At 38.2% G+C, this 47876-nt stretch carries 53 protein-coding genes, 6 pseudogenes and 1 other annotated feature (1 of these 60 only partly in view); of the genes and pseudogenes, 48 read left to right on the plus strand and 11 right to left on the minus strand.

Translation table 11 applies throughout. The annotated features are described in order from the left end of the window. From BM126_RS19550 to BM126_RS19575, 6 genes are all read left to right on the plus strand, one after another. A protein-coding gene (locus BM126_RS19550) for an MFS transporter (protein ID WP_090991101.1) crosses the window boundary here: on the plus strand, positions 1 to 914 show its 3' portion. Its footprint begins 328 nt before the window's first position; 914 of the gene's 1242 nt are visible here — the last part of the coding sequence; its start codon lies off the left edge, out of view; its stop codon occupies positions 912 to 914. 338 nt (positions 915 to 1252) lie between these two features. Next, on the plus strand, positions 1253 to 1861 hold the full coding sequence (locus BM126_RS19555; RefSeq protein ID WP_090991102.1) for a GNAT family N-acetyltransferase: 609 nt from the start codon (positions 1253 to 1255) through the stop codon (positions 1859 to 1861). A gap of 385 nt (positions 1862 to 2246) precedes the next feature. Further along, positions 2247 to 2729: a DUF2975 domain-containing protein gene (locus BM126_RS19560; RefSeq protein ID WP_090991103.1), complete on the plus strand. Its 483-nt coding sequence runs from the start codon at positions 2247 to 2249 to the stop codon at positions 2727 to 2729. Positions 2730 to 2740: 11 nt separating this feature from the next. Next, positions 2741 to 2956, plus strand: coding sequence for a helix-turn-helix domain-containing protein (locus BM126_RS19565; RefSeq protein WP_090991104.1), 216 nt, complete (start codon positions 2741 to 2743; stop codon positions 2954 to 2956). 39 nt (positions 2957 to 2995) lie between these two features. Continuing rightward, positions 2996 to 4240 carry a DUF4153 domain-containing protein gene (locus BM126_RS19570; RefSeq protein WP_090991105.1) on the plus strand — a complete coding sequence of 415 codons (1245 nt, stop codon included), beginning with the start codon at positions 2996 to 2998 and terminating at the stop codon, positions 4238 to 4240. Positions 4241 to 4483: 243 nt separating this feature from the next. Then, positions 4484 to 4933 carry a hypothetical protein gene (locus BM126_RS19575; protein WP_256213194.1) on the plus strand — a complete coding sequence of 150 codons (450 nt, stop codon included), beginning with the start codon at positions 4484 to 4486 and terminating at the stop codon, positions 4931 to 4933. A 219-nt stretch (positions 4934 to 5152) separates the two neighbouring features. Here BM126_RS19575 and BM126_RS19580 read toward each other — a convergent pair whose 3' ends face one another. Then, positions 5153 to 5524, minus strand: a complete 372-nt coding sequence (locus tag BM126_RS19580; RefSeq protein ID WP_090991106.1) for a VOC family protein — start codon at positions 5522 to 5524, stop codon at positions 5153 to 5155. 360 nt (positions 5525 to 5884) lie between these two features. Here BM126_RS19580 and BM126_RS19585 point away from each other — a divergent pair, with 360 nt between their 5' ends. From BM126_RS19585 to BM126_RS19625, 11 genes and pseudogenes are all read left to right on the plus strand, one after another. Next, positions 5885 to 7156: an MFS transporter gene (locus tag BM126_RS19585; protein ID WP_090991107.1), complete on the plus strand. Its 1272-nt coding sequence runs from the start codon at positions 5885 to 5887 to the stop codon at positions 7154 to 7156. Continuing rightward, positions 7110 to 7727 carry a TetR/AcrR family transcriptional regulator gene (locus tag BM126_RS19590; protein WP_090991108.1) on the plus strand — a complete coding sequence of 206 codons (618 nt, stop codon included), beginning with the start codon at positions 7110 to 7112 and terminating at the stop codon, positions 7725 to 7727. The genes BM126_RS19585 and BM126_RS19590 overlap by 47 nt, the downstream gene beginning before the upstream one ends. 148 nt (positions 7728 to 7875) lie before the next feature. Then, positions 7876 to 8346 carry a GNAT family N-acetyltransferase gene (locus tag BM126_RS19595; RefSeq protein ID WP_090991143.1) on the plus strand — a complete coding sequence of 157 codons (471 nt, stop codon included), beginning with the start codon at positions 7876 to 7878 and terminating at the stop codon, positions 8344 to 8346. A gap of 106 nt (positions 8347 to 8452) precedes the next feature. Next, positions 8453 to 8884, plus strand: a complete 432-nt coding sequence (locus BM126_RS19600; RefSeq protein ID WP_371261477.1) for a MarR family winged helix-turn-helix transcriptional regulator — start codon at positions 8453 to 8455, stop codon at positions 8882 to 8884. 319 nt (positions 8885 to 9203) lie between these two features. Next, positions 9204 to 9944 carry a class I SAM-dependent methyltransferase gene (locus BM126_RS19605; protein WP_090991109.1) on the plus strand — a complete coding sequence of 247 codons (741 nt, stop codon included), beginning with the start codon at positions 9204 to 9206 and terminating at the stop codon, positions 9942 to 9944. A gap of 126 nt (positions 9945 to 10070) precedes the next feature. Then, positions 10071 to 10742, plus strand: a complete 672-nt coding sequence (locus BM126_RS19610) for a DNA alkylation repair protein (protein WP_256213195.1) — start codon at positions 10071 to 10073, stop codon at positions 10740 to 10742. A gap of 262 nt (positions 10743 to 11004) precedes the next feature. Next, positions 11005 to 11571 carry a histidine phosphatase family protein gene (locus tag BM126_RS19615; RefSeq protein WP_090991110.1) on the plus strand — a complete coding sequence of 189 codons (567 nt, stop codon included), beginning with the start codon at positions 11005 to 11007 and terminating at the stop codon, positions 11569 to 11571. A gap of 323 nt (positions 11572 to 11894) precedes the next feature. Next, the gene (locus BM126_RS23065; RefSeq protein ID WP_256213196.1) at positions 11895 to 12071 is read left to right on the plus strand and encodes a hypothetical protein; all 177 of its coding nucleotides are present in this window, start codon (positions 11895 to 11897) and stop codon (positions 12069 to 12071) included. A gap of 176 nt (positions 12072 to 12247) precedes the next feature. Then, a complete protein-coding gene (locus BM126_RS23070) occupies positions 12248 to 12397 on the plus strand; it encodes an STAS domain-containing protein (protein WP_256213197.1) in 150 nt (49 codons plus the stop codon). 56 nt (positions 12398 to 12453) lie between these two features. Continuing rightward, the gene (locus BM126_RS23075) at positions 12454 to 12663 is read left to right on the plus strand and encodes an STAS domain-containing protein (protein ID WP_371261479.1); all 210 of its coding nucleotides are present in this window, start codon (positions 12454 to 12456) and stop codon (positions 12661 to 12663) included. Positions 12664 to 13061: 398 nt separating this feature from the next. After that, positions 13062 to 14491: pseudogene (locus BM126_RS19625) on the plus strand (DHA2 family efflux MFS transporter permease subunit). Positions 14492 to 14547: 56 nt separating this feature from the next. Here BM126_RS19625 and BM126_RS19630 read toward each other — a convergent pair. Then, positions 14548 to 14982, minus strand: coding sequence for an Rrf2 family transcriptional regulator (locus tag BM126_RS19630; RefSeq protein WP_090991111.1), 435 nt, complete (start codon positions 14980 to 14982; stop codon positions 14548 to 14550). Between the two features lie 203 nt (positions 14983 to 15185). On the opposite strand from BM126_RS19630, the gene BM126_RS19635 reads away from it, so the two are divergent. The 4 genes from BM126_RS19635 to BM126_RS19650 all read left to right on the plus strand — a co-directional run bounded on the left by BM126_RS19635 (position 15186) and on the right by BM126_RS19650 (position 18823). Continuing rightward, positions 15186 to 16049 (plus strand): SDR family oxidoreductase, encoded by an 864-nt coding sequence (locus BM126_RS19635; RefSeq protein ID WP_090991112.1) that lies wholly within the window; start codon positions 15186 to 15188, stop codon positions 16047 to 16049. Between the two features lie 253 nt (positions 16050 to 16302). Next, positions 16303 to 16692 carry a GNAT family N-acetyltransferase gene (locus BM126_RS19640; protein WP_256213198.1) on the plus strand — a complete coding sequence of 130 codons (390 nt, stop codon included), beginning with the start codon at positions 16303 to 16305 and terminating at the stop codon, positions 16690 to 16692. Positions 16693 to 17239: 547 nt separating this feature from the next. Continuing rightward, positions 17240 to 17965 carry a VC0807 family protein gene (locus BM126_RS19645; RefSeq protein WP_090991113.1) on the plus strand — a complete coding sequence of 242 codons (726 nt, stop codon included), beginning with the start codon at positions 17240 to 17242 and terminating at the stop codon, positions 17963 to 17965. 237 nt (positions 17966 to 18202) lie between these two features. After that, a complete protein-coding gene (locus tag BM126_RS19650; RefSeq protein ID WP_090991114.1) occupies positions 18203 to 18823 on the plus strand; it encodes a hypothetical protein in 621 nt (206 codons plus the stop codon). A gap of 160 nt (positions 18824 to 18983) precedes the next feature. Here BM126_RS19650 and BM126_RS19655 read toward each other — a convergent pair. Beyond that, positions 18984 to 19422: pseudogene (locus BM126_RS19655) on the minus strand (Lrp/AsnC family transcriptional regulator). A gap of 70 nt (positions 19423 to 19492) precedes the next feature. Here BM126_RS19655 and BM126_RS19660 point away from each other — a divergent pair. Beyond that, entirely contained in the window at positions 19493 to 19909 is a 417-nt protein-coding gene (locus BM126_RS19660) for a carboxymuconolactone decarboxylase family protein (RefSeq protein WP_090991115.1), read from the plus strand. Between the two features lie 21 nt (positions 19910 to 19930). Here the strand turns inward: BM126_RS19660 and BM126_RS19665 are convergent, their stop codons facing one another. Continuing rightward, positions 19931 to 20425 carry a YcxB family protein gene (locus BM126_RS19665; protein ID WP_090991116.1) on the minus strand — a complete coding sequence of 165 codons (495 nt, stop codon included), beginning with the start codon at positions 20423 to 20425 and terminating at the stop codon, positions 19931 to 19933. Between the two features lie 407 nt (positions 20426 to 20832). On the opposite strand from BM126_RS19665, the pseudogene BM126_RS22055 reads away from it, so the two are divergent. After that, positions 20833 to 20982 (plus strand): annotated as a pseudogene (locus tag BM126_RS22055) (IS1595 family transposase); the annotation flags it as partial. Between the two features lie 172 nt (positions 20983 to 21154). Here the strand turns inward: BM126_RS22055 and BM126_RS19670 are convergent. Continuing rightward, positions 21155 to 22381, minus strand: coding sequence for an MFS transporter (locus BM126_RS19670; RefSeq protein WP_090991117.1), 1227 nt, complete (start codon positions 22379 to 22381; stop codon positions 21155 to 21157). Between the two features lie 176 nt (positions 22382 to 22557). On the opposite strand from BM126_RS19670, the gene BM126_RS19675 reads away from it, so the two are divergent. The 6 genes and pseudogenes from BM126_RS19675 to BM126_RS19700 all read left to right on the plus strand — a co-directional run bounded on the left by BM126_RS19675 (position 22558) and on the right by BM126_RS19700 (position 26739). Continuing rightward, on the plus strand, positions 22558 to 22956 hold the full coding sequence (locus tag BM126_RS19675; protein ID WP_090991118.1) for a helix-turn-helix domain-containing protein: 399 nt from the start codon (positions 22558 to 22560) through the stop codon (positions 22954 to 22956). 798 nt (positions 22957 to 23754) lie between these two features. Then, positions 23755 to 24528, plus strand: coding sequence for a Cof-type HAD-IIB family hydrolase (locus BM126_RS19680; RefSeq protein WP_090991119.1), 774 nt, complete (start codon positions 23755 to 23757; stop codon positions 24526 to 24528). A gap of 117 nt (positions 24529 to 24645) precedes the next feature. Continuing rightward, complete coding sequence (locus BM126_RS19685; protein WP_090991120.1) at positions 24646 to 25335, plus strand: VOC family protein; 690 nt, start codon at positions 24646 to 24648, stop codon at positions 25333 to 25335. A 261-nt stretch (positions 25336 to 25596) separates the two neighbouring features. After that, positions 25597 to 25914, plus strand: coding sequence for a hypothetical protein (locus BM126_RS23080; RefSeq protein ID WP_256213199.1), 318 nt, complete (start codon positions 25597 to 25599; stop codon positions 25912 to 25914). A 51-nt stretch (positions 25915 to 25965) separates the two neighbouring features. Further along, positions 25966 to 26375, plus strand: a pseudogene (locus BM126_RS19695) (SMI1/KNR4 family protein). A gap of 97 nt (positions 26376 to 26472) precedes the next feature. After that, the gene (locus tag BM126_RS19700) at positions 26473 to 26739 is read left to right on the plus strand and encodes a hypothetical protein (protein WP_141770112.1); all 267 of its coding nucleotides are present in this window, start codon (positions 26473 to 26475) and stop codon (positions 26737 to 26739) included. 142 nt (positions 26740 to 26881) lie between these two features. Here BM126_RS19700 and BM126_RS19705 read toward each other — a convergent pair whose 3' ends face one another. Beyond that, on the minus strand, positions 26882 to 27388 hold the full coding sequence (locus BM126_RS19705; RefSeq protein ID WP_177201516.1) for an FUSC family protein: 507 nt from the start codon (positions 27386 to 27388) through the stop codon (positions 26882 to 26884). Between the two features lie 382 nt (positions 27389 to 27770). Here BM126_RS19705 and BM126_RS22590 point away from each other — a divergent pair, with 382 nt between their 5' ends. From BM126_RS22590 to BM126_RS23445, 6 genes are all read left to right on the plus strand, one after another. Next, positions 27771 to 27935, plus strand: a complete 165-nt coding sequence (locus tag BM126_RS22590; protein WP_177201517.1) for a hypothetical protein — start codon at positions 27771 to 27773, stop codon at positions 27933 to 27935. Between the two features lie 598 nt (positions 27936 to 28533). Further along, complete coding sequence (locus BM126_RS19710) at positions 28534 to 29541, plus strand: ROK family transcriptional regulator (RefSeq protein WP_177201518.1); 1008 nt, start codon at positions 28534 to 28536, stop codon at positions 29539 to 29541. A gap of 17 nt (positions 29542 to 29558) precedes the next feature. After that, positions 29559 to 30764: an MFS transporter gene (locus BM126_RS19715; protein WP_090991123.1), complete on the plus strand. Its 1206-nt coding sequence runs from the start codon at positions 29559 to 29561 to the stop codon at positions 30762 to 30764. A gap of 33 nt (positions 30765 to 30797) precedes the next feature. Then, complete coding sequence (locus BM126_RS19720) at positions 30798 to 31358, plus strand: maltose acetyltransferase domain-containing protein (RefSeq protein WP_090991124.1); 561 nt, start codon at positions 30798 to 30800, stop codon at positions 31356 to 31358. Positions 31359 to 31383: 25 nt separating this feature from the next. After that, positions 31384 to 31782, plus strand: a complete 399-nt coding sequence (locus BM126_RS22650) for a nucleotidyltransferase domain-containing protein (protein WP_218154481.1) — start codon at positions 31384 to 31386, stop codon at positions 31780 to 31782. Positions 31783 to 31811: 29 nt separating this feature from the next. Then, positions 31812 to 32165, plus strand: a complete 354-nt coding sequence (locus BM126_RS23445; RefSeq protein ID WP_218154482.1) for an aminoglycoside adenylyltransferase domain-containing protein — start codon at positions 31812 to 31814, stop codon at positions 32163 to 32165. Between the two features lie 167 nt (positions 32166 to 32332). On the opposite strand, the pseudogene BM126_RS19730 reads toward BM126_RS23445, so the two are convergent. Beyond that, positions 32333 to 32842, minus strand: a pseudogene (locus BM126_RS19730) (GyrI-like domain-containing protein); the annotation flags it as partial. 196 nt (positions 32843 to 33038) lie between these two features. Then, positions 33039 to 33827, minus strand: a pseudogene (locus BM126_RS23450) (transposase); the annotation flags it as partial. A gap of 639 nt (positions 33828 to 34466) precedes the next feature. Between BM126_RS23450 and BM126_RS19740 the strand changes: the two are divergent. The 4 genes from BM126_RS19740 to BM126_RS19760 all read left to right on the plus strand — a co-directional run bounded on the left by BM126_RS19740 (position 34467) and on the right by BM126_RS19760 (position 39401). Then, a complete protein-coding gene (locus tag BM126_RS19740; RefSeq protein ID WP_256213201.1) occupies positions 34467 to 35540 on the plus strand; it encodes an alpha/beta fold hydrolase in 1074 nt (357 codons plus the stop codon). A gap of 791 nt (positions 35541 to 36331) precedes the next feature. Further along, positions 36332 to 36573, plus strand: a binding site (T-box leader). A 59-nt stretch (positions 36574 to 36632) separates the two neighbouring features. Further along, positions 36633 to 37196: a GNAT family N-acetyltransferase gene (locus BM126_RS19750; protein WP_090991147.1), complete on the plus strand. Its 564-nt coding sequence runs from the start codon at positions 36633 to 36635 to the stop codon at positions 37194 to 37196. Between the two features lie 14 nt (positions 37197 to 37210). Continuing rightward, positions 37211 to 37855 carry a Type 1 glutamine amidotransferase-like domain-containing protein gene (locus BM126_RS19755; protein WP_177201519.1) on the plus strand — a complete coding sequence of 215 codons (645 nt, stop codon included), beginning with the start codon at positions 37211 to 37213 and terminating at the stop codon, positions 37853 to 37855. Positions 37856 to 38297: 442 nt separating this feature from the next. After that, the gene (locus BM126_RS19760; protein ID WP_090991127.1) at positions 38298 to 39401 is read left to right on the plus strand and encodes a threonine aldolase family protein; all 1104 of its coding nucleotides are present in this window, start codon (positions 38298 to 38300) and stop codon (positions 39399 to 39401) included. A gap of 46 nt (positions 39402 to 39447) precedes the next feature. Here BM126_RS19760 and BM126_RS19765 read toward each other — a convergent pair whose 3' ends face one another. Next, positions 39448 to 40911 (minus strand): SulP family inorganic anion transporter, encoded by a 1464-nt coding sequence (locus tag BM126_RS19765; RefSeq protein ID WP_090991128.1) that lies wholly within the window; start codon positions 40909 to 40911, stop codon positions 39448 to 39450. A gap of 326 nt (positions 40912 to 41237) precedes the next feature. Between BM126_RS19765 and BM126_RS19770 the strand changes: the two genes are divergently transcribed. Beyond that, positions 41238 to 42029, plus strand: coding sequence for an alpha/beta fold hydrolase (locus BM126_RS19770; protein WP_090991129.1), 792 nt, complete (start codon positions 41238 to 41240; stop codon positions 42027 to 42029). A gap of 42 nt (positions 42030 to 42071) precedes the next feature. Here BM126_RS19770 and BM126_RS19775 read toward each other — a convergent pair whose 3' ends face one another. Continuing rightward, positions 42072 to 42368 (minus strand): hypothetical protein, encoded by a 297-nt coding sequence (locus BM126_RS19775; protein ID WP_090991130.1) that lies wholly within the window; start codon positions 42366 to 42368, stop codon positions 42072 to 42074. Between the two features lie 300 nt (positions 42369 to 42668). Between BM126_RS19775 and BM126_RS19780 the strand changes: the two genes are divergently transcribed. From BM126_RS19780 to arsC, 8 genes are all read left to right on the plus strand, one after another. Next, complete coding sequence (locus tag BM126_RS19780) at positions 42669 to 43622, plus strand: NAD(P)-dependent alcohol dehydrogenase (protein WP_090991131.1); 954 nt, start codon at positions 42669 to 42671, stop codon at positions 43620 to 43622. A gap of 139 nt (positions 43623 to 43761) precedes the next feature. After that, the gene (locus BM126_RS19785) at positions 43762 to 43968 is read left to right on the plus strand and encodes a hypothetical protein (protein ID WP_090991132.1); all 207 of its coding nucleotides are present in this window, start codon (positions 43762 to 43764) and stop codon (positions 43966 to 43968) included. 55 nt (positions 43969 to 44023) lie between these two features. After that, positions 44024 to 44476 (plus strand): MarR family winged helix-turn-helix transcriptional regulator, encoded by a 453-nt coding sequence (locus BM126_RS19790; protein WP_090991133.1) that lies wholly within the window; start codon positions 44024 to 44026, stop codon positions 44474 to 44476. Between the two features lie 104 nt (positions 44477 to 44580). Further along, on the plus strand, positions 44581 to 44754 hold the full coding sequence (locus tag BM126_RS22595; RefSeq protein ID WP_177201520.1) for a hypothetical protein: 174 nt from the start codon (positions 44581 to 44583) through the stop codon (positions 44752 to 44754). A 47-nt stretch (positions 44755 to 44801) separates the two neighbouring features. Then, the gene (locus tag BM126_RS19795) at positions 44802 to 45221 is read left to right on the plus strand and encodes an ArsI/CadI family heavy metal resistance metalloenzyme (RefSeq protein WP_090991134.1); all 420 of its coding nucleotides are present in this window, start codon (positions 44802 to 44804) and stop codon (positions 45219 to 45221) included. 175 nt (positions 45222 to 45396) lie between these two features. Then, entirely contained in the window at positions 45397 to 45747 is a 351-nt protein-coding gene (locus tag BM126_RS19800) for an ArsR/SmtB family transcription factor (protein WP_090991135.1), read from the plus strand. A 12-nt stretch (positions 45748 to 45759) separates the two neighbouring features. After that, positions 45760 to 47058 (plus strand): arsenic transporter, encoded by a 1299-nt coding sequence (locus tag BM126_RS19805; protein ID WP_090991136.1) that lies wholly within the window; start codon positions 45760 to 45762, stop codon positions 47056 to 47058. Positions 47059 to 47081: 23 nt separating this feature from the next. Next, positions 47082 to 47501, plus strand: coding sequence for an arsenate reductase (thioredoxin) (arsC, locus tag BM126_RS19810; protein ID WP_090991137.1), 420 nt, complete (start codon positions 47082 to 47084; stop codon positions 47499 to 47501). A 243-nt stretch (positions 47502 to 47744) separates the two neighbouring features. Here arsC and BM126_RS19815 read toward each other — a convergent pair. Beyond that, a partial coding sequence (locus tag BM126_RS19815; RefSeq protein ID WP_177201473.1) for a M4 family metallopeptidase occupies positions 47745 to 47876 on the minus strand: 132 nt, incomplete at its 5' end.

A 47876-nucleotide genomic window follows, 5' to 3' on the forward strand; every position in this document is an offset into this window, starting at 1 on the left:
TATTGGGGTTATTGCAGCCTATCTATGCCAGCTTAGCTTTCTCTTTGCTGCCTGATATTTGCAAAGAAGACGAGCTTGCCGCAGCAAATGGATTGCTTGATGGTACACTAAGACTGATGGCCTTTATTGCACCTGGAGTGACTACTTTGCTTTTGGTTGTTATGCCTATGCAATGCATCTATGTAATTTCGGCAATGATGTACTTTATAAGCTTTCTCTCCTTATCCCGTATTCAAGTAAAGCTGAATCAACGAATCCCTGCCTGGACTAAAAAGTTTTGGTGGGCAGAAATGAAGCTTGGTTATAAAATCTTCTTTCAAAAACCAAAACTGGTACGCCTTACTTTCTTATCCTCTTCCGTTCAATTTGCCGTTGGGGCTTCGATGGTACTGAGTGTTCCATTTATAAGAGGTGACCTAAAGGGCGAGACATGGGAATATGCTATTTTCTCAGGCTGCTTTTCTGTTGGTTATGCATTAGGTACGTTATTACTTCGTAAGCTGCCACGGAATAATCAAGTTATGTATTTGGGGTTAGTTGGTGGAGGTGTATCATTTATAATGCTCTTTTTTGTCCATCTAACTTCGTTTGCCTGGTTATGTGAATTATTTGGCGGGACGCTGTTTCCTCTCTACAATGCAAATAGTGCAGCAATTTTTCAAAAAGAAGCACCCAGGGAGCGCTTATCTCAATTAAGTGCGGTCAGATTATTGTTTTTTAGAAGTACCACACCACTAGGAATCCTCTTCGCCTCATCACAATTTATCCATTTCAGCAGCAGAGAAATATATTTAATTGTTGGAACCCTAATTGCAGCACCTGGTTTATTTTATTTTTTTTCTGCGTTTGGAGAAAAAGAAAACAATCTCCTTGATGTCCAAAACTCAGTTAATAAAACAGAAGGCACAAGTTGAATAAAAAGGTATCTAAGTATGAAGGGGGATATATTTGTGCGAGATATCGAGCTGATGGAAATCCAGGCAGATGTATTATTTAAAAAGGCTCTTTTCTTAAAGATTGTTGTTTTTTTTATTTGTAATGGAGGCGTTCCCATTGTTAAGTCAGGTTGATTGGAGTGTAAGGTGCGAGACTCCTGCGGGATTAGCAGAACAGGTGAGACCCCGCAGGCGTAGCCGAGGAGGCTCAACGGCTGCCCCGCGGAAAGCGAGCATCCTGGAGCGGAAATCAACCACCTTGTTTCATAGCAACAAAGTTTACGAAAACAGCCTTTAAAAAAGAAAACTCTAGAAAAATGACAGAAATAAATGAACCAATAAGCAGTCCCGCACCATTACTTTTTCTTGGCCGTACTAAAGAAGGCAGTATTCTTCGATTCAACGTGTCTTTTCCTAAAAAAACACTCCTTGAAGTAATACAAATGGTTAATCAAAATCCAGCAAACACTGATATTGGAAAAATAGTAAGTAGTATTAATAAAGTGAAAAACATAAGCAACATCTGGATGGGTCCTGCATACATATTTCCTGAAAATTTTAATAGGATATCCAGTGACATTAAAATAACAAATGAAAATAAAGGAGCATTACTATCAAATTTTCCAAACCTTTTATACCAATATGAACGGAGACAGCCTATTTTTGCCATCAAAGAGAATGGTAGTGCAGTTTCTGTATGCTGCAGTGCGAAAAGGAATGATAAAGCAGCAGAGGCAAGTGTTGAAACACTAGAAGCATACAGAGGGAAGGGATATGCGATGGAATGTACTATTGCTTGGGTAAAGGAAATACAAAAAATAGGAGGTCATGCTCTTTACAGTACGGCTTGGGATAATTTCCGCTCACAGGCAATAGCTAAGAAATTAAATCTTTATCAATATGGGATGGATTTGCATATGAGTTAAGGCAGCAGGTTTCAGTGCATAGCATAGGATTAGAGCGGTCAATTAGGCAGCTAACAAATGGTTAGTCGAAATTGATACCCCGTTAATTAGACTACAGGCGGAGCATCCGTAAAAAGTTTTTGAAGAAATTGTACTTCAACTATTGGGTGCTTTAGTTTATTAACAGGGGTTGCTGCGGCAGCCCTTTTCTTACGGCACTAACGAGGCAGGTTTGCTGTACAAGTTATAAATTTATAGAGCATTTCTATGAATGAGGAATGCTTTTTAATTTTGCTTAAAACCAATGTATACGATAAAAAAATTGCTTATTTTAATAAAAATTTATTGTAAATCGATAAATTAAAGATTAAAATCAAAATTATAATAAATATGTGAGGTGCTTTTTATGGAAAAAGTAACAACGTTGTTTTTAAAAATAGCTGTTATTCTTTTAGGAATCCCAGTTCTTGCTCTGTGCATCTTTTTGGTGCCTGAGATGGCGAACCTTGCAGTAAAATTGGTTCCAACATTTGCTTTTATAAAATATCTCGTTTTCATCATTTTTGATGCATCGGCAATTCCTTTTTACTTTGCTTTGTATCAGGCTTTCAAACTTTTACGCTATATTGACAAAAATAAAGCTTTCTCCGATTTATCAGTAAAAGCTTTAAAGAAAATCAAATACTGTGCCATTATAATCAGCATTTTGCATGTGCTAGTTTGGCCGCTCTTCTATGTTTTTGCGGAAGCAGACGACGCACCAGGAGTTATCTTTGCCGGATTGGCTGTTCCTTTTGCTTCGATGGTTATCGCGGTCTTTGCAGCTGTTCTCCAAAAACTTTTACAAGAAGCAATTACTATCAAATCAGAAAATGATTTAACGGTCTGAGGTGAATAACAATGGCAATTATCATCAATATTGATGTGATGTTAGCAAAAAGGAAAATGAGCGTAACAGAACTATCGGAAAAGGTTGGAATAACAATGGCGAACCTTTCTATATTGAAAAATGGAAAGGCGAAAGCAATTCGATTATCTACTTTAGAGGCAATTTGTAAGGCTTTGGAATGTCAGCCTGGAGATATTTTAGAATACAAAAGTGACGAAGACCATTAAACATTGTGAATGAAACCATATATTAGGGGAGGTATAACTATGGATACTAACAATTTGATTATTGATAATATTGCTGCCCCTCATGAGCTGGAGAGAATATACAGAAAAGACCCGAAAGCTTTTAAAAAGTCTTTCTCACGCGCATGGGAACAAAATCCTGATTCTGAGGTTCTTGGTGTCTGGTATGAAAGATTGCATTTCAAGGAGAAGGCAAATACAGAAAAACCTTCCTTTCTTCAAAAAGATTTTTTATTCATGGGCCTTTTAGCCATTCTGGCCGGGATATGCACCAGGGTCATTTTCCATTTTGTCGAACAGGAAGCAATTGCTCCAATTAACCTGGCATTTGGTATAATTCCCTTTATTGCTGCCTATTTTGTTTACAAGAATCCTCCGAAGAAAAGAGTTATTTATTCCCTAGCGGCGTTGTTCCTGATTTCCGGAATTTACCTTAACATGCTGCCATTAAATGATAAAGACAGTACTATCCTTGTTTACTTACACCTTCCCATATTTTTATGGGGATTGGTTATGCTTGCATTTACAGGTAATGACTATTCAAAAGGCAGTGCAAGATTAGCTTATATTACATTTAATTTGGAATATGGTATTCTCTACGCCAGCATGGCAGTTAGCGGAATGATACTAGCGGTGCTAACCATGCACTTATTTACCTTTGTTGGTTTGGATATAAAAGACTTTTATTTTAGTAATGTCATTTTATTTGGTGCTGCCGCTCTTGCTATTGTGGCTGCATACCTGGTATCAATGAATCTTAAACTTGCTAAGAATATCACCCCATATATAGCTAAAATTTTCAGTCCTCTTGTTCTGGTCACATTGTTGGTCTATCTGATAACGGTTATATGGGTTGGGAAAAATCCATTCTTGGACCGCAATTTTCTGATAGCCTTCAACGGAATTCTCCTTGGTGTATTGGCCGTTACCATATTTTCCATTATCGAGAGCGACTCAGACGAAAAAAAGACCATTTCAGATTATATAAATGCTGCCTTAATTGTCCTTGCGCTTATCATTGACAGTGTGGCCCTGTCAGCCATCGTATTCAGACTGTCATCTTATGGGATTACGCCTAATAGACTGGCTGTTTTAGGGGTAAACATCCTTATCTGGGCAAATCTATGTTGGATTATGCTTTCCTACATGCGTTTTCTGCAAAACAAATCCGGACCTTCAGCTATCCAAGATGCCGTTACTAAATATTTGCCGATCTATGGACTATGGGCAGCCTTCGTTACATTTACGTTTCCTGCATTTTTTTAAGGCTGTTTCCGTAACTTTATTGCTTTGAAACAGGGTGGCTGATTTTCGCTCCAGGATGCTCGCTTTCCGCGGGGCGTGCGGTGAACCAACTCGGTTTAACAACAGGATCGCCTCACAATACAGATTAAATAAGAAAAGAGTGCGTTAGTTTAATAAACACGGCTTCTTCGGCCGCTTTTTTTTGACGCATAGTTGTAACGTAATATCTATTTAATACGACTATTGCGGTAGAGGAGGGATTGTGTGAAAAGATGGATGTCCTTTTTATGTTTAATCGTACTCATTCTAACTGGCTGTACAAACAGCCATGTAAAAGAGAGCAAGCCGCCAAAAACTGAAATTGTAACAGAAGGCAAGCACTATAAAACTGTACTCGGTTCCTACTGTTGGAGAGATGGAGATAAGGGTGTATGCGTTGATTCTGCACAGCCAAAAGCCAAAGAGCCTATTGCTGTTCAACCAGGTGCTGACATTGAACTGAAGATTAATTATGACCCTCAGCCAAACGAGGTTCATCTTTCGCTGGTAAATGGCAAAAAAGAAATAGAATTACCTGTGGAAAAGGGACATTTCAAAGCACCGGGAAAAACAGGAACATATAATTATATCTATAGTGTGTGGTGGATGGATGAAAAGGATAAGCACATGTCCCACGGAGACGCTTTATATGGATTCTCCCTTAAAGTGCAGTAGGGGAATTTCGCAGCCTTCAAAAAATATCTGGGGATTTAAATAAAAGAAGAGGTCTTTTGTATATTCTCCTGCATATTAAGGCATTGGATTTTGTTTAGGTTTTCAACATAAGGAAAACGTATTTTGTTATTTTTCAGGCAAATAAATATGGGAACGTCTGATTTGGACGTTCCCGTTCTTATTCCGTTAAAGCACTGAAATAAGGTATTTATTATAAACTTACCAGTGTACTTGAAGTTTATTGCCATTTGGGTCATAAAAGTGGAAACAGGCGTGACCATTATCTTCTTTTATATCCTCGACCTTAACTTGATTTTCAATTAAGTGCTGATGAAATTTAGATAATTCTGGACTGGTAAAGCCAATGCTGAATTCTTGTTCATTATCAATTGTAAAATGTGCAAATGTTTCATCTTCAGTAGGAACTAAAATAAGTAAGAAAGGTCCTTCATTTACTTTTAAAATGGCAAATTCCTCTGTATTGTTTAGTAACTGGAGCCCTAATACATCTCTATACCATTTTGCAGACAGTCCTGAGTCTTTTACAGGAATTCTGATATAATGTACTTGTTCAATAAATGATTTACTCATTGCTTCTCTCCTTTGTTTAATCCGGTATATCAAATAGTTCCCTTTCTATATCCCTTTTCCTTTAACCCCCATTCCTTTTTCTGTTGTATAAGTCATAAACGCCCGCCAAATATTCGTATATAGAACATGTTGAATAGATAGCTAGGAATCGAATAACAACATAGTTCTCTAACAAAGCCTTGAATTAAAGGGTTGAGTTACATAGTCTGTCAACTTTGCTGACAGCTTTTTTTGTGTTCTTAGTAATAAAAATAAAATTTAGAAAATTGGAAAAAACAGGTTGTAAAAAGACACTGGTGTCGTTATAATAAAATTAATAAAAAAGACACTAGTGTCATTTTTAAAAGGAGGGTAACAGAGATGAAGGGATTAATGAAAAATAAAGGATATTTAATACTAATGTTTGCCCAGGCAATATCAAGTATTGGAGATTGGCTTAGTATAGTGGCGATTATTACGCTTGTAGGTTTGAAATGGAATGCTTCGCCGATGGAAGTATCGTTTATCATTTTGTGTCTAGCCATTCCTATGGCGCTGTTAGGTCCTGTAGCTGGCACAGTCGCAGACCGGTTTAGTCGAAAAACTTTAATGATAACATCTGACCTTGTTCGTGCTGGGCTGATTCTTTTTCTAACTGTAGCTGATACAATATGGGTTGTGTATATATGTTTGTTTACAATCGGCGTGTTTTTAGCAGTATTTATTCCAGCTAAAAACGGGAAATTAAAAGAATTGATTGCTCATGATGATATGAAAGCTGCCATGTCCATAACGTCGATGATTGACTCCGGTACGAAGGTGATGGGCCCTTTATTGAGCGGGGTATTAGTAACGGCATTTAGTACAAAGCCTGTGTTTTATATCGACTCTGCCACTTTTTTTATATCTGCTCTTTTAATTCTGTTCTTACCAGGCGTGGTCCAGTCTTTTGAAAAAGAGAATGGAAATGAGGATAGAACAGATTCTTCCTTCAAAAAAGAATTTTTAGAAGGCCTTTCTTTTATTAAATCCAAAACAAATATACTTGCAGGAATGTTTTTATTAGGTTTTAGCCTCTTGATCTTACAGCTTTCGGACTCGCAAATCATTGTCTTAATTAGAGAGCTCACTGCAGCATCACCGGATCTTTTTGGTTATTTAGTGACATCATCGGGTGTCGGTATGTTTTTATCAGGGCTGCTTTTAACGAAGAAATCCAATTATAACGCCTTTAGTTTAATGCTTATTGGTGTTTGTGGAATTGGACTTAGCTTTGGTATCATAGCAGTATTAACTCATTTTGATGCACGTTTTTCTATCTTTTGGGGTCCTTTACTAGGACTGTTTGCAGGATTTTCAGCAAGCCTAGTGTTTGTTCCATTTCAAGCATCGGTCCAAATTGAAACCCCAGTTCATTTGACTGGGAGGGTATTTGGAGTCATAAATAGTGTAACAACAACTGCAACGATTATCGGACCTTTGCTGGGAGGCTGGCTCTCAACAATTCTAGGGGTCGTTCCAACGTTTATGATTACAGCATCTCTCTTGGTCTTGGTATCTTTAATAGGATTTTTCACAAAAAGTAAAATAGAGAGGAGTAAGAAAGATGTCTCCGAAAGTCAGCGAGGAACACATAAAGCAACGTCGGGCTAAAATCTTAGAAGCAGCAATACAAGTATTTATCGAAAATGGGTACGAACGAACGACTATGAAGCATGTAATGGACAAAGCTAACGTGAGCAGGGGTGGATTATATCAGTATTTCTCTAATAAGGAAGACTTATATGAAGCTATATTAGAAGAAAATCTATCTCGAAGAATACTCGAAACAAAGGAATTACTTAAAGAAAAAAACAATTCTTATTGGGATTTACTGCTATTGAGGCTGTTTGGTGAAGATCGGGAGCCAGATGATAAGATGGATCCATTAGCACCAAGTAATTTAGAATTTTTCATCACAGGGAGAAATGATAAGCGCAGAAGAGAGTATGGTAAAGAACGATATAATTATGGTATTAACCTATATACGGATATTATTAGAGCAGGACAAGAAAGCGGAGAATTCAGCATTGCACATGATAGTGATATCATAGCTCGATCTATTGTCACATTTATTGATGGGCTGGCACTTGGCCATGCTATACTTCCAACAGAAGATCTAAAGATGAAGGAGCAATCCATACTATTCGTGGAAAATTTAAAAATCACACTTGGAGTAAAGTAGATAGAAATGAAGAACTTGAATGTTCAAAATTTCAATACTCTGGAATCGGCCCCTTACGGAAATTTCACTGGTTCTGCCTCGAAATGATTTAATATTGTGTCAGTTATTATAGGAAGGATGGTATCTCGTGAATTTTGCTTCAGTACTCATGGAAATCAGATTGGAGAAAGCGGCAGAAACGGATGCAAAGTCTATTTTTGAGATTCAAGTAAAGGCTTTTAATCCATTATTGGATGAATATAAAGATTACGAGACAAATCCTGCTAATGAAACAATTGAAAAAGTGCTGGCAAGGATAAATAATCCTGATGGAGGATTTTATAAAATATTATCTGATGATGTGCTTGTGGGTGCTATTTGTGTAGTGTGCAAAGAAGAGACGCAATTTTGGATAAGTCCCATGTTTATTTTACCGGAATATCAAGGAAAGGGTATTGCGCAGAAAGCGATACGTCTAATTGAGGAGCTATTTCCTCAAGCAGAAACTTGGGAATTGAAGACTATTTTACAAGAAAAACGCAACTGCTATTTATATGAAAAAATGGGATACAGACGTGAAGACTGGAAATATAGCTTAAATGAAAAAGCGACACTTGTTCACTATAAAAAATTATGTTAATGCTTTTTTTATTAAAAATAGGGTTAATAGGAGAAGATTCTCTATTAATTGTCCGTGGGAACAAGATAAAATGCTTCTAACATTCTTTTGATTAGGAGTGATTTACATGGACTTGAACTTCAAAAATCCAAAAGTTAAGCAAGTACAGGAAGTTTACCAATCATTTTGGGCTATTAATAAGACCACAGCTGAATTTACGAAAAAGAATGCTGAAAGTTTTGGTCTGACATTGCAGCAATTATCGATACTAAATACTTTATATGCAGTTCCGGAATTAATACAGCAAGAGCTGGCTGATAAGCTTATTTCAAGTACAATAAGCGTTAGTGTTGATAAATTAGTTAATATGGGCCTGGCTGAAAGGGGCTTTTTTGGCGAGGACCGGAGAGAAGTAAAGGTAAAGCTAACTCTTAAAGGTGAAGAAGTGTCCAGAACATCCAGTAAAAATTCCATTCTTATAGGGCTATGCTTTCCGCAATCGAAAATATGGCTGATGATGATATTCAATCTTTGCTTCGTATTCAAAAAGAACTATTAAATCATCTAATTGAAGTGGTTACTAAAATTAGTACTGTTTCTAACCTAATTGATACGTAAAAATCAAAGCTTCTTAATGAATAACGGTGCAGTTTAGTAGTGAAGTAAAGTTGTTTAATGTTGATTTATAAAGCATTCAAAAAGGAGAATCCATGTGTAAGGATTCTCCTTTTATTATTGAAATTTTTTATTGATTTTAGGAATGACACAATCTAAATCTTACCAAAAATATAATTATAAGTCTATTTTTTAAATAAAAAATATGGAAAAATTATGATAGTATCAATGGGAAATTATGCTGAGAAAGAGGCGGTTTGAACGTGAAACAAAACATTTATGATCATCCGGAATTTTTCCAGAGCTACCGGAACCTGCGTGAGTCTGAATTGAATTACAATGATTTATTAGAACAGCCGGCATTGAGAGGTATGCTGCCTGAATTAAAACATAAAAATGTATTGGATGTAGGTTGCGGAATGGGAGACTTTGCTATGTATTGTGTAAAAGAGCAGGCTCGGGAGGTCGTAGCGATAGACATCTCAAAGAAAATGATTGAAGCTGCCCAGCAAAAAAATTCCCATGAACATATTCACTATGTAAATACTGCCTTAGAAGATATTCAGTTAAAACAAAATGAATTTGATGTTGCGGTTAGTTCACTGGCACTGCATTATATACAGGACTTTCATGCTGTAATAAAGAAAATTCATTCTAGTTTAAAGACAACGGGGGTTTTTGTATTCTCCATTGAACATCCGATTGTAACTGCAAGAAAAGATATGGATAATTGGATCGTTGATGAAAAAAATAACACCTCTCATTACGCAGTTGATGATTATCAGGAAGAAGGCGAAAGGCAGCAGCATTGGTATATAGATGGTGTAGTGAAATATCACCGTACTTTTTCGACTATAATAAATGAACTAATCATAATTGGCTTTCAGATTGAGCAAGTAATTGAACCTATACCCAGTAATGAGGCACTGAATCGTTTGCCAAGGCTTATTAATGAGATGAAAAAACCATCTTTTATGATTATCAGGGCAAAGAAAGTTTATTAATAGTGAATTAGAACAAAGCTATCTATATAGACTCCAGAAAAAAAGGTTATAAACCTTGGAATTAGAGGGGAAGAAATTGAAGAAGATCTTAAAATATAAAGCAATTCCAGAACGTGGTGCTAAGATATGCAAATAAACAGTTACGTTGAAGAACTTGCTAAACTATATACCCAACACATTGATATGGATTATGCTAACTGGTCTAAAAGCTACTTGAGGGACCAGTTTGAGTTTTTAGGCATTCGAACACCAATACGCCGAAAACTGACCAAGCAATTTTTACATGAATTTGGTGTCCCGAAAAAAGAATGCCTAAAAGATGTCATTTTTACATTGTGGGAACGTTCAGAAAGAGAGTACCAAAAAGCAGCACTTGATATCCTTAACAAAGTAAAAATGGATCTTACCCCAGAAGATATGCCATGGCTTTGTTCTTTATTAGTTAATAAGTCATGGTGGGATACTGTGGATGTGCTTTCTCCTCATATAATGGGATATATGTTTACATCCTATCCAAAACTAACTTCTCAATATGCAGATCAGTGGATTTTAGATGAAAATTTTTGGCTGCAAAGATCAGCACTGCTTTATCAACTTTATTATAAAAATAGAACCGATGAAAAACGCTTATTTCAATATATTCTTATGAGGGCTGCTAGTGAAGAATTTTTCGTTCAGAAAGCCATAGGCTGGGTATTGAGAGAATACGCAAAAACAAACCCTTTAGCTGTAAAAGAGTTTGTTTCATTAAATGATTTAAAATCACTTAGCAGACGTGAAGCGTTAAAAAATCTGTAACTTTATGCTTAACGATATTAAGCTGACAAGTGAACTAATGGAGTGTTGCTGGGCGGCCCTTTACTTATATGTAAAAAAATTGCGATGAATATTACTTAAATTAAAGGCTGCAAGAGTTGAAGATTTATCTGGACACCAGTTTTATCTTTTCTTGTTGTGCGAATGGGCAGCTTAGTTATAAAAGGATTTTACATTGAGAAAATATTTAATTATTATTCGAATATATCGGCTTATCAGCCTGATATTATTTTAGGGGGTTGTAATGGAACTTTATTTTATTCGTCACGCACAGGGGGAACACGTTTTAAATCCTCCTGATAGTCTACAGATATTAGACCCGGCATTAACTGATCTAGGAATTAAACAAGCTCGTAAATTGAAAGAACTCTTCCCTGTATTTGATGATGATTTATTAATAATAAGCCCACTAAGACGCACCCTTCAAACGGCAGAATATTGGACCATAGATTCAGCGTGCAAAAAAATTGTTCACCCTTTGGTTGGACCTAGAATGTTTCCTTTATTATCGTCATACAAGGCTTACAATTGCGATACTGTACTATCAAAGGAGCAAATAATTAAAGACTTTCCTCATATAGAAATTGAAGATATTAATTCACTTAATTGGAATAGTGGGATTAACATAGTACCAGAAGTAGAATTTGCAATGTTGGCACAACAATTTATGAATTGGTGTAAAAAGCTTGATACTAACAGAATCTTTATTGTTTCTCACGATGGAACAATAACCGCCTATAGACAGTTTCTCGGAGAAATAGTTACGCGCGACAATTTTTTAGGCGATGCTGGGTATTATAAAGTTTTTTAATAATATAAATGAGATTGTGAAAGAATACACTTCAACTAAAGGGTACGTTCGTTGAAGATCATTCGGCTACTAAGGCATCTCCTCCTTTTTATGGAAATTATTTTAAAATAGGTTAGTTTAATGATGTGTACTAAGATATTGAAACTAATGAAGTGAAGTATTTGCAGGGCTTTCGGTGATATCGTTGCTTTATCAGTATAGTTATTTAACTAAGCGCAGGTCTCTTAGTTGCAGAAGGAGTTTTGAAAGTGGTGCCCATATTAAAATTCAATTCATTTATATGTTATATTATAAAAATATCTTGAAGATTAAGGAGATATTCGATGAATTTAAAGGGACATATACCACAAGACCTGACTGTTTTAGAGACATTGGAGAGTATAGGTGAAAATATTATCATTGCTGATCAAGATTTTTATATTACTTGGATAAATACTAGAGCATCTCAGTTACTATCAATGATTGCTCCTTTGTTTGGCCTTCAAATTCAGAAGAAATGATTGGTGTAAACATGGATAGGTTTCATTCAAAACCAGAACACCAACGAAAAGTTATGACCGGTTAAAAAAAAGGGCATAGAACAAGGATTAATATTCATAATCAATTTGTTGCTGATATTGTTATAACTCCTAGCCAAACGAGTACAAAGCCAGGAAATATAAAAGGGTATATTATAATGCTTATGGATGTAACTACAAAAGCAGATGAAGAGAAGAAGAAAGAGCAGTTAATCAGGGACTTATCGGTACCCATTTTAACTATCTGGGAAAAGACAATTGTATTACCATTAGTTGGAGATTTAGACTTAGATCGTGAGAGAATGTAATCTCATCTGTACTAAGGGAATGTTCAGCTAAGGGTATAGAATATGTCTTAATAAGTCTGAGTGGCATTAACAGTTTTGACGTAAATATAAGAACAATAATTCAAAAGCTGTATGATTGTTTAAAATTACTAGGGGTGGAATGCATTATTGTTGGGATTCGGCCCAATTTAGCCATAAACATTAAAGAACTTAAAAATATAAGTACTTTTAGTTCAGGAAATTTAGGGTTAAAGTACATAATTGAACGCCAAAATAGTCAAAGCTAACTTTAAAAAGTGAGAATCCGGTTGTTTTATGAGGAAGAAATTTGTAAATTTTTTTATCTTATTATTTACTTTAGTGCTTGAGATTCTATATAACTGTATCTCTGTATCATCCTACAAAAGATCTTAGGGCTTAAATATATTCCCTTCTCGTTCCCGAGATACCAGAAGCTACTGAAGAAATATGCTCCCGGTCAGTCTATTTCACGCAGAGGATACCGTCGGGATATCGCCCCTCAGGAGTCTTTCTTTTGCCACCTGAAGGCAGAAGGAGGAAATTTTGCCTATCAATCTTAAAGGGAATTAGAAGACCAGTCCTTCATGCTTGAGTATTTAAACAAACAAGGGTTTGCAAAAAAATATACTATTATTAATTAAATCGATTACTGGGAGATATAGAGATGAAAAAATACAACACGCGTGCCATCTTGGCATCGCTGCTTATCTGCGGTTTTGTGGGCATGTTTAGCGAAACCGCTCTAAACATAGCAATGACTAATTTAATGGGAGTGTTCCAAATTTCGGCTGCAACCGCACAGTGGTTAACAACCGGGTTCTTGCTTACTCTTGGCATTTTAATGCCGATGAGCGGGCTGCTGCTGCAGATGTTTACTACGAGGCAGTTGTTCACAGGTTCGCTCATAAGCTTAATCGTCGGCACATCGATTGCGGCACTCGGATTCAATTTTGAAATGTTGATGTTTGCCCGAGTTTTACAGGCAGTAGGTATGGGGTTGTTGCTTCCCCTCATGTTCAACACCATTCTTGTCATATATCCGCCGGAAAAGCGGGGGGCGGCAATGGGTTTCGTTGGACTTGTTATCATGTTTGCGCCAGCAACCGGCCCGACCATAGGCGGTCTATTAATCGAGTATTTAACATGGCATTATATCTTCTGGTTCTCTCTGCCGTTCCTGATTATTGGATTGTTGATAGGGCTGAAGTATTTGGAAAATGTCACCGATGTCACGAAGCCCCGGATAGATCTGCTGTCTGTCGCATTATCAACGATCGGCTTTGGAGGAGTTGTCTTCGGCTTCAGTAAGGCAGGAGAAGGATCTGAAGGCTGGAGCAGTGCAGTCGTGGTTACTTCAATCGTGGTTGGGCTCATCGCGCTGGTGCTGTTCATACTGCGGCAGAACGTTATGCACAATCCGATGATGAATCTGAGCGTTTTCAAGTACCCAATGTATGTCGTCGGGCTGCTCCTGGTAATGTCGTGTATGTTGATCATTATGTCGAGCATGATTATTCTGCCGATGTTTCTGCAGACGGGTACAGGACTGTCTGTGTTCACTACTGGACTCATGCTTTTGCCGGGCAGCGCGCTGAACGGTATCCTCTCCCCGCGTATGGGGAGCCTGTTCGATAAATATGGACCGAAATGGCTCGTTATTCCCGGACTCGTGATCGTTGCAGTCATGTTATGGTTCTTTACTGCCCTTTCCCCTGCTTCTTCAGGGCCTTTATCGTGGCTTTGCATATTGGGCTTATGGTTGGGGTAGGCATGATATGGATGCCTGCTCAAACGAACGGGCTAAATCAATTGCCGCCAGAGTTATACCCGCACGGCACGGCAGTCATGAACACACTGCAGCAGGTCGTGGGAGCAATTGGAACAGCGGTCGCAATCAGTATCCTTACGGGCGGTATGGAGAAATACTTGCACGGCTCCTCCGCTCCGACCAATCAGGCCGAAATTGCCAAGGCGATGACGGCAGGTTCACAAAACGTGTTCTTGTTTACGATGATTATAGCATTGATAGGAGTGGTCATAGCGCTCTTCATCCGCCGTGTCGTAGTCAGCAGCGGGGCGGTTAATGAAAACTAATGAAAAAAAACTTGTAAAAGAACAAAGAGAAAAGACATTCATTTTGAATGTCTTTTCTAACATATATTTTCTTTAACCGCAATATCCTTCACAACATCTTCTAAAGTAACATTTCTTAAAACCTTTTCCATCGCCAATTGGGCTGCTGTAAATAATGGTTCAATTGTATTCTGGATGTTCCTGCCTACAGGACAATCAGGATTTGGATTTTCATGTATGCTAAATAATTCTTTGTCCTTTACAACATTCACTGCATTATAAACGTCGAACAATGTAATTTCAGATAATTCCTTTGCGAGTTTAGACCCTGCAATACCTGGGTGTACCTCAATCAAACCAGCTTTTTTTAGCATTCCCATTAATTTTCTTATCACAGCTGGGTTCGTTTTTACACTTGAGGCTAAAAATTCCGAAGATGTTACTCCTTCTTTATTTAATTCAATTAGAGTCAATATATGAATTCCGACAGCAAATCGGCTGCTAATAGACATGCTAAGTCACCACCTTTACTAATATTCCGATATATAGATTTATTTCTTGATCATGTAATTAATTCGATTACATGTTTATTATACCAAAATACGAACAATATTATAAATAGCATTTATCCTGTTGACAAAATAAATACAGGTAACTACAATAAGTACATGTATTCAGTTTTGTTACAGGTAAAAACAAATAGGAGGAATGCAAAATGAAAATATTAGTTACAGGAGCAACAGGGAAATTAGGTTCAAAGGTTGTGGAATCATTATTGAAATCTATACCTGCAAGTGATCTGGCAGTAAGTGTCCGAAATCCAGAGAAAGCCGAAGGGCTTCGTGCTCGTGGAGTGGAAATTCGTCAAGGAGATTTTGATCGTCCAGAAACATTGGATCATGCTTTTACAGGGATTGACCGCTTATTAATTATCTCTGCTGATGGTGACAATGAAACAAGAATTCATCAACATACTAATGCTGTACAAGCAGCTGAGCGTACAGGGGTAAAATTTATTGCTTACACAAGTATAGCTAACGCAACTGAAAGCAAAAATTTGATGGCTCCTCCACATGTAGCGACAGAAGCAGCTATCATTAAGACGGGTATCCCATATTCTTTCTTGCGTAACAATTGGTATTTGGAAAACGAAATCGGAAGCATCCAAGGTGCCATGGCAGGAGCCCCATGGGTAACTTCTGCTGGAGAAGGTAAAGTAGGCTGGGCACTGCAACAAGATTACGCAGATGCAGCGGCAGCGGTTCTTGTTGGAGACGGTCACGAAAATACAGTGTATGAACTTTCTGGTCCTCTTTTAACTCAAGAAGAAATGGTATCGGCTCTAAGTAATGTATTGGGTAAAGAAATACCTGTACAACAAGTTAGTGATGAAAAATATGCAGAGATCATGAAAGGCTTAGGTTTACCTGATTTTGTGATTCCGATTATAGTAGGAATTCAAGAAAGTATTCGGAACGGTTCGCTAGACGTGGAAAGCAATGATTTTGAAAAAGTTCTTGGTCGTCCAGTTACACCGATCAATGAGGCACTGACCCAACTTGTTAATGCAAAATTATAAACAAAATAAAATGAACAAAAAAAACCGACTCTTAAGTCGGCTTTTTTTTTTGCAGAATTATACAATTGCAATGATAAAAAGGAGGTTCCCATGAAAAGTAGTTATCAGTAACAGACAGAAGAGGCAAGGAAGGTAACGACAGTAAAACAAAGATTGTGAAAAAATATACTTAAGTTTAGTTCAAAAAGGTATTTTTTGATACAGGATAGAATCCTTACTGGAACAGCTTAAACTAAGAGGTGGAATAAAAGATATGAACACTAAAATTGTTGAATATCCTCCATTGGAAACTGAGAGGATTAAACTTCGAATATTAACCCTTGATAAAGCGGAAGAAGTTTTTATTCATTTCTCAGATATTAATGTAACTATGTTTATGGATATAGAACCTTGTAAACATATAAAGGAAGCTGAAGAAATTATACAATATCATATGGAGGATTCAGGGTGCATGTGGGGGATGTATGATAGAAACAGTGAAAAGTTCATTGGAACAATTGGATTTCATTATTTAAGAAGAAATGAAGATTTTATAGCAGAAGTGGGATTCGATTTATGCAAAGATTACTGGGGTAAGGGATTAATGTCTGAAGCAATGAAAGAAGTAATTTCATTTGGTTTTTCCCAATGGGGTTTGATCTAATAGATGCAACGGTTGATTCAAAAAACCAGCGATCAATTAATTTAATGAGAAAGTTAGGTTTTAAGGAGAATATAGAACGTAGGGAGGATAAAGGTATTATTAGTGACAATTTAAAGCAGAAGTGATAGTTCCAAGCAGAAATGGCTTTTTATAAATGGATGACATAATTGAGGAATGGGGATCGCTGTGGTGATGCCCAGTTTGTATTGTGCCACCACTTTCACTGATATTAAGATAATTTCCTTACCTACGGGTCACAGGGAGTAAGCCCTCCGCATTATCTGCTGCCGCAGCTTTAAGAATCCTAGCCTTATCAATTTTCCACTTTAAAGAACAGCTTTTACATAAATCATTGATTGTATTAATTAACTCATCCTCACTTTGTCCATGTGTTCTTCAATCTTCTTATCCAGGAGGTCGTTTTATTACAACAATTTCGCCAAACCATAAAGTCATAATGAGTTTGAAAATGTGTTTATGAAGCTTGTTCTTATTTCCTGGCTAAACCCATATAATTCAATGAATGTGGGAAGGACAGGAGAATGATATGCGAGTAAACTTATTGCTGGTCGCTGATTTAATGCTTTTTTTTCTGTTTCCTCTGGCTTTCTGGGAGGTCAGCAGAGAGGTAATCGGGGAATATCCGGCCATGCTGCTTTCTACACTCCCTGGCATCTTATATAGCCTGTACAGGTTCAATCAAAATGGCAGGCTGAACTATACGGGGATTTTTGTACTGACTAATTTATTTGCAGGACTCTTGGTGGATCTGCTGTCTGGTTCAGCTCTTCAACTTTTATGGAATAATGTCCTGTACTCGGCCGGCCTGTTCCTTATATACGCAGCCAGCCTTGCCGCCGGAAAGCCGCTTCATCTTTATTTCACCCTCGATTTAATGGAAATGAGGGGGCATGAAAGAAGCATCACAAAGGAATTGTTTTTTGAAAAAAAAACCTTCAAGCTGTTTAAGCTGATCACCTTTGCCTACTGTATGAATGAAGCGTTGTATATGCTTTGCCTGACCCATTGGATTAAGCATTATGGAGTAGAGGCCTACCGTCTGGATATTGTCCTGGACAAATCTCTTGAAATCATACTTTCAGGGGCTTCCTTGATTGTTTTCTTCTTTATCTATCAGACGGTGGATCAAGTATCGCCGGTTAAAAAACTGACAGTGGTTAAGGCGAGTAGAAAGCTGCTTTCACTTTCAGGAAGCTGGATTTCCTTTTATTTGGAGCAGGCTTATTTTTACTTTAGTCATCATAGGCGGTAGAAAGATTTTACTGGCTGCCAAAGCCAATATTAAAGTACATAAGTCTTGAAAAGATGACTTTTCAAGGTGCAACATGAGTGAACCAAATACAGCGGATTGTTATATATGGATCCAGATACTTAGGATCAGGATCCAAAAGAAAGTGAAAGCATCCTTGAGATGATATTTTCTGATCCAATACCAGTTTAGTGGCTGTTACATTTTCCAGAATGCAATGGAAAGAGGTGGAGTTATTATATGCCGCAAACAATCATTCCCGTTGCTGCTGTCCGCGGGACGGCAGCGGGAGTTCTTTTCATGGCATTTTTCGGTACTCTTTGGGCAGGAATCGGTATAAGAGGTTTGCAGGGATGGGGATTTATTTGGTTTTTAATGGTATCCCTGCTGATTGGTGTCTTCCTCCTTATAGGTGGAATCAAACTAATAAAGAAGTCAAAACTGCTATCAAACGTGATAATGGAAGGGAATTCAGCCCGTCATTCAAAAAGGATGGGTATCATGTTCGGTATTATTTTTGGTTTAGAAGGTGTGTTTATTGCCGCCGCCAGTGCAATATGCAGGGCTGCCAATCATTTAGATTTGTTTGTCCCTATTATGGCCCTTATTGTGGGTGCTCATTTCTTTCCGCTAGCCCGCCTTTTTAGGGTTAGAATCCATTACATTGCAGGCACACTCCTTTGCTTGCTTGCGATCGTTACATTGCTGACACTACCTGTCAGAATTATCATAGAGCATCATCAAATTGAGGTATGGTGGGCAACTCTCGGATTTGGTTCAGCCCTGATTTTGTGGGGAACTGGAGCCGCCCTTTGGGTTTCAGGAATCGGACTGCTGAAAAGGGCTTCGGAAAGGTACTAAGATTTGAGCTTGGGAATTGTTCTTGAACAATGTATATTAACTTGCCTCACTCGTTTATTTCTGAAGGGGTCAATAAATTTATTCCCGTTAGCTGAAGATGATTTTGCTGTTGCGGCAGTTTTTTTGTTTTATCTAAAAAGCATGTTAGCTGAACAAGAGTTCAGTCTGAATCAAATCTTATACTCGTCTGAACTTTAGAAAAAATAAAATGCGTTACCGTTTTGAGCATAAGGATTTACCTCTTCTATAAATTCTTCTGCTTTGGCAAATGTATCGAACTGCATTTTAAGCATATAACAGGCGTTTCCAGCGCGGTAACAAAATTCAACATTTGGAAGTCCTTCAATATATCTTTTAAAAGAAGTATAATCTCCATTTTTAACGGTTGCCTCTATCATGCATTGAATAGGAGCGCCTAATTTAGCATAATCGACTTCTAATGTATAACTCTTTATTACTCCAAATGACTCCATTTGTCTTACCCGTTCTGTTACAGATGGTGAAGATAAATTAATTCTTCTCCCAATTTCACTCATCGATAACCGGCTATTCTTGCTCAATTCATCTATTATTTTCCTGTCAATTGAATCGATTTTCATTTTTTACATTAATTAGTAAAGAAAAATTGCGAAATGGGTTTTGGATTAATACTATAAGGAGGCAGTGGTTATGGCAAGAATTAACAAATCTGAATTTGGGGTGACCCCTTTTCAAAGACTTTTAGGATATAACAGGGAGATATTAAATGGGTGGATTTTATTGGGAGAAGTATTTGAGAAAGATATGAATCTATCATCCCGGCTAAAAGAACAAGTAAGGAGAGTATTAGCACAAAGCAATGGCTGTGAGTATTGCAAGGCAAAAGGTACACCTGAACCTCATTTGTTCGATGAAAAAATGTCTATTGCAACAGGTTTTGCAGAAGTTTTTTTAAAACAAAAAGGGGATATATCAGATGCTCAATTTAATATATTGAGAGAGTATCTTTCTGATGCAGAAATTAGTGAACTTTGTTCATTTATTGCGTTTACTACAGCTTCACAGTATTTTGGTGCCATTATGAAATTAGAAGCTGTGACAACTTAATAGAGTCACTACTGAAGGCTGCTAAATGGCAGCCTTTTTGTTTTGGAGAAAAACCGATATTTCTTGAGTAATTTTTGATTTAGGAATGATGTATCCAGAAACATTGCTGTTGTAGATGTAAAAATAGCTCGGAGTATCTACAATTTTTTGAATGGACTCCCAATTGTGTCTGGTTTCACCATTTTTGCTTTTCTCTATGATTTCCTGATCTGTAATGGTAAGTTCATGGGTTCCATACAGCGAGCAATCATCGCCCTCCTGAAGCATTTTTTTCGCATTCTTTTTAATATGCCCATAAAAATATTTAGGATAAAAAATAAGCCAGCCAGCAGCAAAAATCGTATAAACAATCCACCCAAATATGCTTGAATCAATGAACAGGGGAAGGGCTAGCATAATGATGGGAAATAAGAACCGCTGGATTAAAAGTGCTTTTTTTACGGCCGGTGAATTGGCAGCATGATTCATTTGGAAATTAAGGTAGTCCTGAAGATCTAATTGATAGGTTGATTTCATATTATTCCTCCTTTCTGTTCGATTTTACCTCAATATCAAGGAATGGGTGAAGGACATAAAATTGAGGGGCAACCCGTAACTTCTATTATTTAGGCTGTTTTCGTAAACTATGCTGCTATGGAACAAGGGGTTGATTTCCGCTCCAGGATGCCCGCTTTCCGTGGGGCGGGCGGTGAGCCTCCTCAGCTGCGCTTGCGGGGTCTCACCTTCCCGCTAATCCCACAGGAGTCTCGCACCTTACACTCCAATCAACTCGGTTTAACAAGGGGATCGCTTCACAGAACATATTAAAAAACAACAATCTTTAAGAAAGGCTGTTTTCGTGTATATTGTTGCTATTTTGACCAAGCTCTTAAAAGGTACTAAAATACTGCCACAGGAAGGGTTTAGGATGTGGAAAGACGTTTATACCTAAAATTTCTGAAAGGTTGGGTATCCACCTATCTACTGCATTCTACTATCGACACAAGGTACTTTTAGCCCTTCGTTCATTAGGATTTCAAACCTTAAAAGGCATCGTTGAAAGCGACGAAACTTTCTTTAAAGGAGCAAGAAAATGGCAACCCAGGAGCGAGTAAACCAAATGCTTCTAAGTGCGTTTTAGAAATCCAATTTTGATTACGGTTAAATATTTGAGTGAGGTGTAAAAACAGCCACTTCCAAAAAGGAGGAAGCGGCTACTGTTAGTTGAAGAGAAATAGAAATTAATTTTAAAAATTTTGTATTAACCTAATCAGATAATCTAACAAAACCAAATTTCCATATTATGTAACTGGATATAATAACCACAACACACCCACATACAATTAGTACATCTGTAATCGGAATACCAAAGAATAATATCAAAGAAGTTAGTCCATAAGAAAGTGGTATTAGTCCAAGTGAAGCGGTAGAAGTAAGACCCATTACTCTCCCCATCTTTTCATTCGGAGTATTTTCTTGAATCATTGCAATAATTAAAGAACTGACGGAAATACAAGCACCATAAGCTGTAAGAATCAATATACCTTGATATAAGTAACTAATTAAACCTAAACTTAAAACACAGAAACCTGATAAAATCATTGCACATAGTATAATTAACCCTCGTTTTTTTCTTATATTTTTAATTGAAAAGATAAGTGTTGCAGCTAACATACCTAAGAACAAAGCACTTTGCATAAAACTAAAATTTAAAATCTTCGACCCAAACTTTTCATCAACAATGACTGGGAGAGCAATATTGACTGGGCCAACTATAAAGAGGTTTACAATAAAAATAATTGCCAATAGGCTCGATAGCAATTTATCCTTTCTTATGAAGGTATATCCAGTTTTGATATTTTCGATTAGTGTTTCTTTCTGAACTTGTTGTAGCTGAACTGATGTATTAATAAGAAATACAACTACCCCGCCTACCAACAAAAAAAAGGCAGTTATAGAAAAAAGGAATATGAAGGAACCAATTGATAATAGTAACCCGGCCAAGATTGGACTTACTACTGTGGAAAATAAGTTTGTAGATTGAAGTAATGCATTAGCTCTAGTAAGCTCTTCTTTTTCAACTAACTCTGGTACTATTGAAGAATTAGCTGGGTAAAATATCGCATCCAGTATCCCAAAGAAAAATGCATATAGAAGAATCGCTAGGATGTTTACATTTTCAGTAATAATTAAACTTACTAAGGTAAAAACCAATAATCCTCTTATTAAAAGTGACATAAACATAATTTTTGTCTTATTATATTTATCAGAAAGAAAACCTCCAAAAGTCATTAATAACAGTCTTGGTATACTGGTGAGCATCAGAACAATACCCAAATAAGATTTCATATTAAGTTCGTTGACAACATACCAGCTCTCACCTAAAAGGTAAATGCCGAAGGATAGTCCAGTTAGAACTCTAACTATCATTAGAGACATAAACTTTTTGTTTCTTATTAAAGCTTGTTTATTTATCAATACTTGTGTATTCATTTTGTCCTCTCCTCACAAAAAATATCACATATATGTTATGAGTATTTATAACATATATGTGATATTTTAACAATGAAAAAATTAGTAATCTATAAAATATACTTTATACTTATTTTTAGAAGTAATGTAGTTCAAGTAAAAAAGTAAAAACTAAAAACAAAGGATGGTGTACAAATATGAGTGAATTTAAAGGTGATTTTCCAAATAAAAAAGAAGATGAAGAGTTCAAAAGCCAAGTGGAAGAAAATAAATTAGAAAATGAAGTGGCTAAACAAATTATTTCTTTAAGGAAAAATTTAGGTTTATCCCAAAAAGAGTTGGCTGATAAATTAAATACAAAACAAAGTGCAATATCAAGAATAGAAAAAGGGGAACAAAACATATCAATAGGCTTACTTGAAAAGATTGCGGACGCTCTAGGTGTAGAAGTAAATGTTTCTCTTAATTTATCTCAGCTAAATACTCCATCTCCGGTGAATCCTGTTGGACAAAACAACTTACAACAACCTGGGGGAAGAGCAATCCCATTGGGGGTACCTTTATTACCAGTTCACATAAAAAGCCATATTAATTAGTTAAATGAGGACTGTAATAAACTTCACGAAGTTAAACTAAATTGCTAAACGATAACAATTTATGAAAGTTAAGAACTCGTTCATTTAGGACGAGTTCTTTTTTTAACTTCTTTAATTCTTTTATGCATATGGCATACCTAAATTAATCTAACCTGGCCCTATGGTTGAAGGAGACAACTTTTAGTTATAGCAACAATTCTTACGAAAACAGCCTTAAGAAAAGAGCCATTATATAAAAGTGTAATAAAATTTAAAATTGCCGCTTGTTTACTATGTTAAATCTTCTTCGACTAACGGATCCGTTCACATAATAGAGTAATACTGGTATTGATTTATATATTAAAACAGAAAATTATGGAATTTAATGGTAAAGTATAATCGGGTAATATTATCGTTTTAAATTTTTATTCATGGAGGATTGCTTATGATAACTTTTTTGATTCCTGTTATGTTTTCCCTGCTTGTAGTGACATTTTCTCGGCTGTATATAAAAACAAAGCAAAAGTGGATAAAGGTTTTCAATTAAATTACTTTGGCTTATCTTATAGGAGAAAGGTAGTTAGAACATTAATAAATTCTCCTATAATCGTTTTGGCAGTTATCATTATTTATCATTTCATAGACTTACGTATACTGGGAAAATCACTTTTTGTACTATTTATCGTTGTTACTTTTGCTGTTTCACTTATCTATAATTTGTATATGTGGAAGACAAAAGAAAGTTGAAAGGGTAAAAATGGATGCCAGTTTGAATGCGAATATAAAAAGATTTTATTGAAGCTATTCAGGGGGATAATAATGAGTTATCGAATTGTGTTTTTGGATGTTGATGGGACTATTACAAATCACGAAGATGGCAGTATTCCTATTTCTACAGCTAAAGCAATAAAAGAGTTGAAAAGAAAAGGGTTAAGGGTTGTGGCAGCAACAGGAAGACCACTTTCAATGTGTAAAGATCTGATAAATCTAGGCATAGAAACCTTTATAACAGCAAATGGCGGGTACGTGAAACATTTACAAGAAGTGATTCATAAAGTACCAATGGATAAAGGCATAATTCACGAGGTCATGGAATTTGCGAAATTACAAAGAAACGGTTTGTCATTCTATACAGAAGAATTTAGTATGAATGGTGTAACAGAGCCCGAAATCTTAACTGCATTAGAGGAAACTTTGTCTCTCAATGAGTATCCTAAAACTCGTCTTCAAACGCACAGTGAAGAAGTATTTTTATTATGTTTATTTGCAAATGATGAAACCGTTGAGAAGTACATACAAAGGTTTCCGCATCTAAGATTTAGAAGATGGCATCCATATGTCTTGAATGTTTTGCAGGAAGATGTATCAAAATCTCTGGCAATCTCAAAAACTTTGGAATATTTTAATATCAATAAATCAGAAGCAATTGCCTTTGGAGATGGTGAAAATGATATTGATATGGTGGAACTAGCTGGTTTGGGCATTGCAATGGGTAACGGAAATGAAAGATTGAAAAATGCTGCGGATTTTGTAACGAAAAAATCCAGTGAAGATGGTATTTATTATGCGTTAAAAAAGTACGGAATTCTTTAAATAGATGAAGGCCTTTGCGGGAGATCTAGTAAGTGTTAATGATAGTTTCAAAATAAGGATATGAATTATAAATGGACATACGGCATAATTAAATATACCGGGAAGGTGTTTTGATCTATGGAAATTAAATCAATTGTTTTACAGACAAACAGTTTAATGGAAATGAAAAATTTCTATATCAATATATTGGGCTTTTCTCTGATTCATGAGGATAAGGATAGCTTTCGTTTTGCTGCCGGTACAGGTGAATTTGAGTTTACAACAAGAGAAGCAGCAGAAAACCCCTTTTATCATTTTGCCTTCAACATACCAGCTAACAAATTTAATGAAGCAAAATTATGGGCAAAAGAAAGAGTGAGTTTACTTGTTGAAGATGGATTAGATGAAGTTCATTTTTCTCATTTCCCTGCCCATGCTTTTTATTTCTATGACCCTTCAGGTAATATTGTTGAATTAATTTCCAGGTATGAAATTGCTGAAATTAGTAATGAACCATTTTCTGCTAAAAGTGTTTTAAACATAAGTGAAATAGGTTTAGTCGTAAAGGATGCTGTGAGTGTAAGTGAAAAACTAAATGAAATCGGTTTAACCGAGCGTGACAATGATGCAATTAGCAGAACCTCTCTTAATTTTATGGGAGAAAGAAGCAGCGGAATATTTATCATATTAGCTCAGCCGGGGAGAAGGTGGATCTTTTCTGATAAAGTATCTGCTATATTTCCACTTGAGATTACATTTATAAATAACATTAAAGTCATGATCAACTCCCAAAATGAATTACAGATTTACCGGGATGAGCACAGGTGAGAGGTATCTTCAGAAACGTGATTAGCAAATGCCAAAAAACGGCCATCATATCTGCACTCATATAAAATTAAAGGGGAATTTTCATCTTATGTTTGGTTTCTTAAATAAAGAAAAATTGAAAAAAGACGATTTAAAAGGCATTGCGCAATTAATGTATCAGGATTATCGGATGATGCTTGGGATAGAGAGTATCTGACTAAAAGAAACCTAGACTTTACTATCGAGAGTATCCGGTATATTGATATGTATGCAAATAGATTAATGAGTACGGAGTTGGGTGCTGAACTTTTAAAAAATCATTTTGATAATTTTGTAAATCGATTAGGTGCATATATTGGCCAGGTTATCAAAAATCATATTGCACAAGACTTTTACTGGTATGAAGCCTCTTCTGTATACAATTACTCTCCTAATTTAGATGGAGCGGATAGGAATACCAAAGTACAAAGTGTCCTGTATTCTAAGAAGAAAGATATATTAATATCACCATTGAATGTGGCATCGCAATGTTTGAAAGGCAGCTCTCCTTACAGCAGTTTTCTTACTTACGTTGAAGAAATGATTGAGCAGCATTCATAGAAGTATCACTATAAAAAGAAAACCTGAGAATAAAAGTATGGGGGTTTGTTAATGAATGACGTAATCGACTTAATTGATTCAAGAAAACCTGGAGTTACTGAGTTGATATACATTTAGCAGAAAAAGAATTAGAAGCAGCCTTCCCAAAACAATACAAAGAACTATTCAAGCTATCCAACAATACTCAAATTGGAGAGTGGACGCTTTTTCCTATTAAAGACCCCAAAAATATAAAAAGCACTTGGGACGACATAGTAAGGCAAAATAAAGAAGTAAGAGATGAAGGAATGGCAAGTGAGCTTATATCGATTGGTGAAGATGGAACAGGAGACAAGTTATGCAATGAGGAAGTTGATAATAGTGTGTACATTTGGTATCACGAAACAGGGGAAATTGAGGAATTAGCTTCAAACCAAAAGGAGTTTATTATTTTACAATCTGAAGAATTGGATGGGGACTAAAAAAGTACATCATACATATCTTGTTGGTAAAAGAATTGCTTATATCCTGATTATTTTGTTTATGGTAATTTTTAACACAAAGAGAAAGGGGGGGAGCATGAAAAAATTAAGTCTTATATCCATTGTTGCATTTTTAGTTTCAGTTTTTGTGTTAGGTCGATCTTTATTAACAACTAGTGGCGATTTATTTTCAGGTCCAGTAATGATAGCGATTTGTATCATTCTGCCGATCATTGGTTTATTGGCTGCGCTTATAAGCAATAAAGGTGCCCTTAAATTTATTGGTATCACTGGCAATTCACTTATTCTTTTGTTTTCTGTCATTGTGCCTGCTGTTTCTACACTCTTTTGGAATCAGCCATAATAAACTTTTACAAAGCAATGTGGATAACCACGTCGCTTTTTTTTGATACTGTAAGAAAGTGTTGATGGGTAACCAAGAAGCCAGGCCGTGGAATTGTGTTGAATCCAAAGGGAAAGCACTCACCATTCGATAATAAAAGTGACTACTCGGATTCAGGGATTTTTCGTGTACTCCGTAAAATCAGACGGAACCAAATCAACTGAATGATTCCTGTGACCAATACACCGATAAGGGTATCTCTCATTCTGTCTATTGCATAATGCTTTGTTTGGTGTTCAAATACGAAAACAAATAAAATGGTGAGAGCAACCTGATGAATGACTTTTTTGTCCAAATTCAAATATTTCGCAGCAAAACATCCTAAAAGAATTAATAGTCCTAAGTTCCATGCGATTACTGTCATATGACTTGCAATCAAAACAGTAACAAATATGCCGATAATGGTTCCAATTACCCATTTAATGGATAGCCTAACTGTTTTATCCATTGTTGATCGAAGGCTAATAATGACAGAAAGCGGAGCTAAGTAAGGATGGAAGGAACCACAGAGTTTTGCTATTTCCCATGATAAAGTAGAGCCGCCTATTGCCAATTTCCATATAAGAATAGATGAATTTTCACTTTGAGTTTCGTTTTTTGTTGTTTTCATTTTCACCTCATTAGGTTTTTCCATTTATATATAATCTTTTCTTTTGATGATTTAATATGTACATTGCTTAATTTTAAATGTCTTGAAGGCAGTTTTTAATGAGCACTTCCAGCATGTATCTGAAATGAATAGAAGGCTTGAGATGTTGCTGATGTCTTACTTGGCGGCTTTTTTATATGGAAAAATTAATGTAGCAGTTTGTTGAAGGATGAATTCGTTTTTTTTTTGAGAATATTTCAGATGGGGATTTTTATATGGAGTACTTCTTGAGTAAGACAAAGTTCCATGAACGGCTTAAGATAATGCAGGGCTTGTGAGGCAGAGGAATAGAAAGCAGAGTTAGGTATCGCAAAGTTAATGGACCTAAAAAGGAGATGTGTACATGAAAAAAGATATATTGGAATACATCAAGGCAGTCAGTTTTATGGTAATGGCCATAAGTTTAGCCGTTATTGCCTGGAAAACTGCAAGTCGGGTTAACGTGTTAAACGAAATTCAAGAAAGTCTAAATCTTATTGCGTCTAGAGTTAATGAACTTAAAAAATAACTTGTACTTGTAGAGACCATTAAGGTTTTTTAATAATTTTTAACATCGGAATAAATTTCTCAGTTGGTTCAAAATTCCGAGGGTTTACCGTTATTATCATGTAACCTAGAACCTGTTAAGGGAGGGTGTTCATTTGAAATACAAACAAACAATCTTTTGGGGGAGCATTGCCATTATTTTATTGATCGTATGGATGGCAACAAAATCGTAAACTTAAAGAATCTTGTTTTTTAATATGTTCTGTGAAGCGATCCCTTTGTTAAGCCGGGTTGATTGGAGTGTAAGGTGCGAGACTCCTGTGGGATTAGCGGGAAGGTGAGACCCCGCAAGCGAATCTGAGGAGGCTTACCGTCCGCCCCACGGAAAGCGAGCATCCTGGAGCGGAAATCAACCCCTTGTTCAGGTAGCAACAAAGTTTACGAAAACAGCCTTTTAAAAAAATTATTCCTTCAATCAATTTCTACAAAAAAGCCTATTAAAAAAGTTTTCAAAAAAATCAGCATTTATGATATACTTTCCAGGTACTTATTAAACGCGTTTAATAAGTTGCTGATCGGTTTCATACGTAATAGTGCATTTACATAAGCGGGTGATTGTATTGGGCGAGAAGTGGTCTTCTTCAAAGGAAAGGGAATTACAGATTATGCATGGTATCCGGGTTGCTCTTTTGCAGATGGGCAGTGCTACGAAGGCAAATCTTTGCGATAGGGCGGGCATTAGTTTTCCTACGGTGAGCAAGATGGTTTCACGTATGGAGAAGAGCGGGGAGGTGTTTGCTGCAGGCCTTGATGAATCGAGCGGCGGAAGGCGGGCACAGCGTTATGTGTATAATCCGGAATATATGCTTGGATTGTCTGTTTTTTTAGAAAAAAATGAAACGGTTTACACGGTATTTAATTGCCTAGGGGAAGTAAAGGAGCATGGGTCATGCAAAAGCTTTCTTCAAGATGGCAAAGGTGCTTTAATGGCGTGGACCCAAGAAGTGCTGGAAAGGTTTCCTAAAATCAGCGGTGCTGCTTTCGGTGTGCCGGGTTCTGTTGAGAAGGGACGGATCTTTTTTATTCCTGATTATGAGGGATTTCAAAATCTGGATCTGCAGGGCATATTCGAGGAAAGATTCGGCATTCCAGCTGTCGTGGAGAATGATATGAATGCGGCCGTGCTTGGTTATCATGACCGGTCAGGAAAGGGGATGGATCATTCCGCTGCCTATATCTATACTGGGGAAAATGGTCCTGGAGCAGGTTTGCTTGTTAACGGAAATGTAGTCCGGGGGAGCACGTTCTTTGCGGGAGAAGTTTCATTCGTACCGCTTTATGATGAGTGCAGCTTCCTCCAGGCGATGCAGCAGGAAAAAGACAGAAAAGGGATTGTGAATTTGAAGGCCATCAGCAGGCTGATTGCGTCACTTGCGGCGATCATCAACCCGCATGAAATTATTCTTAATCACAAGGAATTCCATGTTTCGCAAATTCCCGTCCTTATAAAGGAAAGCACAAAATATGTGCCAAAAGAGCATCTCCCTGAGCTGGCATTAAGCGACTGGCGCGAGGATTACCTTCATGGGCTGCAATATCTTGCCTTGAAACGGATACTGAGGAGCTAGAGAAGGAGTGAGAATGAATGGCGACATTATTATTGATAGCGATTTATCTGGCATTCATCAGTCTCGGGCTTCCAGATTCTTTACTGGGTTCAGCCTGGCCTGTGATGCAGCCGGAATTTGAGCAGTCCCTTGAAACAGCCGGTTATATTTTTATGGCGATTGCGTCCGGCACAATTGTTTCAAGTTTAGCCAGCGGCTGGCTGTATAGACGCTTAGGAACCGGGAACGTTACATTTGCCAGTGTGATTTTGACGGCGGCGGCTCTTCTGGGCTATTCCTATTCATCGTCCCTCGTCTGGCTTATTCTCTTCGCAGTGCCGCTCGGTCTTGGTGCAGGAGCGATTGACTCTGTGTTAAACAACTATGTCGCCCTTCATTATAAAGCCCATCATATGAGCTGGCTGCATTGTTTCTGGGGAGTGGGGGCAAGCACAGGGCCTATTATCATGTCACATTACATTACAGGTCAAGGATCATGGAGAGCTGGCTATTTCACCATATCGATTCTGCAATTTAGCTTAGCGTTTGTCCTCTTATTAGTGCTGCCGTTGTGGTCCAAAGTATCAAAAATTTCGGAAAGCAAAGCTGAAGCATCCTATCATATAGAGCCAGCCGAACCTATAAGCGGGAAAACAAGACCGCTTTCAATCAAAGGAGTCAAGTTTGCGCTTGTTTCATTCTTTTTTTACTGTGGTGCCGAATCAACGGTCGGCCTGTGGGGGAGCAGTTTTCTTGTTCAAAGCAAAGGAATATCAGCAGCCGGTGCAGCTCAGTGGATATCGCTGTATTATGCCGGAATTACAATAGGAAGGCTTATCACTGGGTTCATTACCCTAAAAATCAGCAGCAAAATGCTGATTCGGACGGGGCAGATCATTGCGCTTATGGGTGCAGTGATCCTGATTCTGCCTCTGCCCGCTTTTATATCACTTCCTGGCCTGATTTTGGCGGGTCTCGGCTTGGCCCCTATTTTTCCCTGCATGATTCATGAAACACCAATACGGTTTGGCAAGCATCATTCGCAATCCATCATTGGCTTTCAGATGGCGGCTGCCTATACGGGCACGACTTTTCTGCCGCCATTACTCGGAATCCTTGCTTCACATACGTCCATTGGCATATTTCCGTTCCTTGCGGCCGTTTACATGATGGCGATGCTTTTTACATCTGAAAAAATTAATAAAATTATAAAAATCAGGGTGGAGCAAAATATTGCAGGGTGAATAAATCCTGCTAACCATTAAGGAGAGAGTGCAATGAAAACAGAAAAAGAGAAAATGATACTAGGAGAAATGTATAATCCCGCTGATCCACAATTAGCAGAAGGCCGCGTAAGTGCCCGCCGCCAGGTCAGGATTTTTAATGAAACACTGGAAACGGAGATCGATAAACGAACAGAGTTACTGAAGGAGCTATTCGGTTCCACAGGCAATGGCTTATATATAGAACCGAATTTCCGTTGTGATTATGGCTATAACATCTTTGTTGGAGAAAATTTTTATGCAAACTTTGACTGCGTCATTCTGGATGTATGTGAAGTCAAAATGGGTAATAACTGTTTTCTTGCCCCAGGGGTGCATATTTACACAGCCACACATCCCCTTAATCCGGCAGAACGGAATTCCGGATTAGAATATGGCAAGCCGGTCACTATCGGAAATAACGTCTGGATAGGCGGAAGAGCTGTCATCAACCCGGGAGTAACCATCGGTAACAATGCCGTTATCGCTTCAGGTGCAGTCGTGACAAAGGACGTGCCGGATAACGTGGTTGTTGGAGGAAATCCTGCAAAAATCATTAAGCATATTGAATTGTGAAGCTGGATAGATGGGGGAAGGGTTTATGGACAGCGTAAACAATGTGCTAGATTTATATTTTGATAATCTTGAAAAAGAGATGCCAGATAATCTTGAAGCATTCTACCTTTATGGCTCATCATCGCTCGGCGCGTATCAGGAAGGCAGCAGCGATATTGATTTTATTGCGGTTATTAAGAAGAAAGCAGCTGCTGAAGATATACAAATATTAAAAAGGGTTCATCAGCTTATGCACAAAAATTCCAAGATCCCTTTAGATGGCTGGTATGTTATACAGGGAGATCTGGGCTGCAGGGACAAAAAAGAAATTCCCGCCCTCCGCTTTAATGAAGGCAAGTTTTATGGTGAAAACTTGTTTGATAAAAACTCCATTGATGCGTATCAATTAAAAAAATACGGAATCACTGTAAAAGGCCCAAGCTAGACGTGGACTGGGACATATTATTGGTAAATATGAGGAATAATCTTAACACCTATTGGGAGAACTGGGTTTATAGCTGCAGAAAATTCCCCTCAGTCCGATACATATATTCGCTAGCTAGTCTGAACTGTATTGAATGGGGAGTATTAGGAATTTCACGACTTTATTTTACTTTTAGAGAATACGACATCACCTCCAAGGCAGGTGCGGGTGAATATGGATTGCAAACTGTGCCTGAGAAGTGGCATAAAATTATTCATGAATCACTAAGGCTTAGGAAAGGCATCAAGAAATCCTCCTACAAATCTGTATTTGAGAGGCGAAGAGACGCGCTGGGGTATATGGAGTATATGATAGTGGAGTGCAATGGGCTCTTTAAAGATTAAATTAGCTTATAATGCAAAGAATATATTTATAGAATACAGCCTTAATTACATGGTGAAAAGTGCCCTAAGATTTCATTGGGTGAGAAAAAAAGCAGCCATTCTATGAGGTAATGGCTGTATTCATTATCAATAGCTGCTTCGTGAATTAAAGATAAAGTACTTAATTGTTATTTAGAAATAATCGGGACCCATAATTCATGACGCGGCTTATGCCCGGGTCCGTAATAGCATTCTATACAAGGCAAACTAGCAAGTTCATATCCTGAGGAGGGAAGCCATTCAGAATATAAACGTTTCCAGGCCTCCGTAATATTCGGGAAAACAGCCCAAGTACTTGGCGGCAAGATTTGTGTTTGCATTTCTTCAGGTACCTCGCCATCATAACGTACCCCCATAAAATAATTGATTTCTTCATCAGTGATGGCTGCTTCATTTCCGCAAACGCCTAAAATTCCTTCTAGTGAACATTTGGGATTCTCCCAGGACATATCTTTTAATTCTTGCATGAAACCTTCTTTTTTCGCCTTGCTCCAAAGTGATGGAATAGTTTTGAAGGCTCTGTTTGTTTTAACTGGTCTACCTCTACCTGCAATTATTATCTCAAAATCTAAATTCTCGATTCTATACTCGATTTCAGTGTCTCCCTTTATTCATTATTGAAAGGATATTTTTAGGAATTTATTGGAACAGGCTTTTGTAAATATAATACCATAAAAAGTAAATTTATCCCTGTCGTACTGTCAAGTTTGATCAGTATTCAATATGGTCTATTCCACGGTGGAATTATATAAGTTTTCTAAAGATGGAGATAAATAACTAGCTCAACTTTCGCATACTGAAATAGGCAGATATGTCTTGATATAAGCCAGCTAGCTATTGTTGTAATTGACTTTTGATTAACTTTTGGATTTTCTTGTTACTCTCTTTCCGGGTATCTTGAAGAAGCTCGATTATTGCTGAAGCACATTAGCCCAATCAAGGTCACTGATGTTCACAAAACATACCGGCCAATGTTATTTGGTCCGTGCTACATCGATTTTGCCAGGATAGTACAATGTATCGTGTAAAGACAAATCGTCTATGACTAATTAAGGAATCATAAGAACGACCTTGATACTCCTTTTGGAGTTTTAATAAGGATTTCGTCGTTTAGAAAAAGACCTCAATGTCCCATCTCATGCTGTAAATTCTGATGATTTCTTGGTCACTTAACGTACAGTTTGTACTTAAAATAGTTAGCCACTCACTCTTTTTATTACGGTTGACAACGAAGACCATTTTGACTGGAACCCCATTGGCTTGGTTGGTATATATGGAGCGAAGAAGCCCTTTTTTTCCTTGAATGGGTGTGCTAAACTATAAAGTTCATTTAAACTGACACGATCACCATCTACAAAGTATCGTTACTTTAAATTCTTAACCATGCCAATTACATCAAGCCCTAGTTCTTTGATGTTCTTAATGAGTGGTTGATGGGTAAACCAAGTATCCATCAACACAAAAGAGGCATCAACCCCAGCATCCAATGCACGTTGAATCCTATCTGGAATTTGTTCTGGTGGCTTCAAGGCGTCGTTTATAGCCTGAGCTGCGATTATCGATTTTACTTGTTGTTCCGCTAATTTGGCTTGTTTTTGAGCTCAATAATGAAAAGTGATTAGGATTTAATGAGATTCTAATATCTTAGTTAACAATTTAAAAAAACTTAGCTCACATTATGTACTGATACAAAGCTGTTCATAAAATCAATGAGCTGCAGTTTTTTGATGAGAGAGATGCATAGGATCGTGTAAAGAATGGAGTGAACGGACTTTCTAATCACTACTTTATTCTATACTCTGCTAAACGTTTGTCCATTTCCCTTCTGTATATTTTACATATTTTATAAGATAAGGATAGGGGGAGCACGCTTTTAAACTATTAGTTATTGTCACCGGTTTGGATATTAATCCCCGATAATCGTGCATGATTTAAATAGGAAAAGCGGATTTTTGGACATGCCAATTGTGGTGATCATGACGAATAGCTTGGAGAATGTATCGATGCTTAGGGTATGGTTACTATAGCAATTATCGGGATTTACCGATTTCGTTAATAACTAGCAGGGGCAAACCAGCAATGTAGCACACTCTGGATTAGAGACAGATTTAAACTGGCTGGACAAGTTTTCATTGCGGGTAGCGGTAAAACTGATATAACAATCTACTAGCAAAGACTAATTGCATCGAATTTTAAGTTATATGATACCACTTCCCTTACAACCATGTTGGCCGTTTTAATGCAAAGGAAAGGGGACATAAAATGAGTAATGGTAAACAAGACAACAGCAAGGGCACAAAAGGGCTCACACCCAAATGGAAACAAGCATTAATGACCCTGAAGGCTCCTATGCCTGAAATGGGAGTTACGAAAAGAGAACACGTTTGGAAGAAAAATAAGGCAACTTTGTGGTATTACCCTCCGGTTGAAAAAAAATACAGGGTGCCAGTTTTTATTGTTTACTCACTGATAAATCAGCCGGTCATACTGGATCTAGGACCAGGCATGAGTATGATCGAGGCTTTTGGTAAAGAAGGGTACGAGGTGTATCTACTGGATTTCGGCAGCCCTGGATACGAAGACGGAGAAACGAATATCGACAACTATATTCTGGATTATATTCAAAAAGGTGTTCAAAGGGCGCTTAGGCATTCGGGGGCAAAGGAGATAACAATCATCGGTTCCTGTATTGGAGGGACACTTGTTGCCATGTATGCTGCTGTAGCTGATGAACCGATAAAAAATCTTATACTTTCAGCAGCACCTGTAGATTTCAGCCACTCTCCGACATTTGATCAATGGGCAGAAGCAATTCGGGAGGATTCTGTAAATTTTGATGAATTTCTGGATGCCATTCACATAATCCCTGCAGGCTATGTGAAAAAGGGAATGCGTTTAATTACCTCCCCAATATATTACTCTCCTTATCTCTCACTCCTCAACAAGGCCGATGATCCACAATATGTCGCCAGTTGGCGTCGTCTCAATGCCTGGACCAATGGGCACATTCCATTGACTGGGGCAGCTATAAAACAAATGATGCATGATTGGGTCAGGCATAATAAACTCGTCAAGGACACTCTTTATATTAAGGACAAAAGGGCTTCTCTTAAGAATATCAAAAGTAATCTCCTTGTGGTTACTACCGAAAATGAAAATCTAGTGCCATTTGAAATGATCAAGCCAGTGATGAACCTTGTTTCAAGTAAAGATAAAACGTACCGAGTTCTGGAACGTGGACATGCCACAATCAGTATAACCGACACTTTGCCTCTTTATATTGCTGAATGGCTTCCTTCGAGATCTGAGCCGATAAGAAAAGGGAACGAATTTTAATGTGCCACGGATTATCCAAAGTGGCCCTGAGTAATTCACTTTCTGTAAACAAAATACACCTTAAGGATTGCCCATTTTCAGCAGAGTTTCTTGGGTACAGCTTGATCATTTCTTGACTGGTTTTTCGAAAGAAAATCAATAGAAAGGCTGAAATAGGTTTGCCAATAGCTTAAGGTTTAGGGCAGGGAAATCGGAAGATTTTTTAAGTTTCTAGCGTCCGGAACCAGTTCTTATTTTCAAAGATCAAACAAAAAATCACTTGAAAAAGATACCCACAAGAAAAGCCAATAGACTTTGTGATACCGGCTTTTTTTAGAGGTTTTAGCACCTGTAATTCTTTAATTGTGGATGTAAGTTCATTTGGTAGTTGCTTATGTTGTCCATTATTCGCTATCATATAGGAGGCACCTCTTCTGTATGGATAATTTGATTCTCGACAAATCAACTATACCAAACGATGAGGTGCTTTTTCATGCTTATTTTTAAAGGCAAGTACCCTAGGTTAAACAACATTGAACATTACAGCCATTTAAACTCAACATATTTTTCTAGGTGCGAAGGTTGAGTAACTAGCATGCAATTGTCTACTATTTAGCGCGGATGGTTCTTAAGCGCATGATTGATGTGAGAAGTCGCATGATTTTTCCGGAAACCTGCACGATTATCCTGCAAAGCAGCATGATTTATATGTAAAGCAGCATGATTCCTTACAGTGGGCATTAAAAGTCCTTAAGTATTAAGAAATGATTGAAAAATCAGTAAATAACTGGTAGTATATAAAAAATCGCATATAAAAGACGATGAAGAGATGAGTAGCTGAGTAAGAGTTGTTTACAGAGAGCTCCTGCCTTGCTGAAAGGGAGCAATAATCTGCTTAATGAATAAAGACTTGGAGTTTCATGGCCCTGTGCGGGGTAACATGACGGATTCTTCCGATATCAAGATAGGGTATTTTACCCGAAAAGGCTGATGCAGCGATGTATCAGCAAACTGAGGTGGTACCGCGAAGCTATCTATAACTCTCGCCCTCAAGACAGTTGTCTTGGAGGCGGGAGTTTTTTCGTTTTTTTTTTAGAAATGGAGGGTAAGGCAGTGAATCCAATATTATTTGAAGTCCCATCGCAAATAGAAACAAGCCGATTAATTTTGAGAGCTCCCCGGCAGAAGGGTGACGGAATCGTCGTGAATAACGCAATAAGGGCTTCTTTTACTGAATTGAAAGCATGGCTGCCATTTGCTCAAACCATTCCAGAAGTTGAAGAAACAGAAATTAATCTCAGAATAGCTCATGTGAAATTTTTAAAACGAGAAGCTTTCCGCTTTCTGCTTTTTGAAAAGGAAAACAATGATTTCGTAGGAACAGCAAGCCTTCAGGACATAGATTGGGATATCCCAAGCTGTCAAATCGGTTACTGGATGAATACAGCATTCACAGGAAAAGGATATATGACAGAAGCGGTACAGGAATTAACAAACCTGGCCCTGAATACGATTTCTTGCAGAAGAGCTGAAATCAGATGTGAAACTGAAAACAGTAAAAGCCGCGCGATTCCTGAAAAACTTGGCTTTCGTTTGGAAGGGATCCTAAGGAATGAAGATTTGTCCGCAGATGGAAAAAGGCTGACTGACACCTGCATTTATTCTGTCATTAAATAACGAGGAGAATGATGATGAAAGTATGTTTAATCGGAGGGGGAAATCCCTCTGCAGGAGAGCTTGACGATGTAATGGATGCTGTGTCCCGATATACAGATGCCAGTAACAAGGTATTGATTATTCCTTTTGCAACAGAGGAATCAAAACGGGATAAATGGGTTCAATCAGCAAAAATAATGTTTGCAGACATTGGATTGGTGCAGATTTCCTTGCTTGATGATTCGTTAACAAGTATAGAAATGCAACAGAAGATTGAAACTTGTGAAATCCTATATTTTACTGGAGGCAGACCAGAACTGTTAATGAATAGATTGATAGAAAAAAATCTGCTGCAAGCTATTCAAGGATTTTCCGGAATGATGATCGGCGTCAGTGCAGGCGCACTCATTTTCTGTAAAGACTGTTTGATCACAAAAGACGATGACTATCCAGAAACTCATTTTATAAAAGGTTTGGGAATCTTGGATTACAGCGTGGAAGTTCATTATGGTGCAACCATTGATGAAGAGCTTATTCCTTTATCTCAGAATAGAGACATCTATGCCATCCCAAATGGAAGTGCAATCCTTTGTGATGGCAACATAACGGAGTATATTCATGATGTATATCATTTTAAAGACGGAAATAAACAGTTAATGGGCAGCAATTCTGCTATTTAGCAGGGGATTTAAAAGTTGCATGATTAATAGGTAAAGTCGCATGATTTTGTCAGAAACCTGCACGATTATCTGTAAAAGCTGCATGATTCTTAAAGGCTCTTTTTTTAAAGAGTGTTGTTTTTTAATAAGTACTGCGAGGCACTCCAATAGTTAAGCCAGGTTGATTGGAGTGTAAGGTGCGAGACTCCTGCGGGATAAGCGGGACAGGTGAGACCCCGCAGGCGCAGCAGAGGAGGCTCACCGCCCGCCCCGCGGAAAGCGAGCATCCTGGAGCGGAAATCAACCATCTTGTTCCATAGCAGCAAAGCTTACGAAAACAGCCTTCTGAAAAAATCCACACGATTCCTGGTGGAGTGTCAAGATATTAAAGCGTTTTAATAGATAGTTCCATGTTATAGTAAATTATCATTGAAATATTCAGAAAAAGGCAGGCGCAGACATAATGAAGGAATCATTGTCATTAAGAGAGACATTCAACAATAGCAGCTATCTATTTGGAGGCCATGGCAATCGTGATGCTGGCGTACTTAAAGATGCCTTTCAAGATATCGAAGCCACACTGGATAGCGATATTTACGGAAAAGGGAAGGTGATTGAGGATTTCCAGGACAAGATGGCTGCATTATTGGGCAAGGAAGCGGCGGTCTTTTTTCCGAGCGGCACGATGGCCCAGCAGATTGCACTCCGGATCTGGTGTGATGAAAAGGGCATAAAGAAAGTTGCCTATCATCCGTTGAGCCACCTTGAAATTCATGAACAAGATGGCCTGAAAAAGCTGCACAGCATTGAAACAGTTCTTCTTGCAGACAAAACCCGGGTCATTGAGCTTGAAGATATCGTCAGCATGGAAGATGAGGTTTCAAGTGTACTGCTTGAGCTGCCTCAGCGGGAAATTGGCGGCCAGCTGCCAAGCTTTGAAACACTGGAGAAAATCTCTGCTTTTTGTCAGGAAAAAAAGATACGCCTTCATCTGGACGGAGCGCGTTTGCTTGAGGTACTTCCTTATTACGGGAAATCTGCTGCTGAGGTTTGTGCTCTTTTTGACAGTGTGTATATGTCATTTTATAAAGGAATCGGCGGAATTGCAGGGGCGATTCTTGCTGGTAGTGAATCTTTCATTGAAGAATCAAAGGTCTGGAAAAGACGCTATGGCGGTGATTTAATCAGCCTGTATCCTTATATCATTTCATCGGATTATTATTTCAATCAGCGCTTTGAAAAGATGCCATTGTATTATGAGCAGGCGATGGTGCTTGCTGGGCACTTCAATTCCTGTGAACATATATCAACACTTCCTGAAGTGCCTGTTTCCAATATGTTTCACGTGTATTTCCAGCTTCCTGCAGAACAGGCTGAAAAAGTGCTGGCCGAACTTCAGCAGGAAACCGGCATCGGTATCACAAGCTATTTGAACAGCAGCGGGGAAAATTCCTGCTATTTTGAAATGAGTTTGGGAGATTCTTTTGAAGATATTCCAAAAGAAAAAATCACAGAAGCCTTTGGGCTGCTGAAGGAAAAAGTGAAAACTGCCACCCTGTCTCAGTAACACAAAAAACCACGTTCCTGTGAACGTGGTTTTTTGCTTCATAGTTTTACTTGGTAGCTTCAGCAGCATTAATGACAGCCAGTTTATCCATCAGCTTGGTACTGGCGGAATTCAATCCTTTAATATGCACTTTTACGCCATTTTGCCTGTACTTTAACACAACTTTATCAATGGCGCCTACGGCTGAATCATCCCAAAGATGTGTGTTGGATAAGTCGAGATCCATTTCAGAAATTTCTTCTTTAAAATCGAATTGATCCACAAAATCAGTAACAGAAGCAAAGAAAAGCTGGCCGTACACTTTATAGGTTTTCTTATGTGAATCTGCACCCGTTAGAGTTTTTACTTCAACCTTGGACATTTTGGAAGCAAAGAAAATGGCGCTTAAAATAACACCCGTTACTACTCCAATAGATAGGTTGTCCGTTGCAACAACCGTAATCACGGTAACGACCATTACGGCTGTATCTGTAATGGGCATGATCGGCAATTTCCTGAGAGATGACCAGTCAAAGGTTCCGATACAAACCATAATCATGACGGCCACTAAGGCAGCCATCGGGATTTTTACAAGAACATCGTTTAAAGCAACAATTAAAATCATTAAAAAGACAGCTGCGACAAAGGTGGAAAGTCTTCCCCGGCCGCCAGACCTGACGTTTATGCCGGATTGGCCGATCATCGCGCAGCCTGCCATGCCGCCGAATAATCCTGAAGCAATATTGGCTATCCCCTGGCCGCGTGCTTCCCTGTTTTTGTCACTTGATGTGTCTGTCAGGTCATCCACGATCTGGGCAGTCAAAAGGGATTCAATCAGCCCTACCAAAGCTATTCCCAGCGAGTATGGAAAAATGATACGGAGTGTCTCCAGGTTAAACGGTACATCCGGAATAAAGAATGTAGGCAGAGACTGGCTTAAACTGCCCAAATCTCCAATTGTGCGTACATGCGCTCCGGTTGCAACAGCAATAATAGTAATCACAATGATTGCGACCAGCGGTGAAGGCACAGCCTTCGTAATTCGCGGGAACAAATATATAATTGCTAAGCCTCCGGCAACCATTGCATACATCACCCATGTTGCTCCTTGAAAATGGGTCACTTGTGCCATGAATATCAGGATGGCCAGTGAATTAACAAAGCCCGTCATAACAGACCGCGGTATGAACTTCATTAGTCGTGCTATCTTCAAAGATCCGAAAATAATTTGGATAATGCCTGTCAGGATCGTAGCTGCAAGCAAATACTGCAGGCCATGACCTTTCACCAAGCCGCCCATCAATAAGGCAGTGGCACCAGTTGCAGCTGAAATCATCGCAGGCCTGCCGCCCACAAAGGCGATGACAAGAGCAATGCAAAAGGAAGCATATAAACCAACCATCGGATTGACTCCTGCAATAATAGAAAAACCAATCGCTTCCGGAACCAATGCAAATGCTACGACCAGACCAGAAAGAATATCACCCCTGATATTCCCAAACCATTCATATTTAATTTTTTGCAAATCCAACCAAATACACCTCTTCTAATAATTTGTTTGACTTTCAACTCTCATGAAAGCCGGGGCCGTTTTAGACAGTTGCAATTATACCTGATTGCTGCATATTTGTTAACTGTCATGTAAACGCGAACATGTTAGATTTCTTCAAACTAGCTCTTTAATACTTATCTATCAGCCACGTTTTATAGCGAAGGATATTAGCTGAAAAAAGGGATATCTTTAACTATCTTGAATAATAAGATGTAGATGAATTCATAAAGAAAAGGGGTTTCCTTAGTGATAGAGCCTAGATCAAGATTTGAAACAATTGGCGGGATGGAAGTTCATTTTACGGAATGGGGGACCCGGGGAACCCGGCTGTGGTTTGCTGGCATGGTCTGACCAGGAATGGGCGGGACTTTGATATCCTGGCAAGTCATCTGGCTGACAGGTATTATGTGATTTGCCCTGATACCATCGGGCGCGGACAAAGCGAATGGAGCACGGACCCTGAAAGAGATTACCGCTTTGAAACGTACAGCAATCTTGCCATCAGGTTATTGAATCATCTTGGGATTGAAAAGGTCCGCTGGGTGGGAACTTCGATGGGGGGCGCAATCGGCATCCGTGTCAGCGGCACACCTGCCCATCAGCACAGGATTACACACTTGGTATTAAATGATATTGGGGCAGGTGCTTCTGAAAACCGTGTAGAGGATATTGAAGGAATAAGCCGGATCATCAGCTATGTTGGAGCTCCTCCTGCATTCAAAACCTTCACAGAATTAAAAAATTATTATAAAAGTATTTACAGGACATTCGGTCTTTCGAATGAGCAGGAATGGACAGATTTTACCCTGAATTCGCAAAGACGAAGAGATGATGGCAAGGTCAGCCCGGATTATGACCCCAATATCTCGCTTCAATTCCAGCATACCGAAGACCTGGATTTATGGGGGCACTGGGATAAAATCAAAGCGGATATTCTGCTCACCCGCGGTGAGATATCTGATGTTCTGCCGCTTAATATTGCGCAGAAAATGGAGCAGAAACAAAACTGTGAAATGCGCACGATTCCAAAACTTGGCCATGCCCCTGCATTAAATACCGAAGAGCAAATCATCATGATTCAGGAGTTTCTTAGATGATTGAAAGCCTTATATTTATTGGGGGATAACTGCGAGTGATTTTTATTGGATGATAAAATAATACAAAAACATCATGCAAAATATTCCGAAAATATGCCAGCCTTGGCCCACAGCAATATTTTTCTTTCCAAGCAGCCTGCTTAATACAATTTCTAAGCAACTGAAAAATAAACAGCTTATTAAGAGAAAAAGAATAATTAATAATACAGATGTATAGGTCCATTTTCTGACAGCATATGCTGATGAAAAATAGACAACAACCAAAAGGCCAAGGGGATTAGAAATCAGCCCGCTTACGTTATATTGGATTTTTTTAAATAAAAGTTTTTTTATATTCAAATTCGTCCTCCTCATCTTATGCAATTTTCTAAATTATATAATAAATGTATTTTTTTTACAAAGCTGCTCATTAGCTTTAAGGGTGCAATGAATATTTTGGATATATGGGTAATATTCTTAGAAAGGTACAATTTTGTGAAGGGTAATCCATTTAGGAGGAAACCGTATGGAATGGTATGTATGGTTTGCCGTAATTATTGCTGTTGTTATCATTGGATTCAAGTCATTTAAACGGAAATAAATAACTGCGGGTTCAATTATTGAAATCTAGCATCCTTCAAATTCAAGGAGGTTACCCATTTGAAAGCAGCCATTTATCATTCCTATGGATCTCCCGAAGTCTTGCAGATAAGGGATGTTGATAAGCCGGCCATCAAGGATGAAGATAGAGTATTAATTAAAGTGGCTGCCGCTTCAGTGAATCAGTATGACACTTTGTATAGAAAAGGGTATCTTCCTACTAGATTAGAAAATGGTTTTACAAAGCCAAAAACACCCATTCTGGGGATAGATGTTGCAGGGACCGTTGAAGCAGTTGGAAAAGAGGTTCAAAAATTCAAGGTTGGCGACCGTGTTTTCGGAAGCTGTGTTGGCTCCCATGCAGAATATGTCTGCCCGCGGCAAAGTGTTTTAAGCCATATGCCTGATAACGCAAGGTTTGAAGAGGCAGCCGCTATCCCGTGTGCGGCGCAGACTGCACTGCAGGCATTGCGGGATACAGCACATATTAAAGAGGGGGATAAGGTATTAATCTACGGTGCATCAGGAGGTGTCGGCCACTTTGCCGTTCAGCTTGCCAGATACTTCGGAGCGGAGGTTACCGCCGTTTGCAGCGCCACAAATATGGGCTGGGTTAAAGACTTAGGAGCCCATCATGTAATTGATTATACGGAAGAAGACTTTTCTCATAATGGAGAGACGTATAATATCATACTTGATGCTGTCGGAAAGAGGACCTTTTTCAGCTGCTTGCGTTCTCTTGACGAGAAGGGGATTTATATAACGGAACATGCACTCTACCCCAAGTATCATCCCATTCAATTGATGCTCGGTTCCCTGATAGGCACAAAGAAGGCAAAAATTCACCTTGCAAAACCGGCTGACAGTGATTTGGATCTATTGCGGGAGCTTGTAGAAAAAGAAGAAATAAAACCTATAGTTGAAAAATACTTTTCTTTAGATGAAATTGCAGAGGCACATAGACACGTTGAAAGCGGGAGGACTAAGGGCAAGGTTGTTCTAAAGATTAAATGACCATATAAATAAACAAACAAAACTGGTAGGTGGAATAGATAAATAATTTTTAACATTTTTTTAAATAATATTTGCAAAATGCAAGTATTGTTTGTAAAATAAAAACAAGGAAATTAATTCCTAGAGAGCGGGTGATTTTATGACAGTAAATCGTTCTGGTGATTTGTCTCCGCAATATTTGGAAGCATATTTTAAATTGGTCATGGCGTCGCGCCAGTTCCATCTCGATGAGGCAAAGGAATATATAGAGAGTACCTTTTTTAACGGCAATCCCTTATCATTTGGAGAACAAACAAATCGGCGGTTTATTGAAGCATATCTGAAAATAAAAGAAGGAAAGTCTTGAAGTATATTTGCAATTTGCAATTGTATAAAGTATAAATGAAAGTGCGGTGAAATGAATGGAAACTGAAAACCTGCGAGGTCTTTTTCAGCTTTTGACAAGGCGTTTTGGACTATTAAATAAAAATTGCTGCAGTGCTGGAGGGATGGATGTTACTCTTGTGCAAAGCCATATTCTTTATGAAGTACAGCGTCAGCACCAGCCGTCGATTCAGCAAATTGCAGACACATTGGGAACAGACATCACAACGTTCAGCAGACAAATCCAATCACTCATAAAAATGAAACTAGTGCAAAAAACGCCGGATCTTTCTGACCGAAGAATCTCCATCCTTTCTTTAACGGAAAAAGGAATGGAAATCAATGAATCCATTGAACAGCAGATGAATGATTATTTGAATGAAATTTTTTCTACAATGAATGAATTTGAAAAAGAAACTGTGATTCGTTCTTTAACTCTGCTGAATGATCGCATGAGAAATTCTTCAGTATGCTGCACCGCTCCTTTTTAGTCAAAAATGAGATCTAAACCCTATTACTTGCAAATTGCAAATAATAGCTTTGAAAGGGGTGATATGAACGTAAGTAATCTAGTTTAAGAAGGGGAGGAGATATCATGTTTAATGAATTTGAAGCTGAAATCATGGTGAAAGCGAAAATGGAAGAGCATGAGAAGTATATTAACAGGTTGTCTCGCAGCAAAAGGAAAAATCACATCCTGTCTTTCTGGATCAAAAAGGTGCTGTACAGGGAAAATCGTAACACACTTATCGATTGCTGCTGTGAATGAATAGCTTTCATATGCAAAAACAAATAGATGAATAGAGGAGAGATACAATGAATATGCATGTCGGAATCAATGTAACCAATCTCGCGAAATCCATCGAGTTTTACCAAAAGGTGTTTAACGAAAAGCCTGTTAAATTAAAAGAGGATTATGCGAAATTTTTATTGAATGATCCAGGGTTGAATTTCACGCTCAACCTAAAAGATAGTGTCTCGGGAAATCAGGTAGGCCACTTTGGCTTTCAGGTTGAGGATGCTAACGAAGTACTGCACCATAAAACACGTTTAGAAAAAGAAGGATTTTTTACCCGCGAAGAAATGGATGTTACCTGCTGCTATGCCACACAGGATAAATTCTGGGTAACAGATCCTGACGGAAATGAGTGGGAATTTTTCTTTACAAAAGGTGATGCAGATAATGTGGATACAGCAGATAAGTCTTGCTGCACTGAAAAAGCGGAACTGAAATAAATACTATATTCCGTCAAGTTAAGCTGACATTGCCCCTTATTTAATCTGCATCTTCCCCAAAAGGAGGATGCTTTTTTCATTTGCTATAAAAAACATGGACTTATATAAGGGTTTACTTATATACTGTTTCTTATATTAAGAGAATTCTTATCTGCTATTAACAGAGGAGGTTTATATGCAGCCAAAGCAGGAAATGGATATTGAAACATCAGCCCGGCTTTTAAAGCTGCTGGGTGATAAAACACGTTTGTCCATGGTGAAGATTATGTCTGAGTATGAGTGCTGCGTTTGTGAATTTACAGATCTATTTGATATGAGCCAGCCTGCAATCAGCCAGCATCTAAAAAAGTTAAAGGACGCGGGGGCTGTTAGTGAAGCTCGCAGGGGGCAATGGATCTTTTATTCGTTAAATCAGGATTCCTCTTATTATGGATTTATTTCAAACATCATTAGGGATTTGCCAAAACAAAGCGATAAATTAGAGAAGATAGAAAAGCAGGGGAAAAGAATTGCCTGCTGCAAATAAGGAGATGCAAGGTTGGTCACAGTTATATTAGCTTGTTTCATTTTTATATTTACCATAACGCTTGTCATCTGGCAGCCAAAGAATTTATCCATTGGCTGGTCAGCCTGCGGAGGTGCGTTTCTTGCTTTATTAGCAGGAGTTGTCGACTTTCATGATGTTATTAGCGTTACACACATTGTATGGAATGCAACACTTGCCTTTATCGGAATTATTATTATTTCCCTTGTTTTAGATGAAATTGGTTTCTTTGAATGGGCGGCTTTGCATATGGCAAGAGCTGCTAAAGGAAATGGATTAAAAATGTTTATATATGTCAGTCTGCTGGGAGCAGTAGTATCCGGGCTTTTTGCCAATGACGGAGCAGCTCTTATTCTGACACCAATTGTTCTGGCAATGGTCAGAAACCTGGAGCTTGACGATAAAATGATTTTCCCATTTATCATGGCGAGCGGGTTTATTGCCGATACGACTTCATTGCCGCTTGTCGTGAGCAACCTGGTGAATATTGTTTCTGCTGATTTCTTTGGAATCGGATTTATACAATATGCTTCAAGGATGATTATCCCAAATCTGTTTTCCTTGGCAGCCAGCATCTTGGTCCTGTTTTTATATTTTCGGAAAAGTATTCCAAAAAAATATAATCCTGATACCATCAAAAGGCCGGCTGAGGCCATAAAAGATCAGCTGATGTTCCGGCTGTCCTGGATCGTGTTAGCTGTTCTATTAATTGGATATTTCATTAGTGAGTTATGGAATGTGCCCGTTTCATTTATAACGGGGGTTATCGCCATTTTCTTTTTGTTTATGGCAAAACGGAGCTCTGCAGTTAGAGTCAAACACGTTATTAAGAGTGCCCCGTGGGCCATTGTGTTCTTTTCCATTGGCATGTATGTCGTTGTATACGGATTAAGAAATGCGGGGCTGACAAATGTTCTAGGAGATGTGATAGACTCAGCAGCCCAGCACGGCTTGTTCATTGGAACGGTTTCAATGGGATTCATTGCCGCGATTCTATCTTCTGTCATGAACAATATGCCGACTGTCATGATTGATGCTCTTGCCATTTCACACACACATGCTTCTGGAGTAATAAAAGAAGGACTTATTTATGCTAATGTTATCGGTTCTGATTTGGGGCCGAAGATTACACCAATCGGTTCTCTTGCTACATTATTATGGCTTCATGTACTATCGCAAAAAGGAGTCAGGATATCCTGGGGGTCGTATTTTAAAACGGGAATTATTTTAACCATACCTACTTTATTCATTACACTGGCCGGTTTATATATTTGGCTGATTATTATCCACTAACCACTATAAAAGGAGCAAACAACATGGCTGAAAAAACGATTTATTTCTTATGTACAGGAAATTCCTGCCGCAGCCAAATGGCAGAAGGCTTTGGGAAAAAATATCTTGCTGAAGGATGGAGAGTCCTAAGCGCAGGCATTGAAGCGCACGGATTGAACCCGAAAGCTGTTAAAGCAATGAATGAAGCGGGCATCGATATTTCCGGCCAAACCTCGGATATTATTGATAATGAAATTTTGAATTCTGCAGATATGATTGTTACCCTCTGCGGTGATGCTGCAGACAAATGTCCGATGACACCGCCGCATATTAGGCGGGAACACTGGGGCTTTGATGATCCTGCTAAAGCACAAGGAACAGATGAAGAAAAATGGGCCGTTTTCCAGCGTGTACGTGATGAAATCGGAGAACGCATCAACAGATTTGCGGAAAGCGGGGAATAACGGAAAAGAGGATTATCCAGGTCCTTGCTATATCTAAAACAACGAGTGAATGTTCACTGAAATTCACCTCCTTTGTTTTTTAATGAATAAGTCTGCATGGTACACTCCTAACAGAAGTTAATTAGCAAAAACTTGCAACCTCTTATTTCATTAACATTGGAGTGTCTATACTTAGAATATGTACAATAAGAAAAAAACCAGCCTTTTAAAAGCTGGTTTTTTTATGCTAGGAATAGAAAACGATTAATTAATTCCTACTGCAGTGAAAGCATTTGTAACTGCTGTTTTTTCTGCACTGCTAGATCCATAAAGGTCAGCTGCCGATTGAATGGCTGCTGCTTTTGCTTGTGAGAAAGTAGCAGAAGAAGTCAGATA

It is taken from the genome of Bacillus sp. OV322 (assembly GCF_900112495.1).
Lineage (GTDB): Bacteria > Bacillota > Bacilli > Bacillales > DSM-1321 > Peribacillus.

Excerpts from the sequence above, each read along its gene's own strand:
- BM126_RS19580 (WP_090991106.1), bottom strand. The coding sequence starts at position 5,524 with ATGAGTAAATCATTTATTGAACAAGTACATTATATCAGAATTCCTGTA.
- BM126_RS23065 (WP_256213196.1), top strand. The coding sequence starts at position 11,895 with ATGAATTTAAAGGGACATATACCACAAGACCTGACTGTTTTAGAGACA.
- BM126_RS19590 (WP_090991108.1), top strand. The coding sequence starts at position 7,110 with ATGTCTCCGAAAGTCAGCGAGGAACACATAAAGCAACGTCGGGCTAAA.
- BM126_RS22595 (WP_177201520.1), top strand. The coding sequence starts at position 44,581 with ATGTTTAATGAATTTGAAGCTGAAATCATGGTGAAAGCGAAAATGGAA.
- BM126_RS19635 (WP_090991112.1), top strand. The coding sequence starts at position 15,186 with ATGAAAATATTAGTTACAGGAGCAACAGGGAAATTAGGTTCAAAGGTT.
- BM126_RS19600 (WP_371261477.1), top strand. The coding sequence starts at position 8,453 with ATGGACTTGAACTTCAAAAATCCAAAAGTTAAGCAAGTACAGGAAGTT.
- BM126_RS22650 (WP_218154481.1), top strand. The coding sequence starts at position 31,384 with ATGGACAGCGTAAACAATGTGCTAGATTTATATTTTGATAATCTTGAA.
- BM126_RS19560 (WP_090991103.1), top strand. The coding sequence starts at position 2,247 with ATGGAAAAAGTAACAACGTTGTTTTTAAAAATAGCTGTTATTCTTTTA.
- BM126_RS19720 (WP_090991124.1), top strand. The coding sequence starts at position 30,798 with ATGAAAACAGAAAAAGAGAAAATGATACTAGGAGAAATGTATAATCCC.
- BM126_RS19570 (WP_090991105.1), top strand. The coding sequence starts at position 2,996 with ATGGATACTAACAATTTGATTATTGATAATATTGCTGCCCCTCATGAG.
- BM126_RS19555 (WP_090991102.1), top strand. The coding sequence starts at position 1,253 with ATGACAGAAATAAATGAACCAATAAGCAGTCCCGCACCATTACTTTTT.
- BM126_RS19760 (WP_090991127.1), top strand. The coding sequence starts at position 38,298 with ATGAAGGAATCATTGTCATTAAGAGAGACATTCAACAATAGCAGCTAT.
- BM126_RS19565 (WP_090991104.1), top strand. The coding sequence starts at position 2,741 with ATGGCAATTATCATCAATATTGATGTGATGTTAGCAAAAAGGAAAATG.
- BM126_RS19800 (WP_090991135.1), top strand. The coding sequence starts at position 45,397 with ATGCAGCCAAAGCAGGAAATGGATATTGAAACATCAGCCCGGCTTTTA.
- BM126_RS23070 (WP_256213197.1), top strand. The coding sequence starts at position 12,248 with ATGCTTATGGATGTAACTACAAAAGCAGATGAAGAGAAGAAGAAAGAG.
- BM126_RS19585 (WP_090991107.1), top strand. The coding sequence starts at position 5,885 with ATGAAGGGATTAATGAAAAATAAAGGATATTTAATACTAATGTTTGCC.
- BM126_RS19700 (WP_141770112.1), top strand. The coding sequence starts at position 26,473 with ATGAAAAAATTAAGTCTTATATCCATTGTTGCATTTTTAGTTTCAGTT.
- BM126_RS19670 (WP_090991117.1), bottom strand. The coding sequence starts at position 22,381 with ATGAATACACAAGTATTGATAAATAAACAAGCTTTAATAAGAAACAAA.
- BM126_RS19595 (WP_090991143.1), top strand. The coding sequence starts at position 7,876 with ATGGAAATCAGATTGGAGAAAGCGGCAGAAACGGATGCAAAGTCTATT.
- BM126_RS19675 (WP_090991118.1), top strand. The coding sequence starts at position 22,558 with ATGAGTGAATTTAAAGGTGATTTTCCAAATAAAAAAGAAGATGAAGAG.
- BM126_RS19705 (WP_177201516.1), bottom strand. The coding sequence starts at position 27,388 with ATGAAAACAACAAAAAACGAAACTCAAAGTGAAAATTCATCTATTCTT.
- BM126_RS19650 (WP_090991114.1), top strand. The coding sequence starts at position 18,203 with ATGCCGCAAACAATCATTCCCGTTGCTGCTGTCCGCGGGACGGCAGCG.
- BM126_RS19615 (WP_090991110.1), top strand. The coding sequence starts at position 11,005 with ATGGAACTTTATTTTATTCGTCACGCACAGGGGGAACACGTTTTAAAT.
- BM126_RS23445 (WP_218154482.1), top strand. The coding sequence starts at position 31,812 with ATGAGGAATAATCTTAACACCTATTGGGAGAACTGGGTTTATAGCTGC.
- BM126_RS19795 (WP_090991134.1), top strand. The coding sequence starts at position 44,802 with ATGAATATGCATGTCGGAATCAATGTAACCAATCTCGCGAAATCCATC.
- BM126_RS19770 (WP_090991129.1), top strand. The coding sequence starts at position 41,238 with ATGGGGGACCCGGGGAACCCGGCTGTGGTTTGCTGGCATGGTCTGACC.
- BM126_RS19645 (WP_090991113.1), top strand. The coding sequence starts at position 17,240 with ATGCGAGTAAACTTATTGCTGGTCGCTGATTTAATGCTTTTTTTTCTG.
- BM126_RS23080 (WP_256213199.1), top strand. The coding sequence starts at position 25,597 with ATGAGTACGGAGTTGGGTGCTGAACTTTTAAAAAATCATTTTGATAAT.
- arsC (WP_090991137.1), top strand. The coding sequence starts at position 47,082 with ATGGCTGAAAAAACGATTTATTTCTTATGTACAGGAAATTCCTGCCGC.
- BM126_RS22590 (WP_177201517.1), top strand. The coding sequence starts at position 27,771 with ATGAAAAAAGATATATTGGAATACATCAAGGCAGTCAGTTTTATGGTA.
- BM126_RS19685 (WP_090991120.1), top strand. The coding sequence starts at position 24,646 with ATGGAAATTAAATCAATTGTTTTACAGACAAACAGTTTAATGGAAATG.
- BM126_RS19610 (WP_256213195.1), top strand. The coding sequence starts at position 10,071 with ATGCAAATAAACAGTTACGTTGAAGAACTTGCTAAACTATATACCCAA.
- BM126_RS19790 (WP_090991133.1), top strand. The coding sequence starts at position 44,024 with ATGGAAACTGAAAACCTGCGAGGTCTTTTTCAGCTTTTGACAAGGCGT.
- BM126_RS19640 (WP_256213198.1), top strand. The coding sequence starts at position 16,303 with ATGAACACTAAAATTGTTGAATATCCTCCATTGGAAACTGAGAGGATT.
- BM126_RS19740 (WP_256213201.1), top strand. The coding sequence starts at position 34,467 with ATGAGTAATGGTAAACAAGACAACAGCAAGGGCACAAAAGGGCTCACA.
- BM126_RS19680 (WP_090991119.1), top strand. The coding sequence starts at position 23,755 with ATGAGTTATCGAATTGTGTTTTTGGATGTTGATGGGACTATTACAAAT.
- BM126_RS19755 (WP_177201519.1), top strand. The coding sequence starts at position 37,211 with ATGAAAGTATGTTTAATCGGAGGGGGAAATCCCTCTGCAGGAGAGCTT.
- BM126_RS19660 (WP_090991115.1), top strand. The coding sequence starts at position 19,493 with ATGGCAAGAATTAACAAATCTGAATTTGGGGTGACCCCTTTTCAAAGA.
- BM126_RS19715 (WP_090991123.1), top strand. The coding sequence starts at position 29,559 with ATGGCGACATTATTATTGATAGCGATTTATCTGGCATTCATCAGTCTC.
- BM126_RS19785 (WP_090991132.1), top strand. The coding sequence starts at position 43,762 with ATGACAGTAAATCGTTCTGGTGATTTGTCTCCGCAATATTTGGAAGCA.
- BM126_RS19665 (WP_090991116.1), bottom strand. The coding sequence starts at position 20,425 with ATGAAATCAACCTATCAATTAGATCTTCAGGACTACCTTAATTTCCAA.
- BM126_RS19630 (WP_090991111.1), bottom strand. The coding sequence starts at position 14,982 with ATGTCTATTAGCAGCCGATTTGCTGTCGGAATTCATATATTGACTCTA.